Below are 57,671 nucleotides of genomic sequence, written 5' to 3'. Positions count from 1 at the left end.
CTCGACCAGCGCCTGGCCGGGATCGGACACGCTCGGCATGCCGGCGTCCGAGGCAAAGGCGAGGGTCTCCCCCGCCAGCAGACGGTCGACCAGGCCGGCAGCGCGGCTAGCGATCACATTCTCGTCGCAACGGACAAGCGGCTTGGAAATGCCCAGGTGCATCAGCAGCTTTGACGTCACACGCGTGTCTTCGCAGCAGATGACATCGGCAGCGGCAAAGGCCTCGCCAACGCGCGGGGACAGGTCACCCAGGTTGCCGATGGGCGTGCCGACCACATAGAGTTTGCCCGTATGGGCGCTGTTTTGCGTCATATCAACCTATTCAATCATGCCGCGCTCGAGCGTACCGAGCGCCGCGCGGGCGTCCCATGCTGCAATGCGCTTCTCGGTCTTCCACGTTTGGAAGAACCAACCGGCAGCCGGCGCAAACGAAGCCAGCTGGTTGGCGATAAACACGCGCTCGTAGGCATTGCGGCCCTCGGGCGTAACCGACGAGTTGGCAAAGATCGCCGCGCCCGACCATTCGCCCACCAGCACGGGGAACCCAGTCGAAATCGCTTCTTTAAGCTCGCGCTTGTTACGCGAAATCGCCGTCGTCAGCCCGCGAGGGCTCGTGATGTCGAGCGCATACTCGTCGCGGTAATGGTACAGGTGAAGGTCCATGTAGACGTTCTTGTACTTGGCGCCGCGCATAAAATGCTTCCACTCGCTGGGATGCCCCGACGACGAGAAGACGACGATCTTATCCTCGGGCATATACGAACGGACGAGCTCGTAGGCATCGCGATAGAAATTGCGCAGGTAGTGAGCGGGAATGCCATCCGTCATGGTGAAGAGGCTCTTGCGAACGCTCATCTGCGGCGTGTCCAGCAGCTCAATGCCCAGCAGGCTCTCGGCCTCGCCATAGCGATCGGCCAAGCGCTCGAGCACGTCGAGTGCGACATGGCGGCCGTTAGTGGACGAATGCCACTCGGCAACAGCCTCCGGCGTGGTGGGCGAATCGTTGGAATCGCCCTGGCCACCGGGCACAGTTGCCAGATCGAGCAGCACGCGGATGTCGTACTTGGCAGCCCACTCAATCGCGCGGTCGATGTAATCGACAACCGATATGTAGGAGGCATCGGACTCCTGTGAGCCAAAGGCATACCAAGGCACCGGCAGACGCACGGCATTGAGACCGATCTGCGCCATGCGACGAAAATCGTCCTCGCTCACAAACGTCTCGTAATGGCGGCGCATGCGCTCGTTATAGGCGGCGGTACCCATGGCCTCCTGTAGCTCGGCCGCGTTGGATGCACCGGTCGCCGCGTACAGCGACGGGGTCACCCAAGGCTCGGGAATAAACCAGCCAGAGAGATTAACGCCGAGTATCCTCTCCATCACTGCCCCCTTCGGATCATGCAGGTCGAACCCGCATCGTATTGCATAGGATAAGTATCGTTTTGAGTATACCCGCGTGTGCGGACAGGCGACCGAACGGTCTGTAAAGTGACGCGAAAGTGGGAGGAATGTCTGGGGCGGGCGGGCTCGGAATGGTGCGACGAGGTGTGTACGCGCGCCGGAGGCAGGCACCGGAAAGCATGTCCCGGTCTATCGCTCAATAATGGGGCGCATTTTCCGCAGAACCCTACATAAAAGAAAAGGACCCCTTTGCAGAGGTCCTAGTCAATTCAAGGTGGCGGGGAAGGGAATCGAACCCCTGACACGAGGATTTTCAGTCCTCTGCTCTACCAACTGAGCTACCCAGCCATTTGAGGTGTGCCTTGTTTCAAGGCTTGATTAGTATAACCAAGGACGCGTTCCGGTCAACCGAGAATTTCAAAAAAGTTTTTGAGCACAGCCTCGGTTCTATAAATCGGCACGTCAGAGGCATCAGCCGGCAGCAAGAAGTTTTTCGCTCAGAGCCGCACGGGCAAACTCACTTGGCGTCATCCCCTCGGCAGCCGCCCGTCGACGAATGGCCTCCTTCATTCCCAGAGGAATCTTGACCGACAGCGTTGCCGTCCCCTCACCTGAGAGTGGGGGCCGTCCATGCACGATCCCACCAACGGTGTGTTCGCCATCCGGAAACTCTCCGCGCTCGTACGACTCGCACCACGCGCCAATCGTTTCATCCGTTACAACCTGACCATTAGCGGCCGTATACGTCTTGCCCATCATCGACCCCTTTGCCGAGCCCGTTCAATCTCCTGCCAAAATTTCTTCTGGACTGGAGACAAGGCATGAATGATAAGCCACCCACGGACAAGCTCGACCGCGACAAGCTCCACGCTTCGTCCGTCTGGGAGCCATCCAATCGCAAGCCATCTCGGCGGCTCGTCCTTCGACTCGCGACGAATGCACTCAGTAACCGCAAGCCAAGCGCTTAGCACCTGCTTTTCTGTCAGGTGCTTTTTAGCGTTGGGATGGATCTCAACATCCATGCATCTTCTCCTCCATCTTACCCAATTTCGTATGACGAAAGTCCGCTGTCGCCAATTCTTAAGCCGGCACGCGTTGGAGAGCAGGGGTCGAAACAATGATTGAAGAGCGCTCTAGTGCGGCCCAGGCGCCGGGGCAGGAGCACATACGCCAGGGACATACGTTTTCGTAGCGCGCGAGGATATTGCCGTCGCGATCGATGAAGGCGATGTCGATGGGATAGGCCATAAAACACGTATGGACCGAAGAGCAGCGTGGAAACGCCATGACGAGCGGCAAGCCGTTGGCGGCAACCGGACGCCGTCCCAGCATGCCGCGCAGGCGCACGACAAACGACTCCGCCACCGCAAAACTCGGCCGGCGTCCAACCCAGCCTGTTGAGTGCCCGCGCGTAGGCGATGTAGGACGAGACCGCGGTCACATGACCACCCCCGGACGCCATGGATCGACCGTCACCGCGCGCTCGTGCGACAACGTTGTCGGCGCCCCCAGCGGAACGCCAGCGATGCTGAGAGAAGTCGGCCACGGCTCATAGTGCATGGTGCAGGTGTAGGTCCTAAACGTACCGGATAGGGAGAGCAGACCACCATCCGATGCCTCCGCGCCTTGCTCGCTCGACACTTCGATCTGCAAGTCATAGCCTTCCATGGCATTCAGAATTTGAGTCTGGACCGTCGCCGAGGCATCGACAGAGCTTTCGTCGCCCTCCCCCTCCGACGCCACGGCGTGCGCCAACACGATGTCGGGCACCACGCGGTCGAAGCGCGCGACAGCACTGGCAAAGATCATGACGTTGTACACGATGAGTGCCAGCACCAGCAAAACGGGCGTAACCACTGCCATCTCCACCGTCGCTTGAGCGTGCTCCTCGCGCAGACGCATGCGGATACTCATTACGACCCACCGCCCAGAGCGCCAACCAGCGTGGCGACATCGACGGTGAGCGGGATGGAGCCGCCGCCGGGCAGAGGAATCTCCGCAAGCGTGAACACCGTACCGCTGATGGTGCGTTCGACTTGATATTCCAACGCCTCGCAAAGCGCCTTGGGATCGGTCACGCCCAACGGAATACTTCGCAGCTTGTCTTGCGCTTGAGAGAGACCGGCAATGTCAGACCCCGGACTCTTAATGACGTTGGCGGAATCGGTCAGCACCGGCTTTCGCAGGCGCAAGTCGCACGGTTCCAAACCCAGCGCCGCCACGGACGCCGAAACGGTATCGCCGAGCCACGATGCAATGGAGTCCAACGCACCGTTGCCCCCTCCTAGGCCCTTAATCATCTCGTCCATAAGTTCGTCGGCCGAACCTTGGATGTCTCCGTATCCCACAAGCAGCCGTCCCCAAACATCCATGACGCCATCGAGTACGCCGGCAACGCCACCCGAGCGTTCCTTCAATGTCGAGAAAAATCGCGAAAGCACGTTGTTTTGCGCCGTCGCCTCATCGGGCGCCAGCACCGCGGCAGAGATGGCACCGCGACTGCCAAGCTCAACCGCCGTGTTAAACGAAGAGTTAAGTTGATCGGGGCTGGTAATATCACCCGAAACTGCAAAGGCGACTACGCCGTTGCGGCCAGGTGGGGCGATACGCGGACGCTCACCGGAAAGTTCTTTGATGGCGGTATCGAACGCATTGCCCGCACGGTCGGCTTCGTCCTCGGTCTGACGCTCGAGCTCGAGCTCCTTGTTGCGACAGTCGACGTAGTCCTCCAGGGCGTCTTTAAACTTGTCAAAGTGATACTCGAAGCCGTTTTCGATAGAGGTTGAAGGCGCCGCAACAGCACCAAGCGACAAAACGCCAAAATGGCATTTGCTGCATTTATCCTGTCCATCGTAATCGGCAACCGAGGCAAATCCGCTCGGCGTCCCTTTCTTATAGTTAGGGCAGGTCGTCCCGTAATGCAGATACGCCTTGTCATCGTTCACGCTCGTCGGCCACACCGCATCGGTATAGAGTTCCGTCGCCCGAACCTCATCAGAGTTGCGCGGCAGCAGCGGAATATAGGAGGAAACCCTGTCTCCGTTCTCGGTTATATATGCCCGATCGACCTCCGCGTTCGCATAGGTATAAAACGCCTTACGCGCCGCAGACTCTGCCTTCATCTCGACACTCGAGCCCTGGGGCTTCTCATTTGTCAGACGCCAATGGTAGTAGTCCTTCGCGCGATCAAGGGCAACTTGAGGCTCCCACGTAACGCTCGATGAGTAATGCGGATTTTGAACACCGGAAAGATCCGTTAGGCTTTTTGCGCGCTCCCACATACAAGAACAGCTGCCGACCGAGCCCTTGTCAGACCCACCACAATCCGCCAGCCAAGCGCGCTCCTTTGCCTTCGCCGTCTCCTCCGAGGCCTTCCGCAGCTCCTCGGCCGCACGCTCTAAATCATCTGATGTGTCTTTAATGGTATCGGTCGAGATCTCTGACCCTTTGAGCGCAGCAAAGTCCGACTCGGATGTCCTGGGCACGGCAAGCGCCGTACCGGTATAGGTCACACTATCGGTATCCTGCGCCGACACCGCCTGCGTGGCACGCGCGGCGATCAGATACGGCAGAGCCGTCTCGATTTTCTGTAAGCCTTCCGATGCGCTTTTGGCAAACTTGTTGCGCGTTTTAATGATCTCGATCCCGGTGTCGACCATATTGCCGGCAACCGGCTCGGCACCCGGGATGAGGATGGCGACCAAGCCCGTCCCGATCGTGGCAAACCCCGCCAGCCCCAGACTCAAGATACTCGCATCAACCACCGTGGCAGCCGTGTGATAGGACGACACTACGTTGGCACCCGCCAGCGCGCCGCTATCGGCCGCCACCTGGGTGTCCCCGGCACGCGACATGCTCCATATCGCCGCGGTCGACGAAAACAACAATGTGAGCACCACTAGGATGACCACGGCAGAAGAAAGCGTGGTATAGGCGCCGTCTTCGATAAACAGATCGACACCGGCTCGACCCATAAAGCCGCCTCGCTTGCAATGGCAGCTCGGACGGCGCGTCAAAACGCGTCTAGACCAGAAACGCTTAATCCCATGTAGCAATCCACGAATCATAATCTCCCTCCAGCCATTCGGGACGCGATTGATACGAGACATCGACCTTGAGCTCAACGTAGCCGCCCTCGGCGGCACCACCCATAGCCTGCGCAAACGCACCGATCACGGGCAACGGCTTGACCTCGCCGGAAACGGACACGGACGAGACGCCACCCGCACCGGCCCGGCCAAGCTCGATATCCCACGACAGCGGCCCGCCGGCATGAAAGATCGAAACGTTGGGCACTGCGGCAAGCCGGCGGCGGGTGAACTCCTTAAGATCGTCGTCCTCCGCCGTCGTCGTGGTCATGAGCCGCGCGGTCTCGGCGGCGGCAGACTCCATGACCGCGCGCGTATAGAGCAGGCACACCGGTTGCAGTGCGAGAAGGATGAGCGTCAGAAACGTCGGCAGCAAAAAAGCGGCCTCGACCGTAGACTGCGCCCGGTCCTCGCACGCGATATCAATACAACGCGATGTCCTTAGCGCCCGCAGCGGCGTCGATAACCGACATCGAGGCAACGCCATGGGATGCCGCCCGCTCGACCAGCGCCGCCAAGCGCCCATCGGTGCCAGCACGCCAAAGTCCCGCAATCGCCAGCACGATCGATAACAGCGCCACCGTGACGATGGCGTATTCCACAGTCGCTTGGGCAACCTCTTCACGCAGAACGCCATGCATTTCACGATCCCTCCTTTGAGTTTATTGTTTGCGGGACCAGGCGCACGGCGCGCAGACGACACGAAGCATCGCCAGTATCCGCGGCAACCGTCACCATATCGACCCAGCCGCGTCCGTCGCGCACGATAGCGCCCCACACGTTGCCCTTGATGTCGAGATAGCCGCTCAGAGCAAGTTGCGCCGTGGGTACCTCGCGATAGGAACGCAGCATATCCGCCGCCGCTTCGGTCATCGGTCGGTCCTCGGACCATGCAAGCCGGACCACAATCGCGTTGCCCCCAGGCGAATCCGTCGCAGTGCCAGACCGCTTGTCGAGCGTCCGCAGAAAGGTTTGCGCCGTGACAGCGACATCCGAATCGTCCGCATCTCGCATCTCATCTTTTTGAGACGCCACCGCCGAATCTGAGCCCAAATCGGAGGCGGTCCCAGGACGCTGCTGCCGCGCGGCGTTAAGCCCCCAAAGCACCGCCGCTATCGCCACGGTCAGGCAAGCAAACACCAGCAGCACCCCGACGGGGCGCTCGCCCTCTACAGGCTGTTGATGCCCTCGCTGATAGCGTTCCATAGATCTTGGACCTTGCCCTTAAATGCGACGATGGCGATAATCGCGATCACCACGAGCACGCCGACCAAGATGGCATACTCGGTGGTACCCTGCGCACTCTCCTCCTGCAATAGTTCCTTGGCGCGCTGACGAACATGTGCCGCCCGGCAAAACGCCCAGCCCTGCACCTTGCCAGCAGTGTCAGTCATCGTGTTCATGTATTCCTCCCTACATCATCCCGCCTGCTCCCAGCAGCGGGCCCAATATGGACAGAAGCAACGCCGGCAAGATGAGCGTGCCGGTGGGAATCAGCAGCTTGACGGGCGCACGCTCGATCTCGCGCTCGACCGCGGCGCGATGAGCCGCACGGATCTCGCGACTTTGAGCGGCCAGCGTCTCGGCAAGTGGGGCACCCAGGGCGAGCGCCTGCCCCACCGTGATGGCAAAGGTCTCGAGCGCTCGCACGTCCAGGTCGCGCGCGGCGGCCAACAACTCGTCCTCACGCGTGCCCACGCCCACCTGCCACGCCATGCAGGCGCGCTCAAGGCGAAGAGCCAGCACTGACCGGCGGTTGGCGCAGAAAATCTCAAGCGCCGCATCAAACGAAAGACCGGCCGAAAGACCCAAGCGCACAACATCAATCATCTCGGAAACTTCGCCGAGCGACACTCGCGCCGGGCCGCCCGCTCCAACCGCGCCCTTCACTCGCGCGGTCAGAGCATCGACCACCGAGCGACCCGCGGCAGCGACCAGCACCGCCTCGCGCTTGCAGGCCCCTGCGATCTTGCGTGCATCCGCCCGATCCAAACCCGTCGCGACAAATACACTCAGGGCGCACAGGCAAGCCGCAACTGCAACCGGGGCGCTCATAGCTCCACCCGCATAATGCGCCGGATAACCACCAGGGCAACGGCGTTGAGGGCAAGACCCAACACCACAGCGCCCGCGCCGGCGGGCGTCGCAAGACCGCGACGAAAATCTGCCGAAAGCAGCGCCAACACCGCGCACATGCCCGCCGGCATCGCCGCGACCATATGCGCAGACATGCGAGCCTGCGACGTCTTAACATCCAGGCGGCGCTTGAGCTCGATGCGCTCCCCCACCATGCTCGACGCCTCGGACAGTAAGTCGGCAAGCGGAGCGCCGGTGCGCTGAGACACCTTAAGCGCCAAGGTCACAAGCGAAAGACCGGGGGCGTCGATACGCACGAGCAAGTCATCGAGCGCGTCGGTCGCCGAGATGCCGCAATCGATCGCCGCCGCCACCCGCAAAAACTCGGTATGCACTGGCTCTTGCGCATGAGCGCCCACAAAGCGCATGCCCTGGGCCAGCGAATGTCCCGAGGCAAGCGACATGGAAAGTGCGGTAAACGCCTCGGGCATTGCCTCTTCTGCATCGTGTTGCTCGCGCCGGCTCTCAAAGCCATCCCAAGCGGCACCAACGGCAAACGGAGCAACAAGTCCCGAGGCAAATCCGAGGGGCGATAACGACACCATCGTTAGTAAAACGCAGCAGACACCGCTCGATAGCAGCAGAAACGCCAAACGTCCCGAAGCATCTTCGATCACGAGGCCAAGGCGATGCGCCGGAGCCAGCGATGCCCACGAACGGGCGATCTTTTTCAGCAGATCGTTTTCCACCAGCTCACGCGGCAGCTTCTCTGCCACCGTCTCGAGCGCCTGACGTGCCAGCTCCGCCGGCGGTACCTGCGGCACACGAGGTTCCACTCCGCACGCCGTCGCGACAGAAAGCCCTGCCAAGCCCCCTACGACGAGGGGCACAGTGATCTCCATTCGTCCACCTCCTCTTGTGTGAGCGTCCCCGACCGCAGGCCTTCTGCGATAAACGGCGGCTCGCGGTCAAGCGTCCAGGTGCGCTCGGCGGCATCGAACGTCACATAGCGCTCGAGCTCTACGCCACCCGATGCGGCGCGTCGCACCCCCGAATACGAGGAGACGAAACGCCTGCCATCGGCGTGGCGCTCGGACATCACGATGCCGTCGAGCGCCATGGCAATCTGCTCCTCGATGAGCTCGCTCGGCAGATCGATGCCATAACGTGCAAGCAACGTCAGACGCACCACGGTCTCCTGTTCTGAACCCGCATGAAGTGTGGTGAGCGACCCGTCGTGGCCCGTGTTCATGGCCTGCAACATGTCGCAGCACTCGGCACCGCGCACCTCGCCCACCACGATGCGGTCGGGGCGCATGCGTAGGGCATTAGTTACCAGGTCGCGGATCGTCACCGCGCCCTCGCCCTCAATTGAAGCCTCGCGCGCCTCTAGGCGCACCACGTGCGGATGATGCGCAAACTTGAGCTCGGCAGAGTCCTCGATCGTCACGATGCGCTCGCCGGTGGAAATCTCACATGACAACGCGTTGAGCAGGGTGGTCTTACCAGATCCCGTGCCCCCCGCAACCGCCAGGTCCTGTCGCAGCGACACCGCACACGACAGCAGCTGCGCATACCAAAGCGGCAGCGATCCCAACCCCACGAGCTCGTCCAGCGAGCAGATACGGTCCGAGAACTTTCGGATGGTGAGAATCGGTCCGTCAATCGCCACAGGCGGAATCACCGCGTTGACGCGATAGCCCGTTTTGAGGCGGGCGTTGACGATGGGGCTGCGCTCGTCGATACGGCGGCCAAGTGGCGAGATAATGCGGTCGATAAGCACACGGATCTGCTCATCATCCTCAAACGCATGCTCGATGGGGTACAAGACGCCGCCGCGTTCAAAGAAAGCCGAGCGGCAGCCGTTGATCATGATCTCGGTAACGGTGTCGTCCTCGATGAGCGGCTGCAACGGCCCCAAGCCCACCACGTCATCCAAAATCTCGTCGATGATGGTCTCGCGCTCGGGCGTCGCGAGATCGGTCGGCTCCTCAACATTGAGCGCCGCCTCCACCGCAGGACGCAATTCCGAGCGGGCAAGTGCCGGGTCGATATAGGCGCTGATACGCGCCACTTCGTCGTAACCCATGCGGTCCATCACGGCGCGCTTGGTGCGTCGTTTCACGGCACGGCGACGCCCCGCATCTACAGGCGCTGCCGCCGCCGCAGCGCCGGCAGCCTTAATCCTCGTTTGCAGGCTCATCGCTGATCACCCTCGCGCGACCAGGGAAGGCGGATACGCGGGCGTTCGGTGCGCGTTGCACGGTCGGCGACCATATCGCTCCAAGGGCCGACGGCGCACCCCAGTTCCACGAGCATCTCGCGCGTGGCCTCGCGCACGCTAGTCGCAAAAGCGCTGGTCTGCCCCACTGCCTCGTCAGCGCGCCCAAACGCCATGAGCGCGGCGAGATCCTGCCCGCCATCGGCGATACGAATCTTGGAGCTCAACGCACAGGCAATCTCAAAGCGCATGGCGACGTCCTCGTCTGCCCCGCGCGCACCGAACCGGTTGAACACGGCGCTCATGCGCGTGCGCGGCACACCTACTCGACTTGCCAGTTCAATGACGCGCGACGCCGATGTCGCGGACGACACCGCCGCATCGCCAACGACCAGGCAACGGTCGCTCGCCGCCACCGCAGCCGCCACGGCGTCGCCCCAAAAGACCGAGGTATCGATAAAGACCACGTCGGATTCGCGACGCAGGACATCAAGCAGTAGCTCCACCGGACGTGCCATGAGCTCGGCTTGCTCGGGCGCCGCGACGGGACCCCAGAGCGTAACGCCCGGCGCCACGCGCATCGATGTGGCTACGATATCCGGCTCGGTGAGCGTGCCCGCCGCCGACGGCTCGATAAGTGCCGCCATATCGCGCGGAGCATCGACGCCTAACAAGTCGTAAAGGTTTCCAAACATCAGGTCCAGGTCGAGCACGGCGGCACGCAAGCCCAACAGCGACGATGTGTGTGCCATGGTGGCAACGATCGTCGACTTGCCGCAACCGCCCGAACCCGAAATGGCGCAGATGACCGGAGCTCGATGCGGCGAAGCGGCAGCGTCTGCCGGCGGCATCGGAGGCGGCGGGGCGGGCGTCGGTGACAGCGTCCCCGTCTCCCCCGCCGCAACCACACGCTGCGTCCAAGCCGGCATGGCAGCTTGTTCGGTCTGCGAGGCAGGCTCGTTCTGCGCAATCTGCTCATGCTGCATCAGCGACAACTCGCCGCACCCGGCAAAGCCCTCAACTTCATCGAGTTCATCCGCCAGATTCACGCCGTGCACGTATCCCATATCTACAGCCGGGGAATCGCCAGCATGCTGCGCCGGCCCTCCAGCGTCATCGTGTACAAGGGGGTTCCGGGGGCGCCGACCATGCTCGGCTTCCGCTTTTCCATAATCATCAACACGCGGGCCTCTTGTAGCGCGAGGCGCCCCGGGTTCCCTATCAACAAAAGCATCGGGCTCAATCGTCATGCGCCGATCGGAATCAACCGCTCCCTCGCCCGCGCGCCCGTTGCCGCATATACTGTGTGCAGCGATGACCTCGGTCGCCCCCGCGCGAAACAGCCCCTCGATATCCGACGGATCGAGCGCTTCTATCAACACGACCACGCGGCTCACGCGGCCTTCGGCCGTCAGGCGCGCAACAGTCTTGCGCACATCTTCGGTATCAAATAGAGACGCCGCGATGATGGCAGCCCCGCGGCGTGACGGAAACGCCCGTGCCATGGAAACCAGCCCGTCCAGGTCACCCACACGAAGCACCTGTGCACCCACATCACGGCCCTCGACTTCCCGCTGCAACAGTCCGTAATCGCCGCACGCGCAGCACGCAAGCCAGATCGCCTTCATCACTCGTCGCCTCCGCTCTTTTTGCCGCGCGCCGTGGCGGGAATCGTCAAGCTGACCGTTCCCTTGCCCGAGGCTCCCAGCAGTTCCTTGACGTCTTCGGGGTCAGCCGCCAGCGTCACCCATTCGATCTTGCCCTCGCGCGTGGCACCGGAATCCTCGCTGGTATCGATCACGTACGCGCCGCACAGCCGATCGGTCACGCCGTCTTTTTGCACGTACACGTCCACGTAGCTGCCCACGCCCGCAGCACCGCCGACCGAGTGCTCGGCATCGACCGCCACCGAAACGGCGACCTTGCCCTTAGGCACCTCGAGCATGTGGCTCTCGGCCTTGGTGTAGACATTGCAGATCACGGCGTTTTTGGGAATACGCGAAGTCGTCACGTCGCCGCGCACCTGGCGTAGCTCGGTCGCCGCGTCACGCGGCAGCAGACTCGTCAACCACTCCTGGGTTATGACATTGGTCTCATCGAGGGTCTCGCCCACATCGATATCGCGCGCCGCGACGCATACCTCGACGCGATCGCCACCGTACTTGGCCAAGGTCTCAGCCTGGACCTGTTCGGCTTGCGAGCGGATCGACGAGCCGTAAACCATGCAGAGCAGAGCAGCGAGCACGCCCGCGACCAGACTGATGGCGATGCGCTTGCTCTTGTTCACGGCCGCTCCTCTCATGGCAGTGCCGGGCGAATGCCCGTACCACCATTGTCTGGGCGGCCAGAGTGCAAAGCGGCGCAATCGCAATCTTGGTTTTCGATGTCAAACCAATCGCTGACCAAAAGCTGACCAGCCCGTCAAGCTCGTGGCAAGGTTTTGGTCAGCACGTCAGCAAACTGCATGTTTCGAGGCTTTTCCGCAGCAAAAAGCCGTCTCCCGAACAGTTGGGAAACGGCTGTCATAGGAAAAATCAATTACAGATGGACATCGGGATCGAGCATTTGAGCACTCACGCGCATGGATAACGCCAGGTTTTGGAACGTTTCCAGACGCAGGCTATCGATCTGCCCGGCGTCCTCGGCCTCGCGAACGGCGCAACCCGGCTCATGGGTATGCGTGCAATCGCCAAACCGGCACGCGCGCGATGCCTCGACAATCTCGGGGAAGGCGCGGGCCAGTCCCCGCTCGTGACCCACGAGCGGTAGGCTGCGCAGGCCCGGGGCATCGGCGATCACGCCGGCGTCGCCCGGCAGCGTCACCATCACGCGCGCGACGGTAGTGTGACGGCCCTGGTCGTCGCGTTCGCGCACACCGCCGGTCGCCAACGTATCGTGGCCCAGCAGCGCATTGAGCAGCGTCGACTTGCCGGCACCCGACTCGCCCAGAATCATGGCGCAGCTCCCGGCAGGCACGCAGGCACGGACCTCGTCCAGGCCGCGGCCCTCGGCAGAGGACGTCACGATCACGCGCACGTCCGGACCCACCAGGCGGCGCACGCGGTCCAGATCGCGCTCGAGTTCCTCGGCATCGCAGCGGTCAGCTTTGGTGAGTACCACCACCGGCTCGGCATCGCAGTCGAGCGCCAATACCAGCGAACGCGCCACACGGTCGAGCAGCACCTCGCCGGCACCGAGCGCCTGCACGATTAGCACGCTATCCACGTTGGAGCAGAGCACCTGGCGCTCTCCGCGGGCACGGCCGCGCCAACGCTCAAAGCTCGTACGGCGCGGCAGCACGCATTCAATCACGCCCATATCGTGCCCGGGAGCGCGGCGCACCGCCACACGATCGCCCACGGCAGGCAGCAGGACCTCGTCCCCACCGCGCGACTTGGCAAATCCCACGGCATGCTCGGCGCGGAAGGTATCGTCGGCAGTCGCCACCAGCGGAAACCCACGATCCAAGCGCACCACGGCGCCAAGCTGCATCTGCTCGGGCTCCTCGGCATGTGCGCAGAAATCATCAAAGGCAGCCTGCTGAGCTTCATCGACCGGCAGGTCATCAAACGCCGGAACATCCTGCAGCGCGTCAAGCCCCGGTACACTCGCCAGCAACTCCTCAGCAGATGCAGGGGGTTCGGTCGCGAGCTTCCGACGACGATCACGCTTAGCCCGCGCCCCCGTCGTCTTTTTCTTCGCCTTAGCCTTAGCCTTAGCCACAAACGCCTCCCAGCACCAAAAATCACAACTGAGCAGGTATTTTCCCACAAAAAAGAGTCGGTCGAGCAAATGCTCGACCGACTCACACACTTTCCCTCAGCCTTTATCATCCACACGGGAGAAAAGTCAGCAACGTCACCGCAGGGCCCGCCCGCCGAGAGGGGTTTCCAAAGGGCACATCCTTTATTCAAAACGAGCGGCCGAGCAATTGCTCGGCCGCTCACCTTCTTTCCCTCAGCCCTTTTTCATCCGCGCGGGAGAAAAGCCAGTAAGGATACCGTAGGGCCCACCCTGGGAGTGTTTTCTTCTGAGCGATCCCGCAGCGCGAAGCGCGAGGACCAGCGAAGAAGAAAACACGCAGGGGCGGGCCCGGACAGGTTAACTTACTCCTTCTCGACCGCGCGCATGATCGCCTTGTAGATCTCCATCAGCGGGATGATCAGGAAGGCCAGGCCCAGGGCAGCGACAACGCCCTTGAGCTCAAGCGTCACGGGGCCAAAGAACATCTCGGCAAGCGTCGGCTGCACGGTCACGATCACCGTCAGCACCAGTGCCAGCGCGGCGGAAGCCCACAGCCACTTGTTCTGCTTCTTCATGGTGAACAGCGACGCACGACGGCTGCGCATATTGAAGCAGTGGAAAATCTCGACCATGTTGAGCGTGATGAACGCCATCATCACGCCTTCCTCGTCGGCATTGCCGGCGATCATATCGGCGATGTGGATGTAGCCCATGTCAAAGTACACGCCCACAAAGAAGCTCGCCAGCACCAGCGCGGTGATGATTAGGCCCTGGACCACGCAGTCCAGACCCATATGTCCGGCAAAGACACCGTCCTTGGCGTTGCGCGGCTTGCGCTTCATGATGTCGCCCTCGGCATCCTCCATGCCCAGCGCAAGCGCGGGGAAGCAGTCGGTGACCAGGTTCACCCACAGCAGCTGCACCGGCTGGAAGATGGTAAAGCCGATGAGCGTGGCGATAAACACCGAGAACACCTCGGCAAGGTTGGCCGAAAGCAGGAACTGGATGACCTTGCGGATGTTGTCGTAGATGCGACGACCCTCTTCGCAGGCGCCGATGATGGTAGCGAAGTTGTCATCGGCAAGTACCATGTCGGCGACGTTCTTGGTGACGTCGGTACCGGTGATGCCCATACCAACGCCAATGTCGGCGCGCTTGATGGACGGGGCGTCGTTGACGCCATCGCCCGTCATGGCCACGATCTGGTCGCGCGACTTCCAAGCCTCGACGATGCGTGTCTTGTGCTCGGGCTGGACGCGGGCGTACACGCCGTAGTCCTCGATGTGCGCGTCGAGTTCCTCGTCGCTCATGCGATCGAGGTCGGCACCGGTGATGGCATGGCTGCGATCGGTGACGATGCCCAGCTGCTTGGCGATGGCCACGGCGGTGTCGATGTGGTCGCCCGTGATCATGACGGTGCGGATACCGGCGTCGTGCGCCTCGTGGATAGCGTCGGCCACCTCGGGACGGACCGGGTCGATCATGCCGGACAGGCCACAGAAGACCAGGTCATGCTCGAGCGCAGCGGGGCTGCAGTCGTCGGGAACCTCGGTGTAGGTGCGGCTTGCCAGCGCCAGTACGCGCAGGGCCTCGTCGGCCATGGCCTTGTTGGCCGCCACGAGCTCGGCGCGGCGCTCCTCGGTCAGGGGGACGACCTTATCGCCCTCGTAGATATGGGTGCACAGGCCGATCACCACGTCGGGCGCACCCTTGGTGTACTGCTCGTACTCGCCATCCAGGGTCTCGACGACCACGGACATCATCTTGCGGCCCGAGTCAAACGGGGCCTCGCCCACGCGCGGATGCTCGGCAGTCAGGCCAGTGAGGCCCGCCTTGCCGGCGTCGTTGACGAGCGCGCACTCAGTCGGCTCGCCCACGGCCTCGCCCAGCTCCTCGTCCCACTGAGCATCGGAGCACAGCGCCATGCCGGCCAGGAACTTCTCCTTGGGCGCAGCGAGCTCGTGCTTGACGACGGTCATCTTGTTTTGGGTAAGGGTACCGGTCTTGTCGGAGCAGATGGTCTGCGTGCAGCCGAGAGTCTCGACGGCAGAGAGCTTGCGGATGATTGCCTGGCGCTTAGCCATCTTGGTCACGCCAAGCGATAGCACGATGGTCACGACGGCGACCAGGCCCTCGGGGATGGCAGCGACGGCGAGCGAGACGGCGACCATAAAGGTATCGAGCAGGGCGGTCGGGTCGGTAAGAACGTTGCCCACGCCGTGGCGGATGATATCAACGCCAAAGATGACGACGCAGATGACGATAACCATAATGGTAAGGATGCGGCTGAGCTCGGCGAGCTTCACTTGCAACGGCGTGAGCTCTTCCTTGGCCTCGGCCAGGGCGCCGGCGATCTTGCCCATCTCGGTGTTCATGCCGGTGCCGACCACGACGGCGCGACCACGGCCGTACACGACGGTGGAGCCCATATAGCACATGTTCTTACGGTCGCCGAGCGGCACGTCATCGGTGCCCGCAGCGAGCTCGATCACGTTGGCGTGCTTCTCTACGGGCACGGACTCGCCGGTGAGCGCGGCCTCTTCGATCTTCATCGTGGCGCTCTCGAGCACGCGGCAGTCGGCCGGGACGGAGTCGCCCGCCTCGAGCATGATCACGTCGCCGGGCACGAGCTCGGCGCTCGGCAGGTGCACGAGCTTGCCGTCGCGCAGCACCTTGGACTGCGCCGCACTCATCTCCTGCAGGGCCTCGAGGGCCTCCTCGCTCTTGGCTTCCTGGACCACGCCCAGCACCGAGTTGACGATAACGACGAACATGATGATGGCAACATCGGCAAGGTCGGGCTCGCCCTTGACCATGCCCGTGAGCGCGCTGATAACGGCGGCAACGATCAGCATGATGACCATGGGGTCGGCCATCTGCTCAAAGAAACGCTTCCACAGCGGCGTCTTCTCGGCTTCCTCGAGCTTGTTAGGGCCTGTCTTGGCGAGGCGCGATGACGCCTCGTCGCTGCTCAGGCCGAGGTTCTCATCGACACCTTGGTCGCTGAGCACCTCCGCCGCGGCGGACAGGTATTCCTTTTGCATATAGAGTCCCCTCCTGGGATTCGGGCCACTCAGCAGATTGATGCCCGATCATAATTCCCAGGAGAAGGGCAAGGGCTCATCAAGGCTGCCGTGCTGAGCGGCAGTTGATAGTGGAGCTATGGTACCCCAAAGCGGCGCGTCTAGCCAAAACATTCCAATTGGAAACACGGCTCGAGTGCAACGGTGCAGACCGTGTGATGCTCAATGTTGGTAAAACGTTTTTTCTTCGGCACTTCGTCAAACTGAAATATCGCCCAGATAACAGCGGTTAGAGCGGTTGGTAAAGATTTTTCATATACCGTTTTTCCCGCAAAAAATGAACTTCTTAATCGGCATACGGTCGTTTTTTTGGGGTATTCGGTCGGTATTTCGTTATAATCAACTCGATTTTATTTCTTATGGTTTATCTATCAGCGCAAGACGATGTCAGATGGAGGTCTGAATGTACAAGCGCACTAAGATTGTATGCACCATGGGTCCCGCCTGCGATAGCGACGAGACCATCCGCGAGATGATCAAGGCGGGCATGAACGTCGCCCGTTTTAACTTCTCGCACGGCTCCTACGACGAGCACCACGGTCGCATCGAGCGCGTCCGTCGTATTTCCAAGGAGCTCGGTCTGCCCGTCGGCATCCTGCTCGACACCAAGGGCCCCGAGGTCCGCACCGGCCTTCTGGTCGACGGCAAGAAGGTTGCCGTCAAGACCGGCGACAAGATCGTCGTCACCGCTCGGCCCACGTCCGAGGATTTCCACGGCACCGCTGAGCACATCTCCCTCGACTACCTGGCTCTGCCCTCCGAGGTCGAGAAGGGCTCCCTCATCCTGATCGATGACGGCCTGGTTGCCCTCGAGGTCGAGTCCGTCAGTGGCCAGGACATGACCTGCGTCGTTAAGAACGACGGCCTGATCGGCGAGCGCAAGGGCGTCAACATGCCCAACGTCAACATCTCGCTGCCCGCTATCACCGAGCGCGATCGTCAGGACATCCTCTTTGGCCTGACCGAGAACATCGACTACATCGCCGCTTCCTTCATCCGTGACGGCGAGTCCGTCCGCGGCATCCGCGAGCTTTGCCGCGAGAACGGTGGCGAGCACGTGACGATCTTCCCGAAGATCGAGTGCGCCCTGGGCGTCGAGAACTTTGACGAGATCCTCGAGGCTTCCGACGGCATCATGGTCGCCCGTGGCGACCTGGGCATCGAGATCAAGCCCGAGCTCGTTCCCCACATCCAGAAGGAGATCATCGCCAAGTGCAACGCGGCTTACAAGCCCGTCATCACCGCTACGCAGATGCTCGACTCCATGCAGCAGAACCCGCGCCCGACGCGCGCCGAGGTTGCCGACGTTGCGAATGCCATCTACGACGGCACTGACGCCGTTATGCTCTCTGGCGAGTCCGCTGCCGGTAAGTACCCGGTCGAGGCCGTCAAGATGCAGGCCAGCATTGCTCTCGAGACCGAGAAGTACCTCCCGGCCCACGCTCCGCTCGAGGTTCCGGCCGATGCTCACGGCACCCGCGTCGTCAACAACGTTGTGGGTATGTCCGCTGTGAACATGGCCACCACCGTTGGCGCCAAGTGCATCACCGTGCCGACGACCACCGGTCGTACCGCTCGTCTGATCTCGCACTTCCGTCCCAACATGCCGATCTGCGCGTTCTCCCGCCACGAGTGGGCCGTCCAGCAGATGATCATGTACTGGGGCGTTATCCCGCACCAGGCCGAGATTACCCAGGGCACCGTCAACGGCACGATCGTCAAGGCGATTGAGACCGCTAAGGAGCTCGGCTACGTCGAGGCCGGCGATTTGACCGTCGCTACCGCCGGCGATCCCCGCATGAGCGTCCAGCTCGAGGACAAGGTCTCCTCGACCAACGTCGCTTACGTCGCTCAGGTGCGCTAAATCGCACTTGCAAGCATATTTGCATTGCAAAGGGCCCGGAAGGCAAAGCCTTCCGGGCCCTTTTTAGACCTTCTTCATATGCCGCTTCATCGATTTGTGATCAGTCGCGAGCCTTTCCGATACTGAGTGCACCATCGAAGATGCCCTGCGGCGGGAACTGTTGGTCAATTGGGATGAACTGTTCACCGTCAAGTCGGTCGGCTAGCAGCTAGTGATCAGAGGGACTGCGGAAACGTCAGAAGCGGCAACGCGAGCTGCAAATCCCGCCTCGGTCAGCTCGATGACCTCGGTAAACGTTGCGTCGAAGAACTCCTCGGTCAGCAGACGGTATGGCGGATGATCGGGCTCACCGGGGTTTTCGCGCACGATCTCGTGCATAACGCCAATGGTCTTGAGCACATACTCCTTCTGAATGGGATACTGCCCAAAACGCGTCGCTGCAGTATACAGGCGATCGGTCGCGCGCGGAATCGAAACAATGCCGAGCGTCTTGCCAAACCAGTCAAAGTCGCCTTGCTTTTTAATGCGGAATTCCTCGCACGGCTTGCCGCCGTGCGCCTCCAGGTACTGATTCACACGCGTATTCCATACGGTATCGGCCACCAGATGCGACCAGACACCCAGTGTCAAATCGAGCAACGACTGCGCCACGTCCTCGGACGCAAGCGAGAACTCACGAGCGCCGGGACCGACAACCGGCTCGGCATCCCTGTAGCACTGGGGATAGTGCACGCGATTCAGTCGCTCGCGCTCCTCGACAATCGAGGTAGCCTCGGCGGGTTCGCCCGCGGGTGCGCCTTTAAGCAGCGGCGCCACATAGGTATCCCAGAACTCGTGCTCGCGCGGCTTAGGGATAGGCTCGGGCTTTGCAAAGTGCGTAATGCGATACGGAATGGGATCAGCGATACCGGGAACCATATAGCCCACAAAAATGTCCGGAACCACGCAGCCAAACAAGAAGGCATTGCGGTCACGAACGCTATCGGCAAGCACGCCAGCACGCGCCAGCAAGCGCTCCGTTTGAGCGATATGAATGTTCCAACTTGGCATAGCCACCCCCATAAAAACCTGGATAACTATACCATCACGGCAAAGCCGCGCGGACGGCTACGCACGCTCTACGCAGCAACTATTCCGCAGCACCGCTTTCGGTTCCATACGACGGCACGGGCGCCTCGACCACATGGTGATATCGATCGATATAGATGGCACGGGCCCCCAGGCGGCGCACCAAATCCTGGTGATGTGTACTCATCAAAACCGTCTTACCGGCGGCAACGTAGGCCAACAAAAAGTTGACCACAATGTCGCACGAGTCCTCATCGAGCCCGTTGGTGGGCTCATCGAGCACTAGGATATCGGGGTTCATCGACACGACTGCCGCCAGCGCCACACGCTTCTTTTGCCCGCCCGAAAGCTGATAGGGCGAGGCGTCGGCAAGGTCGGCAACCTGGAACAGCCCCATGGCATCGCGCACGCGGCGCTCGAGCTCGCCTGCCGGCAACCCCATTTGAGCCGGACCAAAAGCGACTTCCTCGCCCACCGTGGCGCAGAACAGCTGAGCATCGGCATTTTGAAACACAAAACCTACGCGCTGGTGGAAGCGCTGAGCGGCCGCAGAATCCTTTAGAAACGCCGCATCGATCACGTGCCCGTCAAACAGGTATGCCCCTTCGTCCGCAAGTTCAAGACCGTTGATAAGGCGCATAATCGTCGTCTTACCGCAGCCGTTGGGACCGAGCAGGGCAACGAGTTCACCACGATCGACCTGCAGCGACACGCCATCGACAACCGTATGCCCCGCATAGGAGAACACTACGTCGCGAAACTCGATGAGCGGCGTGGCCTCGGCGCTTGCAGCACCGCTCGCGCCCATCGCGCCATTTGTATCATTTGCCAAAACGTCGCCCTTCCCTATTCATATCGACGGTTCGACCGCCCGCGTTACAGCACCGCGCGCAACACGGCAAGCAGAACCACAACGGCCGCGTAAACGACATCGCGCCAGCCAAAGCCGATCCGTGCAGGCGCCGGATACACGCCGGCAAAGCCGCGGCACAGCATGGCCTCGTCCATCGCGCGACTGAATTCCATCGCCTTGATAAAGGTCATGCCCATGATACCCGCGATCGAATCGGTACGCGAAAATCCCTCAGGCGCGGAATCGACGCTGCGCAGCATGACCGACTCGCACAGATCGTGCGCCGTGCGACCCAGCACCTCGATGTGCTTGAGCGCCATATCAAACGTAAAGATAACTTCGTCGGGTAGATGCAGCATTTTGAGCGCCGCCGACATGCGGCTCCACGTGAGGGTCCACGAAACACCCAGCACCAGCGACACATTAATAAACGTCTTGAGCGCGATCTTGAGCATGGCACCCGTGGCAGACGCGCCCAGCAGCAGGGCAGGCAGCGCCAGAACCACCGCGAGCCCCGCAGCGCCAAGCGCCGGTACAAAGGTCGCGCGCAGCCCGCGTGCGGGGCGCACCGCGACCAACACCAACGCGATCGCCGCCATCAACATCAGATACAGCGGGCTTTGCGTCAGGCACACGCACAGAACGCAGACAAACATCCCCACCAAACGCACCGGAGCCGAAACGCAAGAAAGGGCGCGGTCGACCATCGACCCGCCCTCGTTCGCGCCTCCACCCAGGCGAACCCGCTCAAGCAGGCTCGCCAGGTGCAGGACGTTCTTTTGCATCACACGATGCCGAGCCCCCGCGGGCTCGTATCGCTCCTCGGCCGCAAGCCAACTAGGCAGCTCGGCTATTGCCATGAGCACCGCTTTCCTTAACCGTCAGCGAGATCAGACGGAATGCGATGGTGAGCACCGCCACGCCAATCACGCCCGAAAGAATATACATGACAGCCTGGCCGGCAAAGCCAAGGCCCTGCTCCTCGGAATAGGCCTGCAGATAATCGCCCGTGGGCAAGGCATCGGCAAAGGTCGGGGTATCGAGGCCGACCGAAGCCTGCAGACTGTCGTCACCAGCCTCCTGAACGGCGGTCGCAGCGCCCTCGGCGTCCCACTCACCCCAGGCGTCACCGGTGGCAAGCAAGCCGAGCGGCGTAGCCACGACAAGCACGGCGACCAGAATGAGCGTGGGGATCAGGGAAGTCTTCTTGGCGGTACCATCGGCGGCAAGCTGGCCTTCGGCGGCCTCGGGGCCGACGATAATGCTCGGCGCCGTCTTCTTAATGAAGCCGTAGATGGCGGCCGTCGCCACGCCCTCGATCACGCCGGCAACCAGCATATGCGGGATCAACATGGCCGGAATAGCCACGGACAGCGGGAAGGGGCAGTACAGAGGGGCGCCCGAAGCGTTAGTAAAGAGCATGGGCTGAATACCAAACTCGACCGCCGCGCACAGGGCCGCCAGGCACAGGCCGACCCAGCCGCTTACGATGGCCGAAACCGAGGTGCCCCAGCTCTTGTCGTGCAAACGGCTGTTGAGCGCACGGAACACGATAGCAGCGGCAAACGGCAGCACGAAGGCCATGTTAAAGCAGTTGGCGCCAAAGGACAGGATACCGCCGTCGCCAAACAGCAGCGCCTGCAACGCCAGCGCGACCGAAACCGCGATGGCCGCGGCCTCCGGGCCTAGCAGCAGCGCGATGAGCGCGCCGCCGACGGCGTGACCAGTGGTGCCGCCGGGCAGCGGCACGTTGAACATCATGAGCAAAAAGGAGAACGCAGCGCAAATACCCAGAAAGGCCATATGCTCGCGATCGAGCGTGGCGCGCACTTTCTTGATGCAGTGAACCCATACGGGCACCATCGCCACCGCCATAACGGCATCGGTCTGCGGGGACAGGTAGTTATCTGGAATGTGCATATACGCCTCCCGGTTGCCGGCACATGGGATTGCAGCGCCGCTTGAACCATTTCATCAGTGTTACGAGCTAGATGATTCGTAACACGCCGCAGGCTATGATAGCAAAACGGCGCGCCGCCACAAAAGCAGCACGCCGTTTTGTAATGCGCGTGTCATATATGCAGGGTCAGCGATGCCTTATTCCGAACACCGCGGTCGCGCAGAGCTCCGCAGCAACCGCCATCAGGCCCTACGCCCCCCATCGCAAGCCCTAGCCGCGGACCTCGCCGTTTACGCCTTTGCATACCTTGGTGACAATCTTCTGGTGCGCTTTCTCGACCTCTTCGCTGGTAAGCGTGTGGTCGTCGGAGCGATACGTAAGCGCAAAGGCCATGGACTTTTTGCCCGCTCCGATGCGGATGGGATCGCGGTAGACGTCGAACAGGCGCACGCCCTCGAGCAACCTACCGCCGGCGCTCGTAATACGGCGCTCAAGATCCTCGCAGGTCACAGCGTTGTCGACCACGATAGCAAGGTCATGCTCAACAGCCGGGTACTGCGAGAACTCGCGGTAGTTCTCCTGATTGCGGGCGCCCTTGATCAGCTTGTCCAGATCGAGCTCAAAGGCAACGACGACCTCATCGATGCCCATCGCCTCGCGCGCCTCGGGGTGAATCTCGCCGACCCAGCCCAGCACGGTACCGCCGGACAGAACCTCGGCCGCACGACCCGGCTGCAAGAAAGCGTAGCCCTCGCCCTCGACGGGACGGAAGCGAACCTTCTCGATGCGCAGCTGGGCGAGCAGCTCCTCGACAATGCCCTTGCCAAAGAAGAAGCGTAGCTTGCGGTACTTCATGTTCCAGGACTGCTCGCTCCACTGGCCCGAGAGCACGCCCGCCACGGACTTGGTCTCCTTGGGCAGGCTGGCATTCTCGCGGCCATGGAACAGGCTGCCGACCTCGTACAGGTGCACGTTGGGCGTACCGTGTGCCTCGTTGTAGGCCACGGACTGCAGCAGGCCCGGCAGCAGCGAACGACGCATCTCAGTCTGCTCGGCTACCAGCGGGTTCATGAGCACCACGGGGCAACCGCGGCCCTCGGTGGACATACCGATCTTCTCCAGGTCGCCCGGGGCGGCAAAGCCAAAAGTCGTGGTCTCGTTGAGACCGCAGGCGCGCAGGATCTCACCGACCTTACGGGTGAGCTTCTGCTCGCGGGTCAGACCGCCAATATGGTTCTTGGCAGCCGGGATGGTCGCCGTCACGCGGCCCATGCCCCACAGGCGCAGAACCTCCTCGATTAGGTCGATCTCGCGCGGCAGGTCGGGACGGAAGCTCGGCGGGGTGACCATAAAGTCCTCGCCGTCGCGCTCGACGGTGCAGCCCAGACGGGTGAGCGAACGCTCGATAAAGTCGGGCTCGATGTCGGCACCGCAGATGGCATGCACGCGGGCCAGGCGCAGCTTGATGCTGTCGATGGTCTTGGGCGCGGGGAAAACGTCAACATAGCCGGGAGCAACCTCGCCGCCGGCGATCTCCTCGATGAGCGCACAGGTAACGTTGGCGACATCCACGCAGCCGGTCTCGTCGACCTGGCGCTCAAAGCGAATGGAGGCGTCGGAGATCAGCGACAGATCACGGCTGGTGTGCGAGGTGCGACCGGCGTTGAAGCAGGCGCTCTCGACCATCACGTCGACGGTGTCGTCCTCGATCTCGGAATCCATGCCGCCCATAACGCCGGCCAGCGCCACGGGGCGCTCGCCGTCGGTGATGAGACCCATGCCGGCGTCGAGCGTGCGTTCTTCGCCGTCGAGCGTCGTGAACTTCTCATCTTGCTGGGCGGCGCGAACCACCACGCGACGCCTGCCCTCGCGCTCGGCAAAGGTGTCCAGGTCAAAGGCGTGCAGAGGCTGACCGGTGAGCATCATCACGTAGTTGGTGATGTCGACGATGTTGTTGTGCGGGCGCACGCCCAGGGCGTTGAGGCGCTTGACCATCCAGTCGGGCGACGGACCGACCTTCACGTTACGCACGATGCGGGCGACGTAGCGGTCGCACAGACCCTCGTCGGCGATCTCGACGGAAAGCTCGTCGTCGGTCGCGCGGCCGGTCTCGGCCTTGATGGCAGGCAGCTCAACGTGGAAATCGCGGTCGAAGATGGCGCCGGTCTCGCGGGCCATGCCGATCATGGACAGGCAGTCGGGACGGTTGGGCGTGATCTCGCAGTCGAGCACGGTGTCGCTCGAGCCCACGTACTCGGCAAACGGCATGCCGCAGGGCGTATCCTCGGGCAGGATCATGATGCCGGAGTGGTCGCCGCCCAGGCCGAGCTCGCGCGCGGAGCAGTTCATGCCCATGGACACGACGCCGCGAAGCTTGCTCTTCTTGATCTTGACGTCGCCGGGAAGCACGGCGCCGATCATGGCCGTGACGATGTGGTCGCCGGCCTCGAAGTTCTGCGCGCCGCAGACAATCTGCAGCGGAGCGGGGTTGCCGTCGGCGTCGAGGTTCTTGTCACCCACGTCGACCGAGCACACATACATGTGGTCGCTATCGGGGTGAGGGGTCTTGGTGAGCACCTTGGCGGTCACCACGTGGTCGAAGGACTCGCCCACAGTGTCGATCGCCTCGACCTCGGTACCGGTACGGATATATTCGTCCGAAAGGGTCTTGGGATCCTCCGGAATATCGATCATGGTCTTGAGCCAGTCGTAAGAAACGCGCATGTAGCTCTCCTAGTTCTTAATCTCCGCATAGGGAGGAATATCAAATGAAGACGTTCGCCTTAGGGTTGTCCAGGTGCCCCAGGTTGGCGTGAAAGAGGAGCGACGCGTACTAAAGGTACGCGAGCGACGGTTTGAACGCCAAGATGGGGTGCCTGGGCAAGCCTAAAATTGGTTCAGGAAGCGCATATCGCCAGTCATCAGGGTTCTGAGGTCGGGCAGGTCGTAGCGCAGGGCCGCGACGCGCTCGGCGCCAATACCAAAGGCGAAGCCGGTGTACTTCTCGGGATCGATGCCGCAGTTGATCAGAACGTTGGGGTCGACCATGCCGCAGCCCAGGATCTCGATCCAGCCGCTGTGCTTGCAGAAGTTGCAGCCCTTGCCGCCGCACACGTGGCAGCTCACGTCCACCTCGCAGGAAGGCTCGGTGAAGGGGAAGAAGTGCGGGCGGTAGCGCGTCTTGCGGTCCTCGCCAAACATGCACTTAACAAAGTAGTCGAGCGTGCCCTTAAGGTCGCCAAAGGTGATACCCTCGTCGACGACCAGGCCCTCGATCTGGTTGAACTGCGGCAGGTGGCAGGCGTCGGCCGTGTCGGGACGGTAGACGGTGCCCGGGCAAATCATGTAGATGGGCGGCTTTTGCGACTCCATGGTGTGGATCTGCACGCCCGAGGTCTGGGTGCGCAGCAGCACGTCGGACTCGCCGTGGGCGTGAGCCTCGGGGTGCGCAACGCTGCCGGGGTTATTGTCGACCACATAGAAGGTATCGCGGGCCGAGCGGCTCGGGTGATCCATGGGCGCGTTGAGCGCGGTAAAGTTGTAGTAGGAGGTATCGACCATGGGGCCAGACTCGACGGTGTAGCCGATGCCGCTAAAGATGTCTTCGGCCTCCTCGATGATCTGCTTGATCAGGTGCTGGTGGCCGATCTGCGGACGGATGCCCGGCAGCGTGATGTCAACGGCGTCGTGCTCCAGTGCGTGCTTGAGGGCGGCGGCCTTCATCTCGGTGGTACGCTCGTCGAGCATGCCCTCGATCAGCTGGCGCATCTCGTTGGCGCGCTTGCCCATCACGGGACGATCCTCGGGGGCGAGCTTGCCCATCATGCGCATCAGGCCGGTGATGCGGCCCTTACGACCAAGCAGCTCAACGCGCGCAGCCTCGAGCTTGGCGGCATCGTCGGCGCTTGCGACGAGCTCCTTGGCCTCTTCCTCGAGTTTGACCAGATCATCAATCAGACTCATGTCTTCCCTTTCGTCTCTCGCGCTCCCCGCTTGCCGAGGCGGCTGCCGCCGTCTGACGTTGCGAAAACGCGGCCCGGTTCGGTAACAAAAAAACCGTCCTCGGGCATGTGCATTGCCCAAGGACGGTTGAATTCCGCGGTACCACCTTGTTTGACCCGGCGGATGTCTGGCCCGCCGCGCCCACTCTGTGCCCCTTATCGCGAGGCTCACGGCTTCCCTACTGGGGCTTCGCCGCCGCTGGCCGCGCGCCCGTTGAGGTCGCTGCTCGGGAGTGAACGCTTGGCCCTTGTCACCGCAGGAAGGCTTGCAGCCCATGACCTTCCCTCTCTTGCCGGCGACGCGGCGGGCAAAACCCTCTCCGTCAACGCATTGGGCTATAGGATAACACATTCTGCGTGCGCATCGCCGCGTTCCGTTTTGTTCGCGCTGGGTACAAGGCAAGTAGCTGTGCAAACTGGCCGTGCACCCATCCGTGGCGCTCGGCTCGCGAGATCAAGGATATGGCATGGGAAAGAAACTCGATAAGAAGGCCGAGCCCGCAGTGGGCAAGACATCCAAAGGCATGAAGGTCGATAAGGCCGTCAAAAAGCTCCGCAAACTCGAGGGCAAGCTGTGGACCCGCGAGTACCTGCTCAAGATTGCCGAGTTTGACGGCGCGACCATTGCCCCCGCCAACGGCGCCGCAGCGCGCGCCGATGCCATGGGCACCCTTGCCGGCGAACATCATAAACTGCTGACCAGCAACAAGTCTGTCGAACTTGTGCGCTCGCTGGCACGCGAGACCGTCGCCGGCGGCAAGATCGACGACCCGCAGCTGCTCGACGAGATCCGCGTGCTCGGCCGCGACCAGCGCGAGGCAAGCGCCATCCCCACCGAGGAGGCCGAGGCCTGGACCAGGCTCACCTGCGAGGCCGATGCCGTGTGGCACAAGGCCAAGACGGCCAATGACTGGGCGAGTTTTGAGCCCTATGTGGATAGAATCGTCGCCCAGCTTAAGCATCAGGCCGAGCTCATGGACCCCAAGCGCGACCCGTACGATGTTTGGCTCGACCAGTACGAGCGCGGCCTTTCCGCCAAAAGCTTCGATGCGTTTTGCGATGAGGTCAAGGCGACGGTCGTGCCGCTCGTGCACGCCATCGGCGAGCGCGGCCAGCAGCCCGATGCCGACTTTTTGCACGCCCGCGTGCCCGAGGCCGCTCAGCGCGCCATGAGCTTCGACCTTATGAAGCTCGTCGGCCTGGACCTGAACGACACCACGCTTGCCTTTACTGAGCACCCGTTTAGCGAGGGCTTCTCGGTGGGCGATGCGCGCATCGCGACGCACATCTACGAGAACGACTGCATCTCCAACGTCTACAGCATCATCCACGAGGCGGGGCACACCATGTACGAGCTGGGCGTCAATCCCGCCTATGCGCGCACCTGCCTGGAGGGCGGCACCTCCATGGGCATCCACGAGAGCCAGAGCCGCTTCTTTGAGAACACCGTGGGTCGCAGCCGCGCCTTTATGGGACCGCTGCTCGAGGTACTGCGCCGCCACGCGCCCGAGGTCTACGGCGACGTTGACGAGGACACGCTCTACCGCGCCGTGAACATCGCGCAGCCGTCGCTGATCCGTACCGAGGCCGACGAGCTCACCTACCCGCTGCATATTATGGTGCGTTACCAGATCGAGCGTATGCTGTTTGTCGGCGAGGCCACGGCCAAGGACATCCCCGCGCTTTGGAATCGCTTTATGGACGAGTACCTGGGCATTCCCGTCCCCGACGACACGCGCGGCTGCCTGCAGGATACGCACTGGAGCGGCGGCTCGTTTGGCTACTTCCCCACGTATGCGCTGGGTAGCGCCTACGACGCCATGTTTGTGCCGGCCATGTGCCGCGACGGTGTCGACCTCAACGGCGCCTGTGCGAGCGGCGATTTGGCGCCCGTCCGCACCTGGCTGGGCGAGCACATTTGGCAGTGGGGCCGTGCCAAGGACGCGCCGGAGCTCATCAAGGGCGCATGCGGCATGGCGTTCGATGCCCGCTACTACTGCAGCTACCTGCAGGACAAGTTCACCACGCTCTACCAGCTGTAAGGATTGACCAGCACGCCATCGCCAACGCCAACCATGTTGACGCCAATGTCTTAGCAACGTCAGCGAAAACGGCCCCAAGCGAGCAAGGTGACGTGAAATGAAAGGGCGCTGACCTTCTGGTCGCGCCCTTGAAATTGAACGTCAGGTTGCCGCTTGGGGCCGTTTGCAGCATCGAGCAGTTACGCGGTTTGGTAAAACCGCGTAACTACAGAGCTTCCAGCGCGTTGGCAATGCGCTTCATGGCGGCGTCGGCAGCTGCCTGGTCGGGGGCTTCGGCCAGCACGCGGATTACCGACTCGGTTCCGCTCTTGCGCACGAGTACGCGGCCCTCGCCCGCCAGCGACGCCTCGGCCTCGGCGATGGCGGCCTGCACGCCCATGTTCTCGAGCGCGGCGTCCTTGTCGGCCACGCGCACGGCAACCTGAGCCTGCGGCAGTAGCTTGCACGGAGCCGTGAGCTGCGAGAGCGTCTCGCGCTCGGCGCGAATCACTTCCATCACGCGCAGCGAGGTCATAATGCCGTCGCCCGTGCGCTCGATATCGCCAAAGATCGTATGACCCGTCTGCTCGCCGCCCAGGCTGTAGCCGCCCTCGCGCATCTTGGCATACACATGACGGTCGCCCACGCCGCTGGTCACGGCACTCAGACCGGCAAGCTCCAACGACTTGATCAGGCCAAAGTTGCTGGCGATCGTCGGTACTACGGTACCGCCCGAAAGGCGACCATGCTTGTTCAGGTACACACCGCACACGTACAGGATCTGGTCGCCGTCGACCACACGGCCGCGCTCATCCACGGCCAGGCAGCGGTCGGCATCGCCGTCATAGGCAAAGCCCACGTCCAGTCCCTGCTCCACCACGTGGCGCTGTAGGCGCTCCATATGCGTGGAGCCGCAGTCCACATTGATGTTAAAGCCATCGGGCGCGGCGTTGATCACGCGCACGTCGGCACCCAGCGCGTCGAACACCGGCTTGGCCACCGAGGACGCCGAGCCGTTGGCGCAGTCGAGACCGATCTTAACGCCCTGCAGCGAAAAGTTCGCACTTGCAATAAGCGAGGCAATATAGCGGTTGCGGCCCTGCATGTAGTCCACCGTGGCACCGATGTGGTTGCCCGTGGCCAGCGGCACCTCGCTCTTGCCATCGATATAGTCCTCGATAAGCTCCAGCACGTCCTCGTCCATCTTAAAGCCGTCGCTGTTGACGAGCTTAATGCCGTTATCGCAAAACGGGTTGTGGCTCGCGCTGATCATGATGCCGCAATCGAAGCAGCCCTCCACGGTCTGATGCGCCACGCCCGGCGTTGGGATCACATGCAGCATATATGCGTCCGCACCGCTCGCGACCAGGCCGCTCACCAGCGCCGCCTCGAACATATAACTCGAGCGACGCGTGTCCTTACCCACGATGACACGCGCCTTGCGCTCGCGGTTGGCGCCGTAATACCAGCCCACAAAACGGCCAATCTTATAAGCGTGCTCTACCGTCAGCCCAACGTTAGCCTCACCGCGAAAGCCGTCGGTGCCAAAGTACTTCATGCGCTCTCCTTACAAAATAGGGGCGAACAGATTGCCTGTCCGCCCCAAAATGGTACTCGATTATCTGCGCTACCAGAAAAACCCTACGCCGACGCGCTGTCGCGAGCCGCCTGGCATGTAGGAGTCTGACGCAGCGTAAGCGGCTTGTCCCCCGCCTCGGCTGACGTGGTCAGCGTATATGTGATCGTCGTCGTCTCGCCAGCATGCAGGTCAACGGTGCCCGAATAGAAGGGGATTCCATGCCACGTAGCGGCGCCAAGACCAAACTGGGTGCCCTCGACGGTCAGATCAGTAATGATGCCGCCCGTCGGGGCAAACAACGAGACATTCAGACGCTCGTCGTCGCGCGCGGCATCGGGCGCGCTCGCCGCGACGTAGTCGGGCAGCTTGCCGGCCTCCTCCTGCGTCATGATGTTCGTCAGGGTAACGGTGATGCGATACGAGCATGTGCCGTCACCGTTCTTGATGCCCTGGCCAATCTGCGTATCGGCATTCAGGTACCAGTCGAGCTTGGAGAAGCTCAGGTTGTTAAAGTAGACACCAGCAACGGGATCTTCACTCGGGTCATCCGGATCGGGCAGCGAGGCGTCGATGTTCATCTCCTTGATAGCGTTCTGCTCGTCATCGTTTTTCATCCACGCGATCAGGCGGCCCTCTTCGGCACCGCGCTCAACGGCGCTGACAAGCTTCGTAACATCGACATCGCCGATACCGCCAAGGATCTTGTCGAAGGCAGCGCTGGCGACGGATGCAAAGATGCCGTCCGACTCCTCGACCGGATAGTTCCAGTACACATCGTGCATGAGGACCTTTGCGGCGTTGGTGCCGTCGACAACCGTTCCGTCGGGCAGCGACACGTTACCGACCAGGCCCAGCAGATACTGCAGGAACACCGGGTCGATACCCACGACGCCGTCAACGTCCTGGCCATATTGAGATTTCCACAGGGCTGCGACACGCTGCGAGTTGCGGGGCCAATCAGGCGAATAGGTATTGCCCGAGTTGTACAGGTTACTGTGGTTGCCGAACAGCGCCTCATCCTCTTCGTCGACGCTCTCGACTGCCTCATCCTCGCTGAGTCCAATGCGGGGAACAAACTCGCCAATCGACATCTGGCCGTCGGTGACCGAAATCAGGCCCTGCGAACCGCCAAAGCCGCCGCAGGCACGAATCTCGACGTTGTTCATGGCGTACACAAGGTAGTTGCGCGTCTGGCCGTTGGCGCCGAGCATCTGCGGAAGGACGGGGGCGACCTTCTCCGCCGCGTCAACCGCGCCGTTGAGGGTGGCAAAGCCGTCCTTGGCCTTATCGACCAGCTCGGTCACCTGGGAAATATGAGTATCGCCAATGCCCTGGACCTTCTCGTTGGCGCTCTTGAACACCTTCGAGCTGCTGGAAAGCGAATCGGCGACCGCCTGCAGCGCGGACACGTTAATCATGCCGTCCTGAAACAGCTTGCCGGGCGTGGCCTGCGAAAGGTTATCGGCCATGGGAACCAGCGCATTGCTCGAGACATCGGACAGGGCGTCGATCATGGTGCGGGCCGCATTGATGTCGCTGCCATACACCGGGATAAACGAAGCCGCCGTCCACAGCGGGCTCGAGGTCTCCGCCTTCATGCTGTCGCAAAGCTCATCAATCTTCTTCGCGTCGTCAGGCAGCGTCGAAAAATCGCCCGACGTGACCTTGTCCTTAAGGCCACCGACAATCTCGACGGCCTCCTTCGCTTCACTCTTTACGGTCTTTGCCGAGTTAAGCAGCATAAAGCCGCTTGCGCCAAGCGCAACGAGAAGCACCGCGACTACAGCGGCAATAATGGCGCCGGTGTGACGCTTTTTGCGTTCGCCCTTGCGATGGCGATGACGGACCAGACCGTCAGAGGTCGAACTCGACGAAGCGTCGCTACCGTAGTTCAAGCCAAAATCGTAATAATCTTCCTTGGAACCCGAGCCCGCAAACTCGGCACCGCTATCATCCAGGCGGGCGAACGTGCCAGTCTCGGAGGCACCGGTGTAAATCGTGCCAAGGTTACCCGTAAGCCCCGCGCCACCGGCAGAGGGAGTATTGTTGGCGGCCTTGCCGGCATTAACGTTGCCGGCGGCATTTGCGGCGTTGGCAGCACCTGCGTTGTTCGCAGGTACCGAAGGAGCCCCGCTCGGCTGCGACGCGGAGGTTGCACCGCCCGCAAAGACATTCCCTCTTGCACGGCCGGTCTTTTTTGCCTTTTGAGACTGCTCGTACAGAGCGGTAAACATCGCCGTCTCGCCCGGGGACACGCGCTTACCGGAACCGCCCTGCCCAGCGCCGCCCGGCGTGCCGGCCTTACCAGCCCCGTTCGGACGCGGCGGAACTGCAGGACGGCCGCTATCGCTGCCCTTAAAGTGATTACCAGCCATAAAGAAATCCTCGCAATTGAGTCGCAATGAAAAAGTCCATAACGTTACTAGTTTATGGCATTTTGAGCATCGACAGCTAAACTCCAGACACGGACATCAATTGGCGAAAATGTGGCACAACGCCTTTTCCGTCTTGGCGGCGGCGCCAGCTACACCGTGAGGAACATCATCACGATGATCATGGCAAAGCCGATAAGGTCGGTCGGCAAAAACACCGTGCCCAGCATAACGGCGCTGGTAATGGTTGCCGAGACCGGCTCCACAGTTCCGATGAGACTCGCACGTACGGAGCCAATATCCTTGACGCCCTCCATATAGAGCATGTAAGCAAAAAACGAGCCGATAACCACGAATACCGCGAGCGCCTCGACGCCGGCAGCGTCGAGTGCCGGCATATGCGCCCAAGGCTGCACGAAGACGCACGAGACCACGCCCGCCGTGAGCATTGCCGAGCCCGTGACGATGGGGCTGCCGTATTCGGGCAGGATCTTGGCGGGAATCACCGCCATACACGTGGCGCTGACCGCACACATAAGACCTGCTGCCAGGCCAAGCGGCGAGATATTCAGGCTGGTGGGGTCGCCGCCGGTGGCGATTAAAAAGGTTCCACCCAGAGCCAGGCCAATGCCGATAACTTCGCGAGTACGCGGCATGCGGCGATCGGTCACGCAGGTGTAGCCCATGATGATAACGAGCTGCAGGCACTGGAGCACCGTCGCGGTTCCGGCGTTCGTCAGGCGCACGGCCGAAAGATAGCAAAACTGGTTGAACAGCAGACCAAAGGCGGTAAAGAGCAGCAGCTGCTTGCGATCGGCGGGTGTGGTCCAGAGCTTAATCAGGCGCTCGCGGTCGCGCGTAACAACCACGGCCATAAAGAGTAGACCGGCGAGAATCTGACGCACGCTCATAAGCCACAAGGTGTCGACGTGGTAGGTATCGAACAGAAAGCTCGCGCTGGTGCCCGAGAAGCCCCAAAACGAACCGCCCACCAGCGTAGCCAAGACGCCCGTGATCATCTTGCGCGTCGAAGCGCTGTTCAGGCGCTCGCGCCAAGCGCGGCGGGTGCTACGGCTGAGCTCATCGGTGCCCTCGGGCACATCAATGTTCGATATATCGGTCATCGGCACCAAAGCCCCTGCGCCTTCGACCTGCTCGACACGCTCTTTGCTCATTCCATTCCCTCGAAGCAGCCTGGAAACAATTCGGCTTACCTTACCACGGCGAAGGCACCAGCCGAAGGCTTGTCCGCTTATCGGTAGGACAATTCCGCAGACGTCTTTCCATAGCTCGATACCGCAATGGCCTTGCATTATGCGACAGTCAAATCGCGGCAGCAGGCTCTTTTGAAATGGATATGACAAAGCCCCCGAATTCCACAATGTAAGCGATTTTTAAAAATGTTCTTGCCACCGAGTTCAGGCTCCGTTATATTATCCCTTGCGCGCTTGCGCACCCTTGATCGGGCGTTTAGCTCAGGGGGAGAGCGCTTCCCTGACACGGAAGAGGTCAGAAGTTCAAATCTTCTAACGCCCACCAAATGTTCGCAGCTCAGAGGCTATGTCCTCTGGGCTGTTTTGTTTTATGTCGCTAAATCCGCTGGCAGTTCCAACCGTCATCGCAACGTAACATCAATTCACCTGACGAATGGCAGCCAAATATATTCAATACCCCAACATCAACAATAGCCAGGCACAAAACTGCGCCGCAAGCTGCTCCAACCGCCCAACTGGTCAAAAGCCGACCATCTACTTGCCAATTTATCTAACGGCGTAACCAAGCAGTCCGCGCCGCAACTTCTCAACAAAACGCCGCGATGTCTGCGCCCTGCGGTATCCTTGAGCCACTCGCACCTGCAGCACCAAGGAGCCGCCATGCGCACCGAGCTCGATGTCCCCTTTTCGCACAAAGAAGAAGCCAAGGCGCTGGGCGCCAAATGGGACCGGACCAAGAAGATCTGGTATGTACCCAGCGGCGTCAACCCCGAGCCTTTTGCCGAGTGGCTGCCCGGTGTTGACCGATCCGACCCCTCAGCGCCGTATATATATCTAGTACTGGGCAAGCGCGAGTGCTGGAAGTGTCACAAAGAGACCTCGGTCGCGGCCTTCGGCATTCCCTATCGAACCGATGACGACAAGGGCATCGCCATCGCGCACGCGCCCAACGAAGCCGGGCACATTACCATCGACACGGCCAACGCCAACGCACTCGCCATCGTGCCCGCTCTTGGCTGCGTGCCGGGCGAGATCCGCGACTATCTTCATAAGCGCTGCGGCTACAAGCCCGTAGGCGCGCGAGCCTCCAAAGCCCCGTCGCTCGGCAACACGTGCACCATTTGCAACGCGCTGCAAGGCAGCCGCTATCTGTTCGAGGAGCCCTCGTCCCCGTTTGCCCTCACTGCCATCAACAAGCTGCCGGCACTGGAGTTTGTGCGCGTCGAAGTTGCCGGCGTCTTTGGCATCCCAGCCACGCGCACCGACTTTGACCAGGCGCTCTTTACCTGGGCACGCGACCATCACGCCGAGTTCCACAAGCAGCTCGGTGAGGGGATTTATTTGTAGGAACGGAGATGCCTTCACAGCCAGCTCCTCCGCATCACCTATCCCTCGTCGCCGGCGTCGTACACGATATCGAGGCCACAAACAGGGCATTTCTCCTGATACACCGGCATATGAACGCCTGTCCGTTTTCTCACTTCGTCGCTAAGTCTGTCGCGCGCATCGATGAACCAAATGTCGAGGCACGGTATTTGCGAGCCGCAGCAAGGACAGGCGACGACAAACGACCCGCAATCAACTTCTACGCTCGGAAACATTTTGTTGTCTATAAGGGCGCACGGCAGTTTTCCGTACTTCCCCATCGCAATATCGCCTCGCCAGCTCACGCTCGCTCCCCTCTCGCTATACAAATCAGGAAGAGCATGCACCAGCAGGCGTGCGCGAGATTGCATCGCCGCGCGATCCGATCAAACAACACGATCGTAAAAGACCGCCAAAGCCAAATTTCATCGTCGGTCGCACCCTGTCCGGCAAACTCAATATCGACGGGTATGTGCTTCAGATAACTCATGTCGGGCGCAAAACGAGGGTCCGGTCCGCCTTTATGAACAGGACCGTGCAGAACAAACCATCCGTTTTCGGGCTCGAACCGCTCAACAAACGCAAGGCCGAGCACCTTATAGCCCACCTCGGTTGCAAATATGACTCCGACTGGGACGTCACATTCCATGCAGTTGAGCATTTTACGGTTGTAATTCTGGTCTCGAAAACCAACGGTACCCGGCGCTTGAACCGAGTACTTAATGACCCACGTACCATCGTCCAAATAGAGCGGAGGCACATTGTTGATGCTCTCGGTTTGCCGCTGGCGCGCTTGTACCCCGCTACCCCACTCCCCTGTATACTGATGTAGCACGTGTTTCATCCGGGCTTGTTGGACCGGATTGTTCATGGGAGGGTCTTATGGCTGCTTCGAATCCGCCTAAGGGGAGCGTTTCTTCTTCGTCCATCAAGCCGGTTACGCGCAAGGCCGTGCGTTGCCAGCGCGAGGTCGCCTGGCTTGTCACACAGGCGGCGGGCAAACTCGTGGCGAACACGGAAGACGTCAATGCGCCCACACCGAGCTTTGTGCTGGCAGCGGCGCTGGATCGAGTACGCCAGCTGGAACTCGCCGCACAAGAAGACGGCGGCCATCTTGGCTACCAAGACGCTATGGCGCCCGACCTGTTGGCCTTTTGTCGCATGACCAAGTTGCCCGCCGCACCCAATGCGCTTTCGGACGCAGGCTACATGTTTACGCTTTCGGGCGCGGACCTTATCCGCGATATCTACGCATACTGCAGCGAGCTCGCCGAGCGCAGCGTCTTTGGCACGGCTGAAGTCAAACCGGGAAATGTCATCAAGCTGGTTCTTAGGCTGTTCTTGATGGACGGGTTCGGGGCCATGCCGGCGTAAGCCGAGTCTTTAGCATCACCGTCGACTGGGCAACAACCGCTTTACCTTAGTGGGCGCCAATCGAGGGTCGATTATTGGGTCGCCTCGTCCACTAACGCATTTATTCCACGCGCTCTGACAGTCGATATTTGCGGTTGCGGCTTGTCGACGGCGCCGTCGGCTCAAGCTCACCCTGCTCAATGAGCGCATTGACGCGTGCCCTAACCTGGGAAACCGTGAGTCCCGTGCGCTCCGCCAGTTCGCGCGTCCCCAATTCGCCGTAGCGCTTGAGTGCCGTCATAATCAAGTCCCCGCCATGATCGACCGGCTCGATCTTTGGACGGTAAAGTACGACCTTGAACCGATCGAACCCCGGGCAGAACAGGGGCTCGGCCAGACCATGCGCGCGCATGGCATCGATCATCATCGGGATGCCCGAGCCATTGCCCTCAGCCGGCGAACCTGCGCCATCCGGCAGCGGGACAATCGACATGAGTTTCACGAGCGTCGCGTTACGGCATCGGGAGCTGCCGTCAAACAAGTTCTCGCGAGTCTTTCCCCCGTAAAGGCCGCCAGGATTCGTCACCTCGACAAGATCGTCAAAGACGTCGACGGCAATCGATTGTCCACAGAACCGATCCCCGTATTCTCGATGGATTACGGCGTTGGCGATTGCCTCGCGCAGAACCTCCTCGGGAATCTCCAGCGAGTCGACACGCGAGACGCCTTGGACGGTCGAGGTTCGCCGCAAATTCTTGGCGACGGCCGCGACAGCATCCGAGATCATCTCGCCCAACGTTCCCTCACAGATTGTGCGGTCCATAAACCTTAGTGGCCCCGCAGCTCCCTTTTGAGTTCCCACGTGGACAGCCACATCAATGAAGAGCTTGGGATAGAACTGCTGAGGGTAAACGCCCGCGGCAAGGAGGCCGGCCTTGGTAACATTGCCCTGGGGGTCGAGGAAATTCAGACGCTCCATCTTTGTCTTCCTGTCCGTCGCACCGTGCATCGCTCGAGGCGTCAACGAATAGGCACGCTCTATCGTGCGGTCGACCAGCGACTCGTCGAGATCGCCCACACTCGTGCCGGGCACCGTATCGCGATCGCTAGGACTCGTCCGTTCGTATGACGACAGCGCCAAAACCTCGGTCGACGAAAGCGGCACGTCTTTGTCATCGATGCGCTTGTAGCTGCCGCCCTGGGCGCCCCGTTCTATTACATAGCAAGGCTTGCTCGACGGGTCGAGCTCCTCGATTGTGATGACGAGAACAACGGTACCCCGAAGCTCCACGCGCTCAATGGTGTATTTGGGCGGATTGGCCAGCTTTCCACGACCGCCGGCATCGCCCATGCCCGCCACGAATTGGTTGAGCACTTTCTCGGTCTCAAAGTTTGCAACTGGGACAAAACCCGCACGCTCGCTCACTCCGAGTACGATGATGCCGCCGGCGGTGTTTGCGAAAGCGCTGACCGTTTCCCATACGTCGCGGGAAAGCGTCGTGGCGCTCTCTTTTACTTCGACGTTAAGATCATCCGAACCCATGCGCTTTAAAGACTCGAGCAAACCGGCCAGCTCGTTTTCGTTCATCTGCACGTCCCTTCGCTCGGTCCTGCGGAGAATGCCGCAGACGGATTTCCCTCGTCTCTCAGTTATCTCTCGTAATTATCTCTCGTCTTTCTGTTATCTCTCGTATTTGATATGAGTGAAAGATGAGAGATAAGATATCTCTACCTGCTTCATTTAATCATGTTTTTGCTGGTGGAACAATCGATATTGAGACAATACCATGGTTGCTTGTCTCTTTGCTGCTGGGCTATCTCTCGTAATTATCTCTCGTCTTTAAGCTATCTCTCGTGTTAGTGACGAATGAGAGACGAGAGATGCGTGAGCGATGCATGAGCGTGGATTATTGGACGGTCGGAAAATCCCTCAAACAAAAAACGGGGTCGGCCTTACGCCGAGCCCCGTTTTCAAACGGTCAGTTAGTTATCCAACGCGCGAGCATAGCAGTCAACATTACGCCGCCGCGAACACTCCCAAGCCCGTTCCGATGATGCAGATTGCGAAGATGCCCAAGATGATCCAAATGGTCTTGACGCCCTTTTTATAGAGGGCAACGCAAGCGAACGTTGCCAGCAAGGGCAGCAGACCGGGGAAGATCGAATCGAACAGATCCTGCAGGACAATCTCCGAACCACCCACGTCAAAGGTCAAAGCCGTGGACAGCGAGACCTGTGCCGCAATCATGGCGCCGATAACAGTCATTCCGAGAACACCGGCAGCATGCGTCATGCGAGACATAAGGTTGCTCTCTTCGGACTGCTGCAAAAACTTGGTTCCCAAGTCGTATCCCAGATGGGCCGCGACGATACGCGTTGCGAAGTTAATCACTGAGTAGATGAGCGCGTACACGATGGGGCCGAGCGGGTTGCCCGTCGAAGCGATGCCAATACCAATGCCGGCGGCAACCACGCGGAACGTACCCCAGTAGAACGAATCGCCGATGCCGGAAAGCGGTCCCATGAGGCCGACCTTCATGGCGTTAATCGAGGACGTGTCGAAGTTCTTATCGGCAGCCGCCTGCTCTTCCATCGAAACCGTTAGGCCGGCTACAAACGGAAGCACATGAGGCGTGATGTTAAAGAACTCGGTATGGCGATCGAGCGCCGCATAGTAATCGTCGTCGTTGGGATAGATCTTTCGCAGGGGCTTCTGAATGGTGTACATGAAGCCCATTGCCATCATCTTGTCGTACGACTGCGAGCACTGGCTCGTAAACTGGCGAAGGAACATGCTCCGATACATATCGGGAGTCATAATCGCGTCCTTCTTGGCCTCTTTGAGGTCGGTGTTCTGGATAGCCATTAGAAGTCCTCCTCTTCATCTGCAGCAACCGTCTGCGGACCGGACGAGCCCTCGCGGAAGGCCAGGAGCAGCGCGACGCAAATGGCAGCTGCGGCGACGCCGACCACGTCCATCTTGAGATAGATGACCATAATGAAGCCCAGGAACAGCCAGGGAAGGAGCTTGTTATCGCCCATGGTCCTGATAAGAAGTGCGAAGCCGATGCAGACCATGACGCCGGATGCAACGTTGAGGCCGTCCATCACAAACTGCGGAATCGCGTTGAGCGCATTGTTGATGAGGTCGGCACCAAAGAACAGTGAGCCAAACACCAGCAGTGCAGACGGAATGCCAATCGACAGCGGCACGATAGTCAGATGGTACAGATTCGCCTTGGCAAGATCGCGATTTGCCAGAGCGGTCTCAATCTTCTTGCAGGCAAAGGCACCCGGAACGGCGTAGCAGAAGTTGCGCCACACCTGAAGGAAGACGGAGACGGGAAGGGCGAGCGCGACGGCAGTTGCCGTGCCCGTACCCGTAATGACGGCAAACGCGCAGCCAAGCACGCCGGAGGCATAGACCTCGGGAGGAACCGCCGCGCCGACCATGATGGCGCCCATGAACATGGACTCCAAAGCAGCGCCGACGATAACGCCCTGCTGGACATCGCCAAGGATCAAGCCGACAAACAGGCTCGTAAACAGCGGACGACCAAGCATCGTAATGCCAAATAATTGCTCGTCCATGGACGCAATAAATGCGACCAGTGCAACTAGAAGATACTGGACAACCATTTCGATCAACCCCAGAAATAGGTCTGCAGGCGAGGCATTCTGCGCAGCTCGCCTGCAGACAACCGCAGCAATTTGAGAGGATTAGTAGTTCATCTGGTGATAGTAACGACGCGTGGTGAGCGGGTGGTTACGGACGTGCTCGAGATGGCAGCTCAGACGCTCGGTGATGGTGTAGGTGACCATCGGGGAGACGATCTTGCGGAACTCGGGGTCGCTGAACGGCAGCTCGACCTCGGCGGTGTCAAACTTGTTCACGCGGACGTTGACGCCCTTCTCGTCGGCGAGCATGTGAGTGAAGTTGTCCACGCGGTCCATAAGCTTACGGGTGTCGTCCTCGCCGTAGAGCATGATGAGGCTCGTGCCCTCCTCGCACAGCTCGATGGTGCCGTGGAAGAACTCGGCGGCGTGGATGGACTTGGTCTTGATCCACTGCATCTCCTCGAGGATGCACATGGCGTAGTCGTAGGCCTCGCCCCAGAGCATGCCGGAGCCGATCACCATGTGGTAGTCGGTGTCCTTGAAGTCCTCGGCCATGGCGGCGCAGCGCTCGTCCTGGGCGTCCTTGGCCTTGATGAGGAACGGAGCGATGTTGCCGAACTCCTCCATGAAGGTGTCGTACTTGGGGAAGGCGCCGGCGTTCTTGAGGAAGCGGGCGACCAGCGTGATCTGGTAGGTGTAGATGGCCTCGCACAGAACGTCGTCCTCGGCGAAGCTGAAGAACTTGTAATCGGCGTACTCGGTGGCCGGGGTGTTGTCGTTGGAGACATACATCAGCGTGCGGGCGCCCTGCTCCTGGCAGAACTTGGCAGCCTCAATGATCTCGGGGGTGGTGCCGGTACGGGTGGAGAAGACGCAGACCGAATCCTTGTTGAAGGTCTTGGGCGGGCACGCGAGGAACTCGGCGGCGATCTCGCAGTGGACGTCGACGTCGGCCGTGGTGGTCTCGACCCAATACTTCATCGGGAGCGTGTGGGCCCAGGTGCCGCCGCAGCCGATGAAGAAGATGTTGGAATAACCCTGCTCGCAGACCTCGTCCACGGCAGCCTCAATCTGAGGACGGAGAGCGAGGGCATCGCTCACAACCTTCTCGTAACGAGGCTCATCGAAATTGAACATCCCTTACTCCTAACTCACTTGGATGAACCCTTCATTCATCCCATGACGTTATAATACTTTATATAACTAACTATGCAAGAACTGTTTCAAATTTTTTTGATTTTTCTTCAATAAAAAGCCCGTCGATCAAATGATCGACGGGCTTAGACATAGAGTATCGGTTCAATAAATACCGAGCACCAGCATGTTTTCGGCTAAAAAACGTCCTTGGCAAACACCTTAGCGTCATTGGGAACCTGACGGATTTCGATGGCCACGCCATCGCCCAGGAGTTCTTGGATATGCTCGGCATCTTTCTCGGTCGCGAAGATTGCAGGGGTCGGATGAAGCGTGGTCTCGGGGGTCTTTCGGGTTCCACCCAGATTGATCTCTTTGATGTCTTTGCAACCCTTAGCGAGACGATAGACATCTTCAATCGTCTCAGCGATGATAAACAGCGAATACTTGTCGGTAACGCCGCTGTTGAGCGCCTCGATAGCAGCGTCAACATCCTTGATGACGAGTTTAACGCCGCTGGGGCGGGCGAGCCTCAAGGCCGCCTTCCTCATGTCGTCTTTTGCCACAGCATCGCTGGCGAGCAGAATGCAATCTACATCCAAAGCGTGAGTCCAGGACATGGCAACTTGGCCGTGAATCAGTCGGTAATCAACTCTCGTAAGCTTAATCATCGTTATCATCTCCGCACGTGATAAAGGGAATGACAGGTGCGACCCCTAGCTAGGGCTCGAACCAGAACTAACTAGAAATCTTCTTCCTCGGCGCCGGCAAGCATGTCCGCCGCCTCGCAAAGCTGAATAAACGAACGCGATCCCTCGACCGCGGCTTTGGCCTTGTCCGCATCCAGAGAGTCCAGCTGTGTAACCATTTCCACCAGCAGCGGCAAGTTCATTCCGGCGATCAACGTAAACGATCCGGCAGTCTGCCTCTGAATGAATTCGTTGTTTACAGAGCCGCCAAAGATGTCAGTCACGACAAACCAAGAGTCGGCAGGGTCCCTCGTCTCCATCCATGCATCAATCAACGCCGCGACGTCCCTTGAATCGTCATCGACATAGGCGCACAGGCACTCGATTCGGTCGTTGGTGCCCATCAGAATCTCCAGAGAGCTTTTCATGCCTTGGGCGAGATAACCATGACTCGCTAGCAATATCTTATTCATAGTTCTCCAATACCAATAGGACGTACTATATTGTCATAACAAAGTATATTAGCAATCTACCCTACGTGGTGTGTCTATTTTCCAAATCCGCGAACGGTAACAATTGGTCGGTAAATCGACCAATCTATCTCTAATTTACAAATAGAACTTCAGTCGCTCGGTGCAGTACACCTGACGGGAGATGAAAAGCGGCTCACCACTTGGGGCATAACGTCTATCGACAAACAGAAGCAGCGAAGAGTCCAGCTCCACGTTAAGGTATGCCGCCTCGAGCTCGCTCGCATAGCAGACCTCGAGCGTACGCGTGTTGGGACCCATCTTGATCCCCTGGCGATCGAGTACCGCCATCAGCGAATCATCGAGGGACTCATGCTCCAAAAAAGAAAGCGCAGCGGAATAGCTATTGGTTTCCAGCATCGTGGGCTTGCCATCCACAAGGCGCAGACGACGGCTACGCAATACCTTTTGGGTATCGTCTACGCCCAGGAACTTCGCGTCTCGCAGACTTGGGAAGTCCCAGCCCATTTCGAGAACCCTGGTAGACGCCTGTTTGCCCGCAAGCTGGCACGAATGGGTAAAGCTCTCACGGTCGTCCGCGGCATACATCTGCGTGTCCGACGAAACGAACGTGCCCTTGCCGCGGGCCCTCTCAACAAGCCCAGCATCTTCCATTTCTTTAATTGCGGAGCGAACCGTTATTCGGCTCACGCCAAATTGCTCGATCAGCTCCGCCTCGGTCGGAAGCTTATCTCCCGGGCGGTACGTGCCGTTGGCGATTGAATCAGAAAGCGCACGAACAATCTGTTTGTACAGGGGGATAACGCTATTTGCCTCAACCATATCAACCATACCTTTACAAGGAATCAGCAGCTTATAGATAAATGACTTATATTGTATTAGAACTTTTTAGCACTCCACGCCATTTCCTATAATGTTTCAGCAAACGAGGGGTTATTTTGCGTAAGCGGTGTAGAGTCCATCCATTTCCGCATACAGCTTCAATCTGATGGCGGTATATGCATCCGATAAGCCGATTGATTTTTATCTTCTGTCTGTCTCTCAGTCATCCCTCGTCGTAGAAATGAATGTGAGGTGAGAGACACGTAGTTGACGCACGAGCGTGGATATTTGGACGGTTTTTGAGCTTTTGACGGCCGATTTCGTCCGAAAATCCACTCTCGTTCAATTTGCGTCCGAATTTCCACGCTCGTGTGTCCGAAAATCCACGCTCATCCGGCAGATTGGTCGAAGGCCCCATATGGGTATACTCTCGGGGATTCGACTCGATTCGCCCCCGCTGGGGCGTCAAAGGAGACTGCATATGTCCACTACCTCAACCGACCCGCGCGCCGCAGCCGCCGCGCTGCTGGTGCCTGGCACCACCTGCCACGGTTTTGCCGTCGAGCGCCGCGAGACCGTGCCCGAGCTCGACTCGGACGCCTACGTGCTGCGCCACACCACCTCGGGCGCTCGCCTGCTGTACCTGGCATGCGACGACGAAAACAAGGCCTTTGCCATTGGCTTTAAGACGCCGCCGGCCGATTCCACCGGCGTGTTCCATATTCTTGAGCACTCGGTGCTGTGCGGGTCGGCCAAGTTCCCCGTCAAGGAGCCGTTTGTCGACCTGATCAAGAGCTCCATGCAGACGTTCCTCAACGCCATGACCTACCCCGACAAGACCATCTACCCCGTTGCCACCACCAACGAGCAGGATCTGTACAACCTGATGGACGTGTACCTGGACGCGGTGTTCAACCCGGCCATCTATACCAAGCCCACCATTTTTGAGCAGGAGGGCTGGCACTACGAGCTGGACCTGCCGGAGGGCGCCGAGGGCGAGGACGATGGCAGCCCCGCGAGCCTGCGCGAGGGCACGCTGCGCTATAACGGCGTAGTGTTCAACGAAATGAAGGGCGCGCTGTCCGACCCCATGAGCGTGCTGGACGACGCCGTCAACGCCGCGCTCTACCCCGACACTGCCTATGCGCACGAGAGCGGCGGCGACCCGCGCGCGATTCCCGCGCTCACCTACGAGCAGTTCCTGGACACGCACGCGCGCCACTACAATCCTTCTAACTCCTACATCACGCTCTATGGCGACCTGGACGTGAACCGCGCGCTGGCCTTTTTGGACGAGCGTTATCTGTCGCAGCCGAGTGCCGCGAGCCGCCGCATGGACACAGCCGTCGCCGCCGGCGAGGACCCGTCCACGCTGGCGCCCAATCCGCTGGGCGCCCAGGCGCCCGTGACCTGCGAGTACAAGCGTGTCGAGATGGCCACCACGCCCGAGAACGCCCTGGTGGGCCTGGGCCTTGTGCTGGGCAGCGCGCTCGACCGCAAGCGCACGATTGCGGCGGACATCCTGTTTGAGGCGCTGCTGGGCTCCAACGAAGCGCCGGTTAAGAAGGCAATCCTTGCCGCCGGCCTGGGCGGCAACGTGGTGAGCTACACCGCGGCCGAGAGCCTGCAGCCCTACGAGCTCATCATGCTGCAAAACGCGCAGCCCGGCGTGGCGCGCGAACTGCGTCGCACGTTCCAGGACGCCTGCCGCGACCTGTGCGAGCACGGCGTTCCGCGCGAGCGCCTGGAGGCCATCATCAGCAGCAACGAATACGACCTGCGCCAGCGCGACTACGGTATCGCCGACGGCGTGGCCATTGCGTGCGACGCGCTGAGCACCTGGCTCTACGATGACGACGCCGCGACGCTGGCACTCAAGTATGGCCCGGTGTACGAGGAGCTGCGTGGCGAGCTGGACGGCAGCTACTTTGAGGACCTGCTGCGCGAGCTCGTGCTGGAGAACGACCACATGGCGCTCGTCGAGCTGGTGCCGGTGGACGCCGCCGAGGGCGCAGAGGGTGCCGAGGCCGCCGAGCTGGCTGCCAAGCGCGACGCCATGACCGATGCCGAGCTGGCCGACGTGGTCGAGCGTACGGCCGCGCTGCGTGCCGCCCAGGAGGCCGAGGACACGCCCGAGGCCAAGGCCACGCTGCCGCGTCTGCGCGTGTCCGACATTGGCGAGGCGCACCCCGAGCCGCCGCTGGTTGTGGACACGACTGCGCCCATCCCCTGCCTGCGCCACGGCATCCCCACCAACCGTCTGGCCTACGCCATGCAGTATTTCGACCTGAGCTGCGTCGCGTTTGAGGACCTGCCCTATGTGACGCTGCTCTGCCGCCTGCTTAAGCAGCTGCCCACGCGCGAGCATTCGGCCGAGGAGCTCGACAACTTGCTCGCCGGCAAGCTGGGCTTTTTGAGCTTTACGACCGAGGTCATGACCCAGCCCGACGTGGACGGCGTGCGCCCCTACCTGCTGGTGAGCGCCGGTGCCCTGTCCGAAAAGATCGACGCGCTGGCGAGCCTGCCGCGCGAGGTGTGGTCGAGCACGCTTTTGCTCGATGCCGATGCCGACCGCGTTCGCGACGTGCTCACACAGATTCGCATTGGGCTTGAGCAGGGCTTTATCAACAACGGTCACTCGGCGGCACTCGGTCGCGCGATGAGCTACAGCTCACCTTCGGCCGTGGTGCGTGAGCAGCTTTCGGGCGTGGACTTCTACCTGTTCCTGCGCGATCTGCTCGACCACTTTGACGAGCGCCTGGACGACCTGCGCGCCAAGCTTGCCGAGCTGGCAGACCGCATCTTTGTGGCCGATGGCTGCATGGCGAGCTTTACCGGCAGCGACGAGGACTTTGACGCGTACTGGGATGCCGCGGGCGACCTGGGGCTGGGTGCGGGCGATGGTGCCGGCCGCGACGCGCTCGTGGTGCCGGCGCCGTGCGACCGCCACGAGGCTTTCGTGATCCCCAGCGACATCTGCTTTGCGGCAAGCGCGTGCGACCCGCGTCGCCTGGGCATTGACGTGACAGGCACTTGGGCCGTGGCTGCCAACGCGCTCTCCTACGACTACCTGTGGAACGAGATCCGCGTGAAGGGCGGGGCGTACGGCTGCGGATTCCGCGCGGCAGGTGAGCGTCAGGCGGCGTTCTACACCTACCGCGACCCGGCGATCGATCCTTCGATTGAGCGCGTGGAGCGCGCGGGTGCATGGCTTGGCAGCTTTGAGCCCGACGAAGCCGCCTTTGAGGGCTTTATCGTGAGCTGCGTGAGCGGCATGGACGCGCCGGTGAAGCCGTACGCGCTCACCAAGCGCCGCAACACGACCTACCTGGCCGGGCTCGATCCGCATGCGCGCGAGGAGCGTCGCGCCCAGATGCTCGCCGCCACGCCCGGTGAGCTGCGCTCGCTCGGCACCGACGTGACGCGCATCGCAGCCGAGTCGCCCACCTGCGTCTTTGGCGGCCGCGACGTCATCGCAAAGAGCAACGCCAACTTCAACGTAGTCGACCTGCTGGGCTAGCCACAGCAAGCAAAACCACCACAAAGGGGACAGGCACCTTTGTGGTGGTTTCGACATTTGCCCAGATAAAACCTGCCAAAATAAACCTGTCCCTTTTTGGTAGGTTTGGGGGAGGGGGCTAGGATGGATAAGGCTGAGTTGCGGCGGGCGGTAATTGCTCGGCGCGATGCGATTGATTTGGATGTTCGGAAGGCAAAGTCTGCTGTCATTTGCACGCGGCTGGTTGAGCTGCTGGGCCGCTTGGATGCCGCGGCGCCGCGCACCGTTGCCGTCTATGCCGCGATGGGTTCCGAGGCAGACCCTGCCGCGTTTGCCGCTGCGGCCGCCGCGCGCGGCTGGCGCGCAGCCTATCCGTGCATGCTCTCGGCAGCCGAAGCCGCAGCTTGTGGCCAGCGTATGTACATGCGGGCAGTTGCCGCCGACGATGCGTCCGCGGCTCCGTTTATCACTCATCCCACGCGAACCTTCGCTGCCGCGGACATCGGCAGCAACCGCTTCCCCATCGTGCCTGCCGAAGCACTCGACATGATTGTTGTGCCGCTCGTGGCCTTCGACCAAACCGGCGCGCGCCTGGGCTACGGCGGCGGCTGCTACGACCGTTACCTGTCCATGCTCTCGCCCGCATGTCAAATCGTCGGCATCGCCTTTGACGAACAGCGCATCGACCACGTCCCCACCGACGTCCACGACCTGCCGCTGCCCAACATCGTCAGCGCCTAAATGTCGTTGTATCGCACCCGCAAGATAAGCGTGGAAAATCTCCCACTTTGGGACTGTTCGGGGGCAAAAAACGGGAGATTATCCACGCTCATTATTCAAACGTCCGATAATCCACGCTCGTATGTCTGAAAATCCACGCTCAATCAACGCGCGTCCAGATTTCCGCGCTCGTGTGTCCGATTATCCACGCTCGTGCAGCTTAACGCCCCGCAACCGCCTCAACATGCACGCGGCACGCCGGCAACTTTGAGCTTGCGATCGAGCTTTGCCGGATCCCTCAGATCATCCCAGCACAAGCGCACGATCCTGCAGTTATCAAGCAGCGAAAGCCTCGACTCGCGCTGGCGCTCATCAAACTGCGCCTTTGCGAGCTTGCCCTCCTCCGCTGCCTTCTCGCTTTTAACGAATCCGTCAAATTCCCCGATGATCAGCCGATCTTCCACGCGCCACAAGTAGTCGACGCGATACGGCCGTCCCGGCTCAACCGGGTCGAACAGCTCAATTTGCAGCTCCGGCGTCTGCCAGCCGCGCTCGATCATCAGGGCGCGCGCCTTGGACTCGCCACCGCTTTCCGACAGGCCATCGGCATACCGTGCAACCCTGCGCGCCGTCACAACACCGCGACGATTTAAGCCAAGCTTGTTGACTGCCTCAACGAGATGCTCCTTCGACAACAGCTGCTCATGAAGCGCCGAGTCCGCAATGATCAGTCCCTCGACAAACGATGCATCGACCAGGCAATCCGTAATCGTTTGATCGATATCGGTCACGGCAATGTCCATCTGGGTGGCCCGTGTTTGACGAACATAACGATGGCGAACGACCTGAGAGTCCGGCGTCGTTGATTGTGCCGGTGCCACGGCGATATGGATGTGCGTCAAATTGGCATGCGAAACCGAAAGGCCATAGATAACAGCCGCCGTATAGGAGCAAAACGTCCAGTCGGGATACTTTTGCGCAAGGGCCCGCACCCGATGCAGATAACGCTGTCGAAACTTGAGTTCGGACCAATATTCCGGACGCGCATACAGCCCTGGCATGACCGCCTCGAGACTTCCCGCCGCCACCCGTCGCTCAATCTGCTTTGCCTCCGCCGCAGTTCGCGCGTACACGCAGCTCATCTGCTGTTCGCATGCCTTAATGTGACCTGCAAGTCTTTGATTCGCCGTCATGTTTTCCACGTCGCCTCCCAACTCTTGGAACGGCGCCAACGTACCAGGCGGTTTCATGCGAAGTCTGACCAAATGCCAACCAAAAGCTGACCAAATGCTTGACGGTTTTGAACGCTTTAGGTTAATGGCTTATATCTGCAGGTAGAACGGTTGTCGAGAGGTCCCTGTCTCCACATTTTGAACCTCAAAAGCCGTCGATTTCCTTAAAAGAAAATATGCTGTGGCTCGAAACTACCTAGTTTGCGATGCTGTCCGTAAACACTCGACGCGTGGTGCTGCCGCCTACGACAGCCGCAGAAAAATCGAGCGTGGAAAATCTCCCACTTTGGGCCTGTTCCTCGACCAAAAGTGGGAGATTATCCACGCTCATTCAACATGCGTCCGATTATCCACGCTCGTCGCGTAGCGGCCACGATAACCGCCGCAGCCACAGCCACGACAGCGGCCTAGTGCTCCTCGCCGGCGCGAGCCAGGTCGTAGGGCGTGGTCTGGTAGACGTAGTAGTTGAGCCAGTTGGTGTAGAGCAGCTGAGCCTGGCTGCGCCAGACGTTGAGCGGCTCGGCCGAGGGGTCGTCGTTTGGGAAGTAATGCGCCGGCACCTGAGGGTTGAGCCCGCGCTTCACGTCGCGCTCGTACTCCAGGCGCAACGTGTCGGTATCGTACTCGGGGTGGCCAAAGACAAAGAAGCGGCGGCTGTCGGTCGACTTGACAATATACAGGCCCACCTCGTCGGACACGGCCACGACCTCAAGCTGCGGCTCGGCCTCCACGTCCTCGCGGCGCACATCGGTGTTGCGCGAGTGCACGGCATAGAAACGGTCGTCAAAACCGCGGACCAGTGGGCTTTGCGGCTTGACGAGCCGGTGCTCAAACACGCCGCTCGCCTTTGCCGGCAGGTCGTACTTCTGAATACCGTAGTGGTGATACAGGCCCGCCTGTGCGCCCCAGCAAATGTGCAGCGTAGAGTGCACGTGCGTGGTGGACCAGTCCATGATCTGGCAGAGTTCGGGCCAGTAGTCGACCTCTTCGAACGGCATCTGCTCCACCGGCGCGCCCGTGATGATCAGGCCGTCGTAGTGGATGTCGCGGATGTCGTCGAACGTGCGGTAGAACGTCTCCAGGTGGCCGGCGCTTACGTGCGTGGCCTCGTGCGTCTTGGTGCGCAGCAGGTCCACCTCCACCTGCAGCGGCGTGTTGGAGAGCTTGCGCATGATCTGCGTCTCGGTGGCGATCTTGGTGGGCATGAGGTTGAGGATGAGCACGCGCAGCGGACGGATGTCCTGGTGCAGCGCGCGGTACTCGGTCATGACAAAGATGTTCTCGCTCTCGAGCTGCGCGGCAGCAGGGAGGGCGTCGGGGATGCGAATGGGCATGGATGCTCCTTACGAGTCAGTTGCAGCTATGGTACAACGAGCGGCCCCATCCGCGCGAGCACATCGCCCAGCGATGCCATCAGCGGCCCAAATCACTCCAAAAGTAGAGATTAACGCATGTCCCAAAAATCTACGACGCTTTAGCCTAGCAAAGTGGCAGCAGGACGCTACAATGGTTCGACGCGAGAAACTCGGCCGAAAGGATACATATATGTACCAGACGCGTAAGATCGGTGTGGTCGGCCAGGGCCACGTAGGAGCACATGTCGCCAACAGCCTGCTCATGCAGGGCATTGCCGATGAGCTGTACCTGTGCGATATCAACGAGGCCAAGGTGACGTCCGAGGTCCAGGACCTGCGCGACTCCCTTTCGTTTGTCCCGTACAACACCAAGATCGTCAACTGCTACGACCACTACGAGGAGCTGGCCTGCTGCGACGTCATCGTCAACGCCGCCGGCAAGGTCGCGCTGGCCGCCGGCAACCGCGACGGCGAGCTGTTCTTTACCACCGACGCCGCCCGCACCTTTGCCAAGCGCATCGTCGACACCGGCTTTGACGGCATCTTCGTGAGCATCTCCAACCCCTGCGACGTCGTGTGCACCGAGCTGTGGCACCTGACCGGCTACGATCCCAAGAAGATCATCGGCTCGGGCTGCGGCCTAGATTCCGCCCGCCTGCGCACCGAGATCTCCAAGAAGGTCGGCGTGAGCCCCAAGTCCATCGACGCCTACATGATCGGCGAGCACGGCTTTAGCCAGCTTGCCGCCTTTAAGGCCGCAACCATCGCCGGCAAAAACCTCAACGAGCTTCAGGCCGAGAACCCCGACAAGTACTCCTTTGACCACATGGAGGTCGAGGAGCTCGCGCGTAAGGGCGGCTATGTGACCTACCAGGGCAAGCAGTGCACCGAATACGCCGTCGCCAACTCCGCCGCGCGCGTCTGCGCCGCCGTGCTGCACAACGAGCACGCCGTGCTTTCCGCTTCCACGCTCATGACCGGCCAGTATGGCGAGGAGGGTATCTTTACCTCCCTGCCGTGCGTGATCGGTGCCGAGGGCGTCGAGGAGGTCTACACGCTCGACCTGTCCGAGTACGAGCTCGAGGGCTTCCACAAGAGCTGCCAGCACATCCGCGACAACATCGCCCAGCTCGACTGGTGGGACACCGAGGCCTACGATGCAAAGTAGGCCGATGGCTGCCGCAACCTTGCGAATCTAAGCGCGATACTAAGCGGGCCGCGCCGGAAATCCCCGGCGCGGCCCGCTTTTTTGACTCACGCAGTGCCCTTGCGAATCGAAGGTGAATACTTTTCCGCGAAGTGAACGAGCAAAAACGAGCCCCCGAAGCATCGACACTTTTCAGACGCCGTTTCCTGCGGTTTCGCCGAGTTTTTCCTGCAGTTTTGGCGTCAAAAAGTGTGGATGCTTCGGGGGTCCAAAATAGGTCGTTCACTTCGCGGAAAAGTATTCACCTTCGTTTTCGCGCAGACACGAATCCGGCCGCCACAACGCAAAACGGGGCCCGCGCGCAGCGCAGACCCCGTCAAAAAAGATAATTCCCGTTACCTAGTACTGCTCGATGCCCATGTAGCGACGAACCTCGGGGCTGTGGTCGAACACCTTGCCGCGGGCGACGCGCAGCTCGCAGCTCATGTTGTAGAAGAAGATCGGCTCCAGGTACGAACGCACGCTGGCAGGCACGTCGCCCACGCCGTACTCGAGTGCGTCGAGCACCATGACCGTATCGGTGTGCGTGTTGAGGAACGCCAGCGCGCGCTCCTCCATGGGGCGGCACTCGCCCGATCCGAGCTGCACAAAGTAGAACACGCCGGGCTCGGTAGCCTCGAACGGGCCGTGGAAGTACTCGCCGGAGTGGATGTAGCAGCAGTGCTGCCACTGCATCTCCATGAGCGAGCAGATGGCCATGGCATAGGTCTGGCTAAAGTTGGGGCCGGAGCCCAGGATATAGAAGAACTTGTGGTGCTGGCAGAGCTCGGCAAAGCGATCGCCCAGCTCGGCATTGACCTTCTCGCGGGCAGCGGGCAACAGCGCATCCATCTGCTTAAGGCCGGCGTACATATCGGCGAGCGCCTCGTAACCCTCCTGCTGGTCGAGCAGCTCGGCAGCCATCAGGACGCCGATGCCTTGCGGAACCTCGGCCTGCGGCACGCCTTCGCCCCACGGATAGACCCAGGTGGTCCACTTGCCGTTATCAATCTTGGAGCCCTCGCAGTCGGTCATGGCCACGACCTCGGCGCCGGCTGCCAGCGCCATCTCGCAACCGTCGACGACCTCCTGCGTATTGCCGCTGTGGCTGCAGGCGATGACGAGTGACTTCTCGCCAAGACTCTTGGGGGCCATCAGGCAAAACTCGCGCGCCGTGTAAACCGTCGAGGTAAACGTGGTCGCCTCGCGCTTGAGCAGCTCGTTAGCCGGCATCAGGTCGATCATCGAACCGCCGCAGGCGATCCAAAAGACGTTCTCGATCTTACCCTTGCGCTCGATAATTTCCTGAATCAGATCGTGTGCGTTCACGGTGACGCTCCTCCTTGTGTGGCGGCTTTGAGCGACGACAGCTCGTACCTGCGGTCGTTCTATGTTGTCCTATTTATAGCACGCACGACGACGCTCGTGAAGCCATTTCGCCAAACTTGTTCTATGTTGTTCTATCTGTGGATATTAAATGTCGAACACGTAGCGCGAGCCCACGATCTTTTGGCGCCCGAGCAGCAGGGGGCGCTCGTCTGCATCGGTAAAATACGCCTCCATATAGAAGAGCGGCTCGCCGACCGGCACCTCCAGCAGCGGGGCCGCCTGGGCATCCGCCAGCGCAATCTCCACGGTGCAGGGGTCGGACTTGAGCGGCGCGCGACCCGAATGCTCGGCAACGAGCGAGAAGATCGAGTTGTCGGCGAGGTCCTCGGCGGCCAGCGTCTGCAGGTAGGGATGGTCGGCGAGCACAAAGGCGTTGTTCTCGAGCATGACGGGCACGCCGTCTGCCGTGCGCACGCGCTCGACCACAATGAGCTCGCAGCCGGGTTCCACGCCAAAAAATGCCGCGTCCTCGTGCGTCGCCGCAACCACCGTGCGCGACACCAGGCGCGCTCCGGCCACCATGTCGTTGGCGGCGCAACCCTCGGAAAAGCTCTGGATGTCGCCTTTCTGGACAATCTTGCGCTTGAGCTTGGGAGCGCACACAAAGGTGCCCCTCCCCTGCTGTCGGTGGAGATACCCCGCGCGCGACAGCTCCTCGATGGCACGGCGCACGGTGATGCGCCCCACGCCGTAGGACTTCGCGAGCTCCATCTCGGCAGGAATGCGCGAACCGGCAGGGTACACGCCGCGCGCGATCTCGCCCTTTAGGTCGTCCATGACCTGCTGGTACAGCGGCACGGCGGACGCGCCAGCGCGGCCGGTTTTATCGTCAGTTGCCATCGTTACGCTCCATCCCGTGCATGCTCGGATTCAAACTCTTCAATCGCCGCCATAAACTGCTCGCCAAAGGCGTCGGCCTTTTTCTCGCCGATGCCGTTGATCTGGATAAGCTCGTCGCGCGTCTGCGGGCGCAGGCGGCACAGACCACGCAGAGCCTTGTCGGAAAAGACCATGTACGGCGCCATCTCCAGCTCGGTCGAGATCTCCTTGCGCAAGGCACGCAGGCGCTCGAACAGCTCGGCATCGTCGCCCACGCGCGGGCGCTGATCCAGCTCAGCCTCCTCGCGCAGCAGATCCACTGCACGGCGGGCGCGAGCCGAGGCCTTGCGCTTGGACGCGCGACGCTTAACGGTAAAGGCAAACGCCTCGTCCTCGACCTCGCCGGCACGCGGACCCAGTCCCACGACCGGGTACTGCCCCTGCGAGGTGGCCAAATAACCGCGGCCGCACAGCTGGCCGATGATGTCCTTGATGCGCCCGACCGATTCGCTCGACAGCTCACCGTAGCCGCGGTCCTCGTCCAGATGCATCTGGCGAATGCGCTCGGTGTTGCCGCCGTGAAGAACGTCGGCGATCAGCGACTTGCCAAAGCGCATGGGACGCGTGGCCACATAGCGCACGGCGGCGCGAGCCATACCGGTGACGTCCTCGACCTCGAACTGCGTGAGGCAGTTGCTGCAGTTGCCGCAGCCCTCGGCTTCGTCCGTGGCGGTGGCGCCCGCACCAGCCGCAGCAGCATGCTCGGCCGCGGCCTCGTCGCCAAAGTAGCGCAGCATATATTCGCGCAGGCAGCCGGTGGTATTGCAGTAGCCCTCCATCTGGCTGAGCAGACGATATCGATTTTGGAGCGCCCACGCGCGTTGCTCGTCGTCGAGTGCCTCGTCGGCCGCATCGCCGCGGTCGATTAAAAAGCGGCGCATGCGAAAATCGTTGCCGTTCCACAGTAAGTGGCAGCTGGCCGGATCGCCATCGCGGCCGGCGCGGCCCGCCTCCTGGTAGTAGGCCTCGATGCTCTCGGGCACATTGTTGTGGATCACGTAGCGCACGTTGGGCTTGTCGATGCCCATGCCAAAGGCGTTGGTGGCAACCATCACCTGAAGATCGTCGTCAATAAAGGCACGCTGGCTTTGACGGCGGGCGTCGTTGCCCATGCCGGCATGGTAGCGGCCAACGCGAATGCCGCTGGGGCCCAGCGCCTCGGCAAGCTCGCCTGCCAGCGCATCGACCGTCTTGCGGGTCGAGCAATACACGATGCCGCTCTCGCCCGAATGCGCAATCACATAGTCGCGCACCCAGGCTGCCTTGGCCTTGTCGCCCATCTCCTCGCAGCCAAAGTAGAGGTTCTTGCGATCGAAGCCCGTCACCACCGTCGCGGGATTTTGCAGGCCGAGCATCTGCTGAATGTCCGCGCGCACACGCTCAGTCGCCGTAGCGGTAAAGGCCGCCACGATGGGGCGCTGCGGCAGGGAATCGATGAACTCACGAATCTGCAGGTAGGCGGGGCGGAAATCCTGGCCCCATTGGCTCACGCAGTGGGCCTCGTCAATGGCCACGAGCGGCACGCCAATGCCGCCGTCCGCCGCGGCCTCCTGCGCAAAGGCTAAAAAGCGCGGCTCGAGCAGGCGCTCGGGCGCCACGTACATAAGTTGGTAGCGGCCCTCGCGCGCCCGCTTGAGCACGGTGTTTTGCTGGGCCGGAGTAAGGCTGGAGTTGAGATAACTGGGGCGCGCACCCGCCGCGAGCAGCGCGCGGGTCTGGTCCTCCATAAGCGACAGCAGCGGACTCACCACAAAGGTAATGCCGGGCAGCATGAGCGCGGGCACCTGGTAGCAAATGGACTTGCCGGCGCCTGTGGGCATAACGCCCAGCGCATCGCGACCGGCAAGGATCGCATCGACCATGCGGTCCTGCCCCGGGCGAAACGAGGTGTAGCCAAAATAGGCGCCGAGCGTGTCGAGCGCCATCTGCTGCATGCTATCGGTCATGGTTTCCTAACGTCCAAGTCATCTGCCGCCGATTATACGCCGCCACGCGGACCAGTGCCGCACGGCTGCCGGCCACGCTCATTCTGCGGGTAGTCATTGGGGGCGTTCTTGAATGACTAGTCAAACAAGAATATCCCTAACGACTACTCATTTAAGTCTGTCCCCAATGAGTGTTTGGACACTTTCCTGATGAGCATGGATAATCTCCCACTTTGAGCCCGTCACCGAGCCAAAAACGGGAGATTATCCACGCTCATTCTGCAGATTGCCGCTCTGGCGGGCTTGCAGCGTCGACTGGTTACGCGGTTTGGTAAAACCGCGTAACTTACATGACCATAACGTAGCGCGATCCCACGTAGTACTGCTTACCCATCAAAACCGGCTCGCCATTGGGGCCGATAAAGCCGGCACGCAGGTTGAGCAGCGGATCGTGCGGAGCAATGCCCAGCTCAGCCGCCTGCTCGGTATTGGCACGAACGGCCTCGACCGTGCGGTAGCCAACCGAGACAATCGGCGTTCCGCCAACACGCTCGACCTCGGCAAAAATCGACTTGTCCTCAAGATCGGCCGTCAACAGCTCACGGTAGGCGTCAAACGGCACAAAGACGTTTTCCTCAAAGATGGGCTCACCATCGGCCGTACGCACGCGTTTGATATGCAGTAGCAGCGCATCCTTCTGCAGACCAAAGAACTCCATCTCGTTTTGGCGCGCCGGAACGATCTGGCGATCGACCACGTGCGCACCGGCCTTCATGCCGTTGCCGGCACACAGCGCGGTAAACGTCTGCAGCGTCGAGGCATGGAACTGACGATTGATGTGCGGTGTGGAAACAAAGGTGCCGCGGCCCTGTTGCTTAACCAGGTAGCCATCGGAGCACAACTCCTCGACGGCGCGACGCACCGTAATTCGGCTCACGTCGTACTGCTCGGCAAGCTCGAGCTCGGACGGAATACGCTCCTTGGGTGCATAAACACCTTTCTCGATCGCATCTTTGATTTCGTCATAAATCTGCTGGTAAAGCGGTGCATTTTTGGGTGCAGGCATATCTAATCACTCTTATCGAAATATCGAAATAACTAATACGTATATAACGTCTAGTTTCATGTTACCTCATATTGATAAAACGATACACCCCACCTACCAAAAAGCGACAGCTTCATTTTGGTAGGTTTTATCTGGGCAAACGAAAGTCCCTCGAAAGCAACGGGGCTTTCGAGGGGCTCATGCGGAAGGGTTGCGCCGGGCCGGCAAAATGCCAATACCCTACTTGCCGTCGTCCTGCTGCAGGCTGTCCTGCTCGCTGAGGCGCGCCTGCCTGCTGGCCATGCGCGCGGGCTTGTCGGGATCGGGTACGGCCGTGGGCATGGGCTCGTCGACATGACCGCCCCACCAGCCGCCCACAAAGTTGAGCGTGTGGAACACGTTGATCACGGCGCCGGGATCAATGTCGCACACTAGCTTGATAATGTCCTGGCTCTCATAGGTCGAGACAACGGCGTGCAGCAGATACATCTTTTCGCGGCTGTATCCGCCGATGACCTCGGCGCAGCTAATGCCGTGCTGAAAATGGTCAACATAGGCGGTCATGACTTCGTCTGCCTTGCGCGTCGTGATCTGCAGCGTCACGCGGTCGTAGCGACGATAGAAACTGTCGATGGTCTTGGTCGAAATAAACTGGAACACGATGGAGTACGCCGCGTTGTCCCAGCCAAACATAAAGCCAAAGATCGCCAGGATAAAGCAGTTGAAACCAAAGATGACGCCCCAGATAGTCTTGCCCGTGTGGTTGGAGACCCACAGCGCGATAAAGTCGGTGCCGCCGGTGGATGCGCCGGACTTTAGCGCGATGGCAGCGCCCAGACCCGAGACCACGCCGCCAAAAATGATGAGCATAATCTTGTCGCCCAAAAACGGGGCAAAGTGAAAGATGTTGAGGAACAGCGACGAGAGCACGACCTGCATCATCGAGAAGATGACGAAGCGCTTGCTAATGCCGCTCCAGCATAGGAGCGCCACGGGGATGTTGAGCGCGAGCATACCGAGCGAGATGTCGATGTGGACGCCGCCGAGCGAGGTAACGCGATCGAGTAGGACCGCGACGCCGGTGAGACCGCTCGGAAGCAGGTCGGCGGGTTGAATGAACGCCTGGATCAGAAATGTCTGGAGAACGGCAGAAATGGTGACCGCCACGGCGGTGATGGCGCGGCGGACGATGGTGAGGCGGCCGAGCACGAGCACGCGGTCCGTGAGCTGTTCGATGGCGTTCGCCACGTAGGCTCCCTTCGAAGGCAGATGTAGTTGTGGGGCATGCCCGCGATTGTAACATGGAGCGTGCGGAGGCGCTTCAATTCACCCTCTCTCGACAACCATCAGAAGGACCGTGAGGTCGCTCAAAAGAAAAACGCCGTGAAGAGAGCGATCCCTTCACGGCGAATTCGGCGTTTGCCCAGATAAAACCTGCCAAAATGAACTGCATCCCATTTCTTGGACTTTGAAATTAAGGTTCG

Annotated in this window: 48 protein-coding genes and 2 tRNA genes (1 of these 50 running past the window's edge); 8 read left to right on the top strand and 42 right to left on the bottom strand. The window is 60.8% G+C overall.

Going from position 1 to position 57,671, the window contains the following annotated elements:
- The 18 genes from rsmI to DWZ15_RS06775 form a co-directional block, all read right to left on the bottom strand.
- Nucleotides 1-312, bottom strand: the 5' portion of a protein-coding gene (gene rsmI / locus DWZ15_RS06860; protein ID WP_055250527.1) for a 16S rRNA (cytidine(1402)-2'-O)-methyltransferase. It extends 567 nt beyond the left edge of the window; the window shows 312 of its 879 coding nt (coding positions 1-312); its start codon is at nt 310-312; the stop codon falls past the left edge of the window.
- A 6-nt stretch (nt 313-318) separates the two neighbouring features.
- Nucleotides 319-1,380 carry a glycoside hydrolase family 5 protein gene (locus DWZ15_RS06855; protein WP_055309641.1) on the bottom strand — a complete coding sequence of 354 codons (1,062 nt, stop codon included), beginning with the start codon at nt 1,378-1,380 and terminating at the stop codon, nt 319-321.
- A gap of 296 nt (nt 1,381-1,676) precedes the next feature.
- Nucleotides 1,677-1,749: transfer RNA gene (locus tag DWZ15_RS06850), tRNA-Phe, on the bottom strand.
- Between the two features lie 123 nt (nt 1,750-1,872).
- Nucleotides 1,873-2,157, bottom strand: coding sequence for a ribbon-helix-helix domain-containing protein (locus DWZ15_RS06845; RefSeq protein WP_118450127.1), 285 nt, complete (start codon nt 2,155-2,157; stop codon nt 1,873-1,875).
- A 324-nt stretch (nt 2,158-2,481) separates the two neighbouring features.
- The gene (locus DWZ15_RS06835; RefSeq protein ID WP_233544653.1) at nt 2,482-2,766 is read right to left on the bottom strand and encodes a DUF192 domain-containing protein; all 285 of its coding nucleotides are present in this window, start codon (nt 2,764-2,766) and stop codon (nt 2,482-2,484) included.
- Nucleotides 2,767-2,838: 72 nt separating this feature from the next.
- On the bottom strand, nt 2,839-3,315 hold the full coding sequence (locus DWZ15_RS06830) for a hypothetical protein (protein ID WP_117736228.1): 477 nt from the start codon (nt 3,313-3,315) through the stop codon (nt 2,839-2,841).
- Nucleotides 3,315-5,375: a hypothetical protein gene (locus DWZ15_RS06825; protein ID WP_118450101.1), complete on the bottom strand. Its 2,061-nt coding sequence runs from the start codon at nt 5,373-5,375 to the stop codon at nt 3,315-3,317. Before DWZ15_RS06825 ends, DWZ15_RS06830 begins: the two co-directional genes overlap by 1 nt.
- Before the next feature lie 64 nt (nt 5,376-5,439).
- On the bottom strand, nt 5,440-5,976 hold the full coding sequence (locus tag DWZ15_RS06820) for a TadE/TadG family type IV pilus assembly protein (RefSeq protein ID WP_089572690.1): 537 nt from the start codon (nt 5,974-5,976) through the stop codon (nt 5,440-5,442).
- Complete coding sequence (locus tag DWZ15_RS10425; protein ID WP_006235089.1) at nt 5,912-6,130, bottom strand: hypothetical protein; 219 nt, start codon at nt 6,128-6,130, stop codon at nt 5,912-5,914. Before DWZ15_RS10425 ends, DWZ15_RS06820 begins: the two co-directional genes overlap by 65 nt.
- A 1-nt stretch (nt 6,131) precedes the next feature.
- A complete protein-coding gene (locus DWZ15_RS06815; RefSeq protein WP_147352321.1) occupies nt 6,132-6,695 on the bottom strand; it encodes a hypothetical protein in 564 nt (187 codons plus the stop codon).
- The gene (locus tag DWZ15_RS06810) at nt 6,659-6,892 is read right to left on the bottom strand and encodes a hypothetical protein (RefSeq protein WP_117628991.1); all 234 of its coding nucleotides are present in this window, start codon (nt 6,890-6,892) and stop codon (nt 6,659-6,661) included. Before DWZ15_RS06810 ends, DWZ15_RS06815 begins: the two co-directional genes overlap by 37 nt.
- 10 nt (nt 6,893-6,902) lie before the next feature.
- Entirely contained in the window at nt 6,903-7,544 is a 642-nt protein-coding gene (locus tag DWZ15_RS06805) for a type II secretion system F family protein (RefSeq protein WP_055250542.1), read from the bottom strand.
- The gene (locus DWZ15_RS06800) at nt 7,541-8,467 is read right to left on the bottom strand and encodes a type II secretion system F family protein (protein ID WP_117634303.1); all 927 of its coding nucleotides are present in this window, start codon (nt 8,465-8,467) and stop codon (nt 7,541-7,543) included. Before DWZ15_RS06800 ends, DWZ15_RS06805 begins: the two co-directional genes overlap by 4 nt.
- Nucleotides 8,440-9,768 (bottom strand): CpaF family protein, encoded by a 1,329-nt coding sequence (locus DWZ15_RS06795; protein ID WP_006235095.1) that lies wholly within the window; start codon nt 9,766-9,768, stop codon nt 8,440-8,442. The genes DWZ15_RS06800 and DWZ15_RS06795 overlap by 28 nt, the downstream gene beginning before the upstream one ends.
- Nucleotides 9,765-11,414, bottom strand: coding sequence for a P-loop NTPase (locus DWZ15_RS06790; protein ID WP_118450097.1), 1,650 nt, complete (start codon nt 11,412-11,414; stop codon nt 9,765-9,767). Before DWZ15_RS06790 ends, DWZ15_RS06795 begins: the two co-directional genes overlap by 4 nt.
- The gene (cpaB, locus tag DWZ15_RS06785; RefSeq protein WP_233514444.1) at nt 11,414-12,073 is read right to left on the bottom strand and encodes a Flp pilus assembly protein CpaB; all 660 of its coding nucleotides are present in this window, start codon (nt 12,071-12,073) and stop codon (nt 11,414-11,416) included. The genes DWZ15_RS06790 and cpaB overlap by 1 nt, the downstream gene beginning before the upstream one ends.
- Nucleotides 12,074-12,324: 251 nt before the next feature.
- A complete protein-coding gene (gene rsgA / locus DWZ15_RS06780) occupies nt 12,325-13,509 on the bottom strand; it encodes a ribosome small subunit-dependent GTPase A (RefSeq protein WP_233540824.1) in 1,185 nt (394 codons plus the stop codon).
- 383 nt (nt 13,510-13,892) lie between these two features.
- Complete coding sequence (locus DWZ15_RS06775) at nt 13,893-16,574, bottom strand: cation-translocating P-type ATPase (protein WP_118450095.1); 2,682 nt, start codon at nt 16,572-16,574, stop codon at nt 13,893-13,895.
- A gap of 442 nt (nt 16,575-17,016) precedes the next feature.
- Here DWZ15_RS06775 and pyk point away from each other — a divergent pair, with 442 nt between their 5' ends.
- On the top strand, nt 17,017-18,477 hold the full coding sequence (pyk, locus tag DWZ15_RS06770) for a pyruvate kinase (RefSeq protein WP_118450093.1): 1,461 nt from the start codon (nt 17,017-17,019) through the stop codon (nt 18,475-18,477).
- A 201-nt stretch (nt 18,478-18,678) separates the two neighbouring features.
- Here the strand turns inward: pyk and DWZ15_RS06765 are convergent, their stop codons facing one another.
- From DWZ15_RS06765 to pheS, 6 genes are all read right to left on the bottom strand, one after another.
- The gene (locus DWZ15_RS06765; protein WP_118450125.1) at nt 18,679-19,527 is read right to left on the bottom strand and encodes a hypothetical protein; all 849 of its coding nucleotides are present in this window, start codon (nt 19,525-19,527) and stop codon (nt 18,679-18,681) included.
- A 79-nt stretch (nt 19,528-19,606) separates the two neighbouring features.
- Entirely contained in the window at nt 19,607-20,377 is a 771-nt protein-coding gene (locus tag DWZ15_RS06760) for an energy-coupling factor ABC transporter ATP-binding protein (RefSeq protein WP_147352320.1), read from the bottom strand.
- A gap of 44 nt (nt 20,378-20,421) precedes the next feature.
- Nucleotides 20,422-21,258, bottom strand: a complete 837-nt coding sequence (locus DWZ15_RS06755; RefSeq protein ID WP_118450089.1) for an energy-coupling factor transporter transmembrane protein EcfT — start codon at nt 21,256-21,258, stop codon at nt 20,422-20,424.
- Nucleotides 21,236-22,318: a cobalt transporter CbiM gene (gene cbiM, locus DWZ15_RS06750; protein ID WP_118450087.1), complete on the bottom strand. Its 1,083-nt coding sequence runs from the start codon at nt 22,316-22,318 to the stop codon at nt 21,236-21,238. The genes DWZ15_RS06755 and cbiM overlap by 23 nt, the downstream gene beginning before the upstream one ends.
- A 250-nt stretch (nt 22,319-22,568) precedes the next feature.
- Nucleotides 22,569-25,022, bottom strand: a complete 2,454-nt coding sequence (gene pheT / locus DWZ15_RS06745; RefSeq protein ID WP_118450085.1) for a phenylalanine--tRNA ligase subunit beta — start codon at nt 25,020-25,022, stop codon at nt 22,569-22,571.
- Between the two features lie 162 nt (nt 25,023-25,184).
- A complete protein-coding gene (gene pheS, locus DWZ15_RS06740; RefSeq protein ID WP_118450083.1) occupies nt 25,185-26,261 on the bottom strand; it encodes a phenylalanine--tRNA ligase subunit alpha in 1,077 nt (358 codons plus the stop codon).
- A 505-nt stretch (nt 26,262-26,766) separates the two neighbouring features.
- Between pheS and DWZ15_RS06735 the strand changes: the two genes are divergently transcribed.
- On the top strand, nt 26,767-28,341 hold the full coding sequence (locus DWZ15_RS06735) for a carboxypeptidase M32 (RefSeq protein ID WP_118450081.1): 1,575 nt from the start codon (nt 26,767-26,769) through the stop codon (nt 28,339-28,341).
- Between the two features lie 205 nt (nt 28,342-28,546).
- On the opposite strand, the gene glmM is transcribed toward DWZ15_RS06735, so the two are convergent.
- From glmM to DWZ15_RS06720, 3 genes are all read right to left on the bottom strand, one after another.
- The gene (gene glmM, locus DWZ15_RS06730) at nt 28,547-29,878 is read right to left on the bottom strand and encodes a phosphoglucosamine mutase (RefSeq protein ID WP_118450079.1); all 1,332 of its coding nucleotides are present in this window, start codon (nt 29,876-29,878) and stop codon (nt 28,547-28,549) included.
- Nucleotides 29,879-29,961: 83 nt separating this feature from the next.
- Nucleotides 29,962-32,274, bottom strand: a complete 2,313-nt coding sequence (locus tag DWZ15_RS06725) for a DUF4012 domain-containing protein (RefSeq protein WP_118450077.1) — start codon at nt 32,272-32,274, stop codon at nt 29,962-29,964.
- Between the two features lie 149 nt (nt 32,275-32,423).
- Complete coding sequence (locus DWZ15_RS06720) at nt 32,424-33,446, bottom strand: DMT family transporter (protein WP_199580044.1); 1,023 nt, start codon at nt 33,444-33,446, stop codon at nt 32,424-32,426.
- 289 nt (nt 33,447-33,735) lie between these two features.
- On the opposite strand from DWZ15_RS06720, the gene DWZ15_RS06715 reads away from it, so the two are divergent.
- A tRNA-Val gene (locus DWZ15_RS06715) sits at nt 33,736-33,810 on the top strand.
- 335 nt (nt 33,811-34,145) lie between these two features.
- Nucleotides 34,146-34,832 carry a DUF5710 domain-containing protein gene (locus DWZ15_RS06710; RefSeq protein WP_118450075.1) on the top strand — a complete coding sequence of 229 codons (687 nt, stop codon included), beginning with the start codon at nt 34,146-34,148 and terminating at the stop codon, nt 34,830-34,832.
- A 319-nt stretch (nt 34,833-35,151) separates the two neighbouring features.
- Here the strand turns inward: DWZ15_RS06710 and DWZ15_RS06700 are convergent, their stop codons facing one another.
- Complete coding sequence (locus tag DWZ15_RS06700; RefSeq protein WP_118450071.1) at nt 35,152-35,721, bottom strand: hypothetical protein; 570 nt, start codon at nt 35,719-35,721, stop codon at nt 35,152-35,154.
- Between the two features lie 11 nt (nt 35,722-35,732).
- Between DWZ15_RS06700 and DWZ15_RS06695 the strand changes: the two genes are divergently transcribed.
- On the top strand, nt 35,733-36,224 hold the full coding sequence (locus DWZ15_RS06695) for a hypothetical protein (RefSeq protein ID WP_118450069.1): 492 nt from the start codon (nt 35,733-35,735) through the stop codon (nt 36,222-36,224).
- Between the two features lie 100 nt (nt 36,225-36,324).
- Here DWZ15_RS06695 and DWZ15_RS06690 read toward each other — a convergent pair whose 3' ends face one another.
- From DWZ15_RS06690 to DWZ15_RS06660, 7 genes are all read right to left on the bottom strand, one after another.
- Complete coding sequence (locus tag DWZ15_RS06690) at nt 36,325-37,791, bottom strand: ATP-binding protein (protein WP_118450067.1); 1,467 nt, start codon at nt 37,789-37,791, stop codon at nt 36,325-36,327.
- Nucleotides 37,792-38,220: 429 nt separating this feature from the next.
- The gene (locus tag DWZ15_RS06685; protein WP_192924133.1) at nt 38,221-39,069 is read right to left on the bottom strand and encodes a PTS system mannose/fructose/sorbose family transporter subunit IID; all 849 of its coding nucleotides are present in this window, start codon (nt 39,067-39,069) and stop codon (nt 38,221-38,223) included.
- On the bottom strand, nt 39,069-39,842 hold the full coding sequence (locus DWZ15_RS06680) for a PTS sugar transporter subunit IIC (RefSeq protein WP_117563725.1): 774 nt from the start codon (nt 39,840-39,842) through the stop codon (nt 39,069-39,071). Before DWZ15_RS06680 ends, DWZ15_RS06685 begins: the two co-directional genes overlap by 1 nt.
- 81 nt (nt 39,843-39,923) lie before the next feature.
- Nucleotides 39,924-40,958: an SIS domain-containing protein gene (locus tag DWZ15_RS06675; RefSeq protein ID WP_117563726.1), complete on the bottom strand. Its 1,035-nt coding sequence runs from the start codon at nt 40,956-40,958 to the stop codon at nt 39,924-39,926.
- A 194-nt stretch (nt 40,959-41,152) separates the two neighbouring features.
- On the bottom strand, nt 41,153-41,626 hold the full coding sequence (locus DWZ15_RS06670; RefSeq protein WP_117862880.1) for a PTS sugar transporter subunit IIB: 474 nt from the start codon (nt 41,624-41,626) through the stop codon (nt 41,153-41,155).
- A gap of 71 nt (nt 41,627-41,697) precedes the next feature.
- Entirely contained in the window at nt 41,698-42,117 is a 420-nt protein-coding gene (locus DWZ15_RS06665; RefSeq protein WP_117563728.1) for a PTS sugar transporter subunit IIA, read from the bottom strand.
- Between the two features lie 135 nt (nt 42,118-42,252).
- The gene (locus tag DWZ15_RS06660; protein WP_117563729.1) at nt 42,253-42,957 is read right to left on the bottom strand and encodes a GntR family transcriptional regulator; all 705 of its coding nucleotides are present in this window, start codon (nt 42,955-42,957) and stop codon (nt 42,253-42,255) included.
- A 481-nt stretch (nt 42,958-43,438) separates the two neighbouring features.
- Here DWZ15_RS06660 and DWZ15_RS06655 point away from each other — a divergent pair, with 481 nt between their 5' ends.
- Together DWZ15_RS06655 and DWZ15_RS06650 are read left to right on the top strand one after the other, a co-directional pair.
- Entirely contained in the window at nt 43,439-46,477 is a 3,039-nt protein-coding gene (locus DWZ15_RS06655; protein ID WP_118450065.1) for an insulinase family protein, read from the top strand.
- A gap of 123 nt (nt 46,478-46,600) precedes the next feature.
- Nucleotides 46,601-47,197 (top strand): 5-formyltetrahydrofolate cyclo-ligase, encoded by a 597-nt coding sequence (locus tag DWZ15_RS06650; RefSeq protein ID WP_118450063.1) that lies wholly within the window; start codon nt 46,601-46,603, stop codon nt 47,195-47,197.
- A 218-nt stretch (nt 47,198-47,415) separates the two neighbouring features.
- Here the strand turns inward: DWZ15_RS06650 and DWZ15_RS10420 are convergent, their stop codons facing one another.
- Together DWZ15_RS10420 and metA are read right to left on the bottom strand one after the other, a co-directional pair.
- Nucleotides 47,416-48,378: a hypothetical protein gene (locus tag DWZ15_RS10420; RefSeq protein ID WP_147352319.1), complete on the bottom strand. Its 963-nt coding sequence runs from the start codon at nt 48,376-48,378 to the stop codon at nt 47,416-47,418.
- A 437-nt stretch (nt 48,379-48,815) separates the two neighbouring features.
- Nucleotides 48,816-49,742 carry a homoserine O-succinyltransferase gene (gene metA, locus DWZ15_RS06640; protein WP_118450061.1) on the bottom strand — a complete coding sequence of 309 codons (927 nt, stop codon included), beginning with the start codon at nt 49,740-49,742 and terminating at the stop codon, nt 48,816-48,818.
- Nucleotides 49,743-49,953: 211 nt separating this feature from the next.
- On the opposite strand from metA, the gene DWZ15_RS06635 reads away from it, so the two are divergent.
- Nucleotides 49,954-50,931, top strand: a complete 978-nt coding sequence (locus DWZ15_RS06635) for an L-lactate dehydrogenase (RefSeq protein WP_118450059.1) — start codon at nt 49,954-49,956, stop codon at nt 50,929-50,931.
- Between the two features lie 378 nt (nt 50,932-51,309).
- Here DWZ15_RS06635 and DWZ15_RS06630 read toward each other — a convergent pair whose 3' ends face one another.
- The 5 genes from DWZ15_RS06630 to DWZ15_RS06610 form a co-directional block, all read right to left on the bottom strand.
- Nucleotides 51,310-52,278, bottom strand: a complete 969-nt coding sequence (locus DWZ15_RS06630; RefSeq protein WP_118450057.1) for an SIS domain-containing protein — start codon at nt 52,276-52,278, stop codon at nt 51,310-51,312.
- A gap of 144 nt (nt 52,279-52,422) precedes the next feature.
- Entirely contained in the window at nt 52,423-53,178 is a 756-nt protein-coding gene (locus tag DWZ15_RS06625; protein ID WP_118450055.1) for a GntR family transcriptional regulator, read from the bottom strand.
- Nucleotides 53,179-53,180: 2 nt separating this feature from the next.
- A complete protein-coding gene (locus DWZ15_RS06620; protein WP_118450053.1) occupies nt 53,181-55,163 on the bottom strand; it encodes an ATP-dependent DNA helicase RecQ in 1,983 nt (660 codons plus the stop codon).
- A gap of 325 nt (nt 55,164-55,488) precedes the next feature.
- A complete protein-coding gene (locus DWZ15_RS06615; protein WP_117565046.1) occupies nt 55,489-56,208 on the bottom strand; it encodes a GntR family transcriptional regulator in 720 nt (239 codons plus the stop codon).
- Nucleotides 56,209-56,427: 219 nt separating this feature from the next.
- A complete protein-coding gene (locus DWZ15_RS06610) occupies nt 56,428-57,435 on the bottom strand; it encodes a YitT family protein (protein ID WP_118450051.1) in 1,008 nt (335 codons plus the stop codon).
- Nucleotides 57,436-57,671 lie beyond the last annotated feature (236 nt).

It is taken from the genome of Collinsella sp. AF29-7AC (assembly GCF_003475665.1).
Lineage (GTDB): Bacteria > Actinomycetota > Coriobacteriia > Coriobacteriales > Coriobacteriaceae > Collinsella.
Note: the sequence above shows the minus strand (reverse complement) of the source record. Positions and strands in the feature narration are given on the sequence as shown.

Coding starts and splice junctions, on each gene's coding strand:
- DWZ15_RS06815 (WP_147352321.1), bottom strand. CDS start 6,695: ATGGAACGCTATCAGCGAGGGCATCAACAGCCTGTAGAGGGCGAGCGC.
- pheT (WP_118450085.1), bottom strand. CDS start 25,022: ATGCGCGTTTCTTACGACTGGCTCAAGACCATGATCGATATTCCGGAG.
- DWZ15_RS06795 (WP_006235095.1), bottom strand. CDS start 9,768: ATGAGCCTGCAAACGAGGATTAAGGCTGCCGGCGCTGCGGCGGCGGCA.
- DWZ15_RS06810 (WP_117628991.1), bottom strand. CDS start 6,892: ATGAACACGATGACTGACACTGCTGGCAAGGTGCAGGGCTGGGCGTTT.
- DWZ15_RS06765 (WP_118450125.1), bottom strand. CDS start 19,527: ATGCCAAGTTGGAACATTCATATCGCTCAAACGGAGCGCTTGCTGGCG.
- DWZ15_RS06735 (WP_118450081.1), top strand. CDS start 26,767: ATGGGAAAGAAACTCGATAAGAAGGCCGAGCCCGCAGTGGGCAAGACA.
- DWZ15_RS06710 (WP_118450075.1), top strand. CDS start 34,146: ATGCGCACCGAGCTCGATGTCCCCTTTTCGCACAAAGAAGAAGCCAAG.
- DWZ15_RS06670 (WP_117862880.1), bottom strand. CDS start 41,626: ATGATTAAGCTTACGAGAGTTGATTACCGACTGATTCACGGCCAAGTT.
- DWZ15_RS06695 (WP_118450069.1), top strand. CDS start 35,733: ATGGCTGCTTCGAATCCGCCTAAGGGGAGCGTTTCTTCTTCGTCCATC.
- DWZ15_RS06825 (WP_118450101.1), bottom strand. CDS start 5,375: ATGGGTCGAGCCGGTGTCGATCTGTTTATCGAAGACGGCGCCTATACC.
- pyk (WP_118450093.1), top strand. CDS start 17,017: ATGTACAAGCGCACTAAGATTGTATGCACCATGGGTCCCGCCTGCGAT.
- DWZ15_RS06830 (WP_117736228.1), bottom strand. CDS start 3,315: ATGAGTATCCGCATGCGTCTGCGCGAGGAGCACGCTCAAGCGACGGTG.
- DWZ15_RS06725 (WP_118450077.1), bottom strand. CDS start 32,274: ATGGCTGGTAATCACTTTAAGGGCAGCGATAGCGGCCGTCCTGCAGTT.
- DWZ15_RS06650 (WP_118450063.1), top strand. CDS start 46,601: ATGGATAAGGCTGAGTTGCGGCGGGCGGTAATTGCTCGGCGCGATGCG.
- DWZ15_RS06800 (WP_117634303.1), bottom strand. CDS start 8,467: ATGGAGATCACTGTGCCCCTCGTCGTAGGGGGCTTGGCAGGGCTTTCT.
- DWZ15_RS06660 (WP_117563729.1), bottom strand. CDS start 42,957: ATGGTTGAGGCAAATAGCGTTATCCCCCTGTACAAACAGATTGTTCGT.
- DWZ15_RS06820 (WP_089572690.1), bottom strand. CDS start 5,976: ATGGCGTTGCCTCGATGTCGGTTATCGACGCCGCTGCGGGCGCTAAGG.
- DWZ15_RS06635 (WP_118450059.1), top strand. CDS start 49,954: ATGTACCAGACGCGTAAGATCGGTGTGGTCGGCCAGGGCCACGTAGGA.
- cbiM (WP_118450087.1), bottom strand. CDS start 22,318: ATGCACATTCCAGATAACTACCTGTCCCCGCAGACCGATGCCGTTATG.
- DWZ15_RS06615 (WP_117565046.1), bottom strand. CDS start 56,208: ATGCCTGCACCCAAAAATGCACCGCTTTACCAGCAGATTTATGACGAA.
- DWZ15_RS06775 (WP_118450095.1), bottom strand. CDS start 16,574: ATGCAAAAGGAATACCTGTCCGCCGCGGCGGAGGTGCTCAGCGACCAA.
- glmM (WP_118450079.1), bottom strand. CDS start 29,878: ATGAAGTACTTTGGCACCGACGGCTTTCGCGGTGAGGCTAACGTTGGG.
- DWZ15_RS06700 (WP_118450071.1), bottom strand. CDS start 35,721: ATGAACAATCCGGTCCAACAAGCCCGGATGAAACACGTGCTACATCAG.
- DWZ15_RS06720 (WP_199580044.1), bottom strand. CDS start 33,446: ATGAGCAAAGAGCGTGTCGAGCAGGTCGAAGGCGCAGGGGCTTTGGTG.
- DWZ15_RS06655 (WP_118450065.1), top strand. CDS start 43,439: ATGTCCACTACCTCAACCGACCCGCGCGCCGCAGCCGCCGCGCTGCTG.
- DWZ15_RS06675 (WP_117563726.1), bottom strand. CDS start 40,958: ATGTTCAATTTCGATGAGCCTCGTTACGAGAAGGTTGTGAGCGATGCC.
- DWZ15_RS06790 (WP_118450097.1), bottom strand. CDS start 11,414: ATGAAGGCGATCTGGCTTGCGTGCTGCGCGTGCGGCGATTACGGACTG.
- DWZ15_RS06620 (WP_118450053.1), bottom strand. CDS start 55,163: ATGACCGATAGCATGCAGCAGATGGCGCTCGACACGCTCGGCGCCTAT.
- DWZ15_RS10425 (WP_006235089.1), bottom strand. CDS start 6,130: ATGCATGGCGTTCTGCGTGAAGAGGTTGCCCAAGCGACTGTGGAATAC.
- DWZ15_RS06690 (WP_118450067.1), bottom strand. CDS start 37,791: ATGAACGAAAACGAGCTGGCCGGTTTGCTCGAGTCTTTAAAGCGCATG.
- DWZ15_RS06855 (WP_055309641.1), bottom strand. CDS start 1,380: ATGGAGAGGATACTCGGCGTTAATCTCTCTGGCTGGTTTATTCCCGAG.
- metA (WP_118450061.1), bottom strand. CDS start 49,742: ATGCCCATTCGCATCCCCGACGCCCTCCCTGCTGCCGCGCAGCTCGAG.
- DWZ15_RS06755 (WP_118450089.1), bottom strand. CDS start 21,258: ATGGCAATAGCCGAGCTGCCTAGTTGGCTTGCGGCCGAGGAGCGATAC.
- DWZ15_RS06680 (WP_117563725.1), bottom strand. CDS start 39,842: ATGGTTGTCCAGTATCTTCTAGTTGCACTGGTCGCATTTATTGCGTCC.
- pheS (WP_118450083.1), bottom strand. CDS start 26,261: ATGAGTCTGATTGATGATCTGGTCAAACTCGAGGAAGAGGCCAAGGAG.
- DWZ15_RS06685 (WP_192924133.1), bottom strand. CDS start 39,069: ATGGCTATCCAGAACACCGACCTCAAAGAGGCCAAGAAGGACGCGATT.
- DWZ15_RS06665 (WP_117563728.1), bottom strand. CDS start 42,117: ATGAATAAGATATTGCTAGCGAGTCATGGTTATCTCGCCCAAGGCATG.
- DWZ15_RS06625 (WP_118450055.1), bottom strand. CDS start 53,178: ATGGCAACTGACGATAAAACCGGCCGCGCTGGCGCGTCCGCCGTGCCG.
- DWZ15_RS06805 (WP_055250542.1), bottom strand. CDS start 7,544: ATGAGCGCCCCGGTTGCAGTTGCGGCTTGCCTGTGCGCCCTGAGTGTA.
- DWZ15_RS06845 (WP_118450127.1), bottom strand. CDS start 2,157: ATGGGCAAGACGTATACGGCCGCTAATGGTCAGGTTGTAACGGATGAA.